The sequence below is a fragment of the Clostridium aquiflavi genome, from assembly GCF_031344075.1.
GTDB lineage: Bacteria > Bacillota > Clostridia > Clostridiales > Clostridiaceae > Clostridium > Clostridium aquiflavi.
Genome location: NZ_JAVJAN010000011.1, coordinates 1 through 57671, shown reverse-complemented (window position 1 = coordinate 57671; position 57671 = coordinate 1). Strand labels below are relative to the sequence as shown.

Here is a 57671-nt window from a genome sequence, read left to right as displayed (position 1 = left end):
AATGAAGAAGAAATTAAAGAATTAACTAAGAAATTAAAGATGCAAATAACAGCACTTGGGACAGTAAATTTAGCATCTATTCAAGAATATGAAGAAGTTAAAGAAAAATTTGATTTTATGTCTTCTCAAGAAAAAGATTTAGAATGTGCTAAAGAAGAATTAAATTCTGTAATTTACGAAATGACTATTAAAATAAAAGATCTATTTAAAGAAAATTTTAAAATGTTAAATGTAACTTTTAATGAAACTTTTAGAGAGTTATTTAAGGGTGGTAGTGCTGAATTGATTTTGTGTGATGGTGATGAGTTAACTGCTAATATTGATATAAATGTTGAACCACCAGGTAAAAAGCTTCAAAACATAAACTTGCTATCAGGAGGAGAAAAAGTTTTATCTGCTATAGCATTACTATTCTCAATACTAAAGATGAAGCCAACACCATTTTGTATATTAGATGAAATAGAAGCTGCATTAGATGATGCAAATGTATATAGATATGCAGAATTCTTAACTAAATTTTCTAAAAACACTCAATTCATAGTTATAACTCATAGAAAGGGTACCATGGAAGTAAGTGATGTAATTTATGGTGTTACTATGGAGGAAAAAGGTGTATCTAAAGTTGTATCAGTAGATTTAACTGCCAGCTAAGGTTGCTTAATAAAAGATAGTGTTTTTGCTTAAAAGAATGTTTTTATATAAAACTTTAAACTTATTATTTATAAATTTAAATCATTATTATATACTTAAGAAGTGATTAATTTATAATTATAAGGGTGGAAATATTACAGATGTTATTAGATAATAGAAATATATAAACTTAAAATTTTAGGAGGAATTAAATTTGTTTGGAAATTTATTTAATAAACTAAAAGATGGATTAACTAAGACAAGAGATGGACTAACTGATAAAATAAATGAAGCTTTAAAAATAGCTATAACAATAGATGAAGATTTATATGAGGAATTAGAAGAAATATTAATAACATCTGATATAGGTATGGACACTACAATGGATATTATTGAGAGATTAAGAAAAAAAATTCGTAAAGAAAAGATTAATGATCCTCAAGAAGTGAAACCTGCATTAAAAGAAGTCATAAAGGAAATATTATTAGAAGGCAATTATGAAGATAATGATGATGAAAAGAAAGTAATGCTTGTAATAGGAGTTAATGGAGTTGGAAAAACTACATCTATTGGTAAACTTGCAGCAAAAAATAAGAGAGATGGCAAAAAAGTATTACTTATTGCTGCAGATACATTTAGAGCAGCAGCAATAGATCAATTAGAAGTGTGGAGTAGAAGAGCAGAGGTTGATTTGATAAAACATCAAGAAGGATCAGATCCCGCAGCGGTTGTATTTGATGCTATAGAAGCATCGAAAGCAAGAAATACAGATTTATTGATATGCGACACAGCAGGAAGACTTCATAATAAGAAAAATTTAATGAATGAATTAGAAAAAATTAATAGAATTATTGACAGAGAGTTAGATGGAGTTAAAAAAGAAACTTTATTAGTATTAGATGCTACAACAGGTCAAAATGCAGTAATACAAGCAAAGCAATTTATGGAGGTATGTCCTATTGATGGAATAATCCTAACTAAATTAGATGGTACTGCAAAGGGGGGAGTTGTAATTTCAATAAAACAAAGTTTAAATATACCTGTTAGATATATAGGTGTTGGAGAAGGTATTGATGATCTTCAAAAATTTGATGCTGAAAGTTTTGCAGAGGCAATAATTTAATAATAAAATAAAAAAAATATGACTGTTAAGTAAAAATACTTGACAGCTATATAAAATCCTGTTAAAATCTCTTTTGTGGGTAAGGTGATCTTATGGAAGACCGAGTTGAAATTTCAATGTTAATGGATTTATACAGTTCATTATTAACAGAGAAACAACGTAGCGTTATGGCATTATATTATGATGATGATTTGTCATTAGCTGAAATAGCAGAATTAAACAAAACAAGTCGTCAAGCAATTCATGATTTAATAAAAAGATGCGATAAACAGCTTCTATCATATGAAAGTAAGCTTAACTTACTTCAAAAGAGTATGAGAAGAGAAAAATATATTATGAATTTTTTAGAAGAACTAAAAGAGAAGTATTCTGTTAGTGATAAAGATTACTTAATGTTTAAAGAAAAACTAGAAAATTTATAGGGAGGTAATTAAACATGGCTTTTGAAGGTTTAGGCGAAAAATTACAGGAGACTTTCAGAAAGTTAAAAGGTAAAGGAAAGTTAACTGAAAAAGATATAAAGGAAGCCATGAGAGAAGTAAAGCTTGCCTTATTAGAAGCAGATGTTAACTATAAAGTTGTTAAAGGATTTATCTCAACTGTTAGTTCAAAATGTGTTGGGAATGAAGTTCTTGAAAGCTTAACGCCAGGACAACAAGTTATAAAAATAGTTAACGAAGAACTTACTAATCTTATGGGTGGAAGTGAGAGTAAAATAAATTACTCTAGCTCAGGAACAACAGTAATTATGTTAGTAGGTCTGCAAGGAGCCGGTAAAACTACAATGTGTGGTAAACTTGCACTTGAACTTAGGAAAAACAATAAGAAACCATTATTAGTTGCATGTGATATTTACAGACCAGCAGCTATAAAACAATTAGAGATTGTTGGAAAGCAAATTGAAATTCCGGTATTTTCAATGGGAGATAAAGTTAATCCTGTTGATATTGCAAAGGCTGGAATAGCTCATGGAAAAGATAATGGGAATAATATTATAATAATAGATACAGCAGGAAGACTTCATATTGATGAAGCTTTAATGCAAGAACTTCAAGATATAAAAGAAAATGTTAATCCATCTGAAATACTTTTAGTTGTTGACTCAATGACAGGTCAAGATGCAGTAAATGTTGCAGAAAGTTTTAATAAGGACTTAGATGTAACAGGTGTAATACTTACCAAACTAGATGGTGATACAAGAGGTGGAGCAGCTCTTTCAATAAGAAGCATCACTGAAAAGCCAATAAAGTATATAGGTACTGGCGAAAAACTAAGTGATTTTGAAGTATTCCATCCTGATAGAATGTCATCAAGAATTCTTGGTATGGGAGATGTATTGTCTCTTATAGAAAAAGCTCAATCAGCTATTGATGAAAAAGAAGCAGCTGATTTAGGTAAAAGAATGTTAAATCAAGAATTTAATTTTAATGATTATTTAACAGCTATAGAGCAAATGAAAAAACTTGGACCTCTAAATAAAATTTTAGAAATGATTCCAGGAATGAATTCTAAAGAATTTCAAAATGTAGATTTATCTAAAGGTGAAGATGCAATTAACAAAACAAAATCTGTTATTCATTCTATGACAGAAAAAGAAAGAAATAATCCTCATTTACTTACATCAGGTAATACTGCAAGCTCAAGAAAAAAAAGAATTGCAAGAGGAGCAGGTACAACAATACAAGAAGTTAATAAACTTGTAAAAAGTTATGATATGATGAAGAAAAATATGAAGCAAATGAAGTCGCTTCAAAAGCAGTCTAAAAAAGGTTTGTTTGGAAAACTACCTTTTTAAATAAATAATATCTTTTGAAGGAGGTGAAATTAAAATGGCAGTTAAAATTAGATTAAGAAGAATGGGAGCTAAAAAAGCACCTTTCTATAGAATAGTTGTTGCTGATTCAAGAAGCCCAAGAGATGGTAGATTCATCGAAGAAATTGGTTACTACAATCCAATAACTGAACCAGCTGAAGTTAAAATCAATGAAGAAAAAGCTAATAAATGGTTACAAGATGGTGCACAACCAACAGATGTAGTTAAGAAGCTTTTCACTCAAGCAGGTCTTAGCAAGTAATTTTGTGGAGGTGAGTTCTATAATTAGTACATATTAATTATAGAGGTTTATGAAAGAATTAGTTGAGTTTATAGCTAAATCTCTAGTTGATAATCCAGAAGCCGTTAGTATCAATGAGATAATTGGGGAACAATCAATAATCTTAGAGCTAAAAGTAGCTCCTGAAGATATGGGTAGAGTTATCGGCAAACAAGGGAGAATAGCCAAAGCAATTAGAACTGTTGTAAAAGCCGTAGCCATTAAACAAAATAAACGAGTTATAGTAGAAATCATTTAAAAAAAAAGAGTTAGGGTTACACCTAACTCTTTTTAAATATTTAAAATAAAATATTATGTAAAGGATGTGAATTTTTTGGAAGAGATATTTAAAGTAGGGCAGATCATAAATACTCATGGAATTAAAGGTGAAGTAAAAGTATATCCATTAACTGAGGATGTTAATAAGTTTAAAAAATTAAAAAACGTTTTAATTGATGGAAAAGAAAGAAATATACAAAGTGTTAAATTCCAAAAAGATAGAGTTATTTTAAAAATAGAAGGAATAGACACTATGAATGATGCTGAAACTTATAAACAAAAATATATTGAGATATTTAGAAGCAGTGCTCCTGCATTAGAGGCAGACACTCATTATGTTGTTGATTTAGTAGGTTGTATGGTATATGACACTGATAATATGGAACTTGGAAAAATATTTGATGTTATTAGTACGCCAAGCAATGATGTATATTGGATAAAGGAACCTAAAGAATTATTAATTCCTGTTTTAAAAGATATTGTTTTAAATATTGATATAGATAATAAAAAAATAGTAATAAAACCAGTTAGGCAGTGGCAAGATGAAGATTAGTATACTTACTCTTTTTCCGGAAATGTTTTCAATTTTTAATCATAGTATAATTGGTAGAGCTCAGGAAAATAATATAGTAGAATTAGAATTATTTAATATACGTGATTATACGTTAGATAAACATAAAAAGGTAGATGATTATCCTTATGGTGGAGGCGCTGGAATGGTCATGGCACCTCAACCAATTATAGATACTATAAGAAAAGCTAAGGAAAGTAATAATGGTAAAGTAGTTTTCTTAGGACCTAGAGGGAAAACATTTAATCAAAAAATGGCAATGAATCTTTCAAAAGAAGAAAATTTGATATTTTTATGCGGGCATTATGAAGGAATAGATGAACGTGTATATAAGCATATTGATATGGAAGTATCATTAGGTGATTTTATTCTTACAGGAGGAGAAATGGCGGCAATTCCAGTGATAGATGCTATTTTACGATTGATACCAGGGGTACTGGGAAAAGAAGAAAGTTTTATGGATGAATCTTTTTCTGATGATTTATTAGAATATCCTCAATATACTAGGCCATATGAGTTTGAGGGGGAGCATGTTCCAGAAATACTTTTATCAGGCCATCATGAGAACATAAGAAAATGGAGAAGACTACAATCTTTGGACCTAACTAAAAAGAGAAGACCTGATTTATATAAAAATGTTATTTTAACAAAAGAAGATAAAAAACTTTTGGGAAGAAAAAACAAATAAAATTTATTGAAACAAATAAAAAAATATGTTATGATTAAAAACGTGCTAGTACGGGCGTTCCTCTGTCATGCATATATATTTTGTTAAGAACGTCAAATTATCTTTAAGGAGGGAATGCACAATGAACGAAATAATAAGAGCTATTGAAGCTGAACAATTAAGAACTGACCTACCAAACTTTAAAATTGGTGACAATGTAAAAGTTTATGTTAAGGTTACAGAAGGTACAAGAGAAAGAGTACAAATGTTTGAAGGTACTGTAATTAAGAAACAAAACGGTGGATTAAGAGAAACTTTCACTGTAAGAAGAGTTGCTTATGGATGCGGTGTTGAAAGAACATTCCCAATGCATGCACCAATAATCGAAAAGATTGAAATCTCAAGAAGAGGTAAAGTAAGAAGAGCTAAACTTTACTACTTAAGAGATAGAGTTGGTAAGGCTGCAAAGGTTAAAGAATTATTAACTAGATAATTAGATTAAAAGGTGGACTGATTCAGTCCTCTTTTTTTCTATAATAAATTAATTAGAAGCTTAAGCTTCTTTTCTTTTAATATAGAAAAAAATAAGCATAAGGAGGAAATGAAATGGCAATTAACTGGTTTCCAGGACATATGAAAAAAACTCAAAGAGAAATAAAAGAAAATTTAAAATTAGTAGATGCGGTTATTGAAATAAGAGATGCTAGAATACCAAGAAGTTCTGCTAATCCGGATATAGATAGTTTATTACAAGGTAAGCCAAGAATAATACTTTTAAATAAAAGTGATTTAACAGAAGGCAAAGTAACAAAAGAATGGATTAAACATTTAACTAAAGATGATGTTAAAGTATTAGAGGTGAATTGTTTAAAAGGAGACGGATTAAAAGCAATAAAACCAATGCTATTATCTTTACTTAAAGAAAAACATGATAGATTAAGAGCAAAGGGCATGGTAAATATAACAACTAGAGTTATGGTTGTTGGAATTCCTAATGTTGGTAAGTCTACATTTATAAATAAAATGGCTAGAAATAGTATTGCTAAAACAGGAGATAAACCAGGAGTTACTAAAAGCAAGCAATGGATAAAAACATCAATAGGCATAGAACTTTTAGATACACCAGGTGTATTATGGCCTAGATTTGAAGATGAAGAAACAGCATTAAATTTAGCTTTTACAGGTGCTATAAAAGATGAAATAATGGATATAGAAGAACTTTCATATAAGCTTGTTGAAAGATTACAAAGCTTTTATAAAGATAATTTAAAGGAAAGATATAAAATAGATGAAGTTTCTGAAGATCCATTAGAAACTTTAAATGCAATAGCTAAAAAAAGAGGTACATTAGTTTCAGGCGGAGAAATTAATTACAATAGAATAGCTGTTATACTATTAGATGAATTTAGAGCTGGAAGAATAGGAAAAATTTCATTAGAACGTCCAGGTAAAATAAATGAATAGTTTACTTGATTTAGATATAGATAAATTATCATATAAAATTATAAAAGAAAAAACTTCAGAAATATCAATTTCAGATAGCTATAAGTCTGAAGAATTAAAGATGATAATTAATAAATTATTAGATGATAAAAGAAAAAATGTATCATCTTTAGGAAAGAGCATGCAAAAACACTTGGATTCATATATAAAAGAAATGTATAGAGTAAAATCTATGTATGACTTTGATAAATCTTTTGGAAAGTTCAAATATATAGCAGGTGTTGATGAAGTTGGAAGAGGACCATTAGCAGGACCTATTGTAGCATGTGCAGTGATTTTAGATCTAAATGTTATTGATGAAGATTTAATATTATATTTAAATGATTCTAAAAAATTAAATTATACAAAAAGAGAAGAATTATCAGAGATAATTAAAGAAAAAGCATTGGCATATCAGATATCTCTTTCATCAAACAAAGAAATAGATGAAAGAGGAATAGCATTTGCTAATAATAATGTTTTTTTAGATTCGTGCAATAATTTAAGCGTAAGACCAGAATTAGTATTATCAGATGGATACTTAGTAAAGAATATAGATATAGATAATAAATTTGTAATAAAGGGCGATACTAAAAGTGCAAGTATTGCAGCTGCATCTATATTGGCAAAAGTATACAGAGATAATATGATGAAGGAATATTCAATTAAATACCCACATTATGATTTTGAAAATAATATGGGTTATGGAACTCAAAAACATATAAATGGATTAAAAAAATATGGAAAATGTGAAATACATAGAAATAGTTTTTTAAATAATATATTATGACAAATACCTTGTAAAATAATGGGGCAATTATTTTACAAGGTATTTTTAAGTTCTAAAAGCATCTTTTATATGATTAATCTTATAAGATGAATCAAGTTTATTAAGATATACTTCTATAACATCAAAACGTACATTAAAATTGTAAAGTTTTTTATAATTTATATAGGATTTTGTAACTTTTATAATGTTTTTTTGTTTGTTTATAGATACGGATTCTCTTGGAACTCCAAATTCATAATTATATCTACCTTTAACTTCTATTATTATTAATATAGAATTTTTTATACATATAATATCTATTTCTCCTAGAAAATTTTTAAAGTTACATTCAAGTATTTTAAAATTATTCTTTATTAGGTAGTTACATGATAATTTTTCGCAATAAGTTCCTATGTCTTTATTAAATTTTTTCATTAATATAAGCTCCTTAAATATATAAATTTTTATTAAATGTAATATAAAAATTATGTTAAGAATAATAATATACAAAATATAGTAAAGATTATTGACATGAATTAAAAAAATAAATCATTTTTATTAAAAGGATTAATAAAAGTTTATATGTCTATAATGTTAATGGGTGATTTAATATGTCTATAAAAATAATAAGTGCCACACAAAATGGCTTAGAAGGATTATTAATAGAAGTAGAAGTTGATATATCAAAAGGCTTACCATCATTTTCTATTGTTGGTCTTGCAGATACTTCTGTTAAAGAATCTAAAGAGCGTGTGAGATCAGCAATTTTAAATAGCGGATATGATTTTCCGCTAGGAAGAATAACTATTAATCTAGCACCAGCAGATACAAGAAAGATAGGATCTCTTTTAGATTTGCCTATAGCATTAGGAATACTTATGGCATCTAATCAAATAGAATGCAATAAAGTAAACGATTATATAATTTTTGGAGAATTATCGTTATCAGGAGAATTAAAAGCAGTAAAAGGAAGTATACCTATAATAATTGAAGGAATAAAAGAAAGAAAAAATAAGTTTATATTTCCTTATGAAAATTTAGAAGAGAGTTATTATTTCGATGAAGGCGAATATTATCCATTTAGAAGTTTGAAAGAAGTAATATCATATGTCACATACAAAGACTTATTACCGTGCAGAATTTCTAAAAGTGATATTGAAAGAAAAGATATTTTAGAGAGTTTGGATTTTGGTGAAATAATAGGACAATACTCATCAAAGAGAGCCCTGGAGATTTCAGCGGCAGGGAAACATAATATTTTATTATATGGAGAACCAGGATGTGGTAAAACAATGCTTGCTAAAGCTATAACATCAATATTACCACCACTATCTAAAAAAGAATTATTAGAAATAGCTAAAATATATAGTGCATCTGGTCTTATGGAAAAAAATACTTTAATAAATCGTCCTTTTAGATCTCCACATCATACTACAACTAAAAGTGCTTTGATTGGAGGAGGAAAAGAAGTAAAGGCTGGAGAAGTAACTTTAGCGCATAATGGAGTGCTTTTTCTTGATGAGGTATTAGAGTTCAAAAAGGATGCTTTAGAATCATTAAGAGAGCCATTAGAAGAAAAAGAAATAAATATAGACAGAATCAGTGGGAACTATACAATGCCAGCCAACTTTTTACTTATTGGAGCATTTAATCCTATTGAAGAAAAAGATGAAAGCATATTAGAAGGTGGTTTATATTCTAGGTATAATGCAAAAAAATATTTCAGAAAATTTTCTACTGCTTTATTAGATAGAATGGATATCTTAAATTTTGTTCCAAGACTTAAATATGATGATATTGAAAAGAGAAAGGATTCATACAATTCTAAAGTTATGAAAGAAAAAGTTCTTAAAGCTAGAGAGATTCAAGAAGAAAGATTTAAAAATACAAGATATAAATATAATTCAGATATAAAAGGAAAAGATATATTTGACATATGCAAGATGAGTAAAGGATGTAGTGATATTTTAAAGCATTATTATAATACATCTAGTGTATCAATGAGAGGATATAGTAAAGTTATTAAATTAGCACAAACAATAGCAGATATAGATTGCAGTAAGGAAATTTTAGAGCAACATATAATTGAAGCGTTTAATTATAGAAGAAATATAGATGGAGAGATTATATAGTAAATATAAGGAGAATCTAAATGTTAAACTATGAATTATGGTTTATATTATTAGATATAAGCAATAAGGAAAAAATGAATTTGATAGATGAGTATGAAACAGAAGAAAATATATATAACAATTTTGAAAATATATTAAAAAGAAATAAAAAATTACAAAAAAAACTTGGAAATTTTGAAAAGAATGATTTGGTTTATGAAATTATATCTGTAAACAATAAATTAAATAAAGAAGGTATAGGATATATAACATACTCTAATCCTTTATACAAAGAGAGATTGAAGCAACTTTCACCAGCACCATGTTATTTATTTTATAAAGGAAATATTGATTTGATAAATGGTAAATCTATAGCTATTGTAGGAGCAAGAAAATGTTCAAATTATGCATTAGCAGTAACAAAGCTCTTGACAAAGGAGATTATTACTAATAATATAACGCTTATAAGTGGTGGTGCAAGAGGTGTGGATTCCATAGCTCATAAATGTGCTTTAGAAAATGGAGGAAAAACTATTATAGTTTTAGGATGTGGTATAGATGTTGTATATCCATCAGAAAATAAAGGTCTATTTTCAAAAGCCATTGAAGATGGGTTGATTATTTCAGAATTTCCATTAGGAACTAAACCTCTAAAGCATAATTTTCCATTAAGAAATAGAATAATAAGTGGTTTAAGTGATGTTGTTATAGTTGCAGAAGCAAGTGAAAAAAGTGGATCATTAATAACTGCTAGAATAGCTCAAGAACAAAACAAAGATGTATTGGTTGTGCCTGGTTCTATTTTATATGAAGGAGCAAAAGGTTCTAATATGTTGATCAAAGATGGATGTGATGTTTTAAGTAGTAAAGAGGATTTAAACAAATTCTTTAATACAAATCACATAAATATTGAAACGATGAAAATTAGACCAGAAAAAAGAGAAATATTAGATATGATTACAGATGCACCAATTCATATAGATGACATATTTAAGAATAGTTGTGTTGACAGAGGGGCTTTATATGCGTTATTATTTGAAATGCAAATAAAGAATGAGATAATTTGCCTTCCTGGTAATTACTATATAAAAATAATTTAAAACAAATTTAGGGGGTGAGTACTTCATAAAATTTTTTATGAAGTTATAAATATGGGTCAAAAACTTGTAATCGTTGAGTCGCCAGCAAAAGCAAAAACAATTGGTAAATATTTAGGGAAAAATTACATTGTAGAAGCTTCTATGGGTCATGTAAGAGATTTACCTAAAAGCAAATTAGGTGTTGATATAGAGAATAATTATACACCCAAGTATATAACAATCAGAGGTAAGGGTGAATTATTAGATAAGTTAAAAAAAGCAGCTAAAAAATCTGATAAAATATATTTGGCAACTGACCCCGACCGTGAGGGAGAAGCTATATCATGGCATTTAGCTAATATTTTAAAGATACCTGAAAATGAAAAATGCAGAATAGTTTTTAATGAAATTACTAAAACTGCAGTAAAGGGTGCTATAAAACAAGCTAGAAGTATAGATTTAGATTTAGTTGATGCTCAGCAGGCTAGAAGAATATTAGATAGACTTGTTGGATATGAGATAAGCCCAATTTTATGGAAAAATGTAAAATGGGGTCTTAGTGCAGGTAGAGTTCAATCAGCAGCATTAAAATTAATTTGTGATAGAGAAGAAGAAATAAAAGCATTCATACCTAAAGAATATTGGTCTGTTGATTGTGTATTAAGAAAAGATAGAAAGAAATTCCCAATAAGACTTTCAACTTATAAGAGTAAAAAAATTGAAGTTAACACAGAAGAAGAAGCTAATAAAATAAAACAAGAACTTGAAAATGATAAGTTTATTATAAAGGCTATAAAAAAAGGTAATAAGGTTAAAAATCCATTACCACCATTTACAACAAGTACACTTCAACAAGATGCTAGCAAAAAGTTGAATTTTATGACTAAGAGAACTATGTCAATTGCACAGGCTCTTTATGAAGGTATAGAAATTAAGGGATATGGAACTGTTGGTTTAATTACTTATATGAGAACAGATTCTATGAGAATATCTCAAGAAGCTCAAGAAAATGCAAAAACATTTATTGAAAATACTTATGGTAAAGAGTATTTGCCAAGTGCTCCTAGAATATATAAAGGAAAGAAAAATATTCAAGATGCGCATGAAGCTATTAGACCTACATACGTAGAAATTACACCAGAAGTAGCAAAAGAAAATTTAACTTCAGAACAATATAAACTATATTCATTAATTTGGAATAGATTTGTAGCAAGTCAAATGTCATCATGTGTACTTAATACAAATTCTATAGATATACTAAATGGAGAATATAAATTTAAAGCATCAGGATCAACAATAAATTTTGATGGATTCATGAAAATATACGAGTATTTAAATGAAGATGATGAAAAGTCTGTTACATTACCTGTTTTAGAAGAAGGGGAAGAATTAAAAGTTGTATCTATAGATGAAAAACAACATTTTACACAGCCTCAACCAAGATATACAGAAGCATCTTTTGTTAAATTGCTAGAAGAAAAAGGAATAGGAAGACCTAGTACGTATGTACCAACAATATCTACATTAGTTGGCAGGTCATATGTTATTCGTGAAAAGAAAAACTTAATTCCAACAGAACTAGGATTTATAGTAAACAATATAGTTAGTGAATACTTTACTCAAATAGTGGATGCAGATTTTACAGCTGATATGGAGAAAAAGCTTGATAATGTTGAAGAAGGAAGTGAAAGTTGGACTAAAATAGTAGAAGAATTCTTCACACCTCTAAAGGTAGCAATAGAAAAAGCCGAAAAAGAAATATCAAAGGTTGTAATAGAAGATAAAGTTAGTGATGTTAAGTGTGATAAATGTGGTCGCATGATGGTAATAAAAAGAGGACGATATGGTGAGTTCTTAGCATGCCCTGGATACCCAGAATGTAAGAATGCTAAACCTATAGTAGAAGAATTAGATGTACCATGTCCTGAATGCGGAAAAACTATAGTTGTTAAGAAAAGCAAAAGAGGAAAGAAATTCTTTGGATGTTCAGGATATCCAGAATGTACTTTTGTTAGTTGGTATGAACCAGTAAAGGAAAAATGTCCCAAGTGTGATTCTTATATGGTACTTAAATATTCAAAAACTAAAGGAAAATATATCAAGTGTTCTAATGGAGAGTGTGATTATACTAAAGAACTTAAAGAAGATAAAAGCGAATAATTTTAATTATGAATTTTAACAGTTCTATTGTGTCGAAATAAAAAAAATACTGTTGTAAAGCACTAGTTTATATGTTAGACTAAAATCAACAAGACATGAGAGAAAATTCATTAAATTAAGAATTTTCTAAAAAAAGATTATATTCTGTTTGTATAATCAGAGATTATTGTGAGGTTAACAAGGAGGATAAGAAATGTCATCTCTATTAAATAAAACAAGAAGACTAAATAAAATCTTGCAAAAGACAGGGACTGAGCCAGTTGCTTTTCAAGATATATGTACACTTTTAAGCGAAGTTCTTGAATGTAATGCTTATATAGTAAGCAAAAGAGGTAAAGTTTTAGGATATACTTTTTCTCCAGGCTTTGAATGTGAAGCTATGAAAAAGAAAGTTATAGAAGATAAAAAATTTCCGGAAGATTATAATCTTACCCTTTTAGAAAGTAATGAAACATTAGCAAACTTATATAATCAAGGTAGATGTGTATTTGCAGAAATTGGTGATTGTAAGGCAAAAGATAAAATTTCAACTATAATTCCAATAATAGGTAGTAGAGAAAGATTAGGTACATTAATATTAGCTAGATTTGGAAAAGAATTTACTGATGATGATTTAGTTTTAGTTGAGTATAGTGCAACAATAGTTGGAATGGAAATGCTTAGAGCAATGCAAGAAGATTTAGCAGAGCAAACTAGGAAAAAAGCTGTTGTTCAATTAGCTATAGGAACTCTTTCTTATTCTGAATTAGAAGCAGTAGAACATATTTTTGAAGAATTAAATGGAAATGAAGGCTTATTAGTTGCTTCTAAAATTGCTGATAAAGTAGGAATAACCAGAAGTGTTATAGTAAATGCTTTAAGGAAATTTGAAAGTGCTGGTGTTATTGAATCTAGATCGTTAGGCATGAAAGGTACTTATATTAGAGTATTAAACGAAAAATTATTAGATGAATTAAAAAAAATAAAATAGTAGTTTTATTTCAAAATTAGACGAGCTATAAATAGAAGAAACCAAGAAATTTGGTTTCTTCTATTTATTTTTAGAGAAAAAGTAATTTTTTTGTTGATAGGTTAAATACCTTATGTTATACTGTTTAAGGTAACAAAATACACACATCATCCAATTTGTAAATTAGGTGCCCTATTAAGGGATTATTTGCAAGAAGAAGATGATGGAGGTAAAAACCAAGGAGGTAACAAAATGTCAGTAATATCAATGAAACAATTATTAGAAGCAGGTGTACACTTTGGACACCAAACAAGAAGATGGAACCCTAAGATGGCTCCTTACATTTTCACAGAAAGAAATGGTATATATATCATAGACCTTCAAAAAACAGTTAGAAAAGCTGAAGAAGCTTATAACTTCATTAAAGAAGTAGCTACAGAAGGAAAAGATATATTATTCGTTGGAACAAAGAAACAAGCTCAAGAAGCTATCAAAGATGAAGCAATAAGAAGCAGCATGCACTTTGTAAACAATAGATGGTTAGGTGGAATGTTAACAAACTTCTCTACTATCAAGAAAAGAATAAGAAGACTTTCTGAAATAGAAACAATGCAAGAAGATGGAACATTTGATGTTCTTCCAAAGAAGGAAGTTATCAAATTAAAGGGTGAATTAGAAAAATTAGAAAAAAATCTTGGTGGTATCAAAAACTTAGATTGTGACAACATAGGTGCTATGTTCGTAGTTGATCCAAGAAAAGAAAAGAATGCTATATCAGAAGCTAAGATTCTTGGAATCCCTGTAGTTGCTATAGTAGATACTAACTGTGATCCAGAAGAAGTTGATTACGTAATTCCTGGTAATGATGATGCTATAAGAGCTGTTAAATTAATAACTGCTAAAATGGCTGATGCTATCATGGAAGGAAGACAAGGCGAAGAATTAGCTGAATAGTTTATATATACTATTTTAATAGAAGACAAAACAATTTTGTTTTGTCTTCTAACTTAGAAGCCATAATTATTAAAAATTTAATACTTTATATTAAGTTTTTAATAATTCTTCTAAATAGTTAATTTATTATGAATATAATAGATTAATAAAATGCAATATATAATCGAGGAGGAATTTAATAATGATATCTGCAAAATCAGTTAAAGAATTAAGAGAAAGAACTGGCGCAGGAATGATGGACTGCAAAAAAGCATTAACAGAAACAGATGGTGACATCGAAAAAGCTGTTGAAGTATTAAGAGAAAAAGGACTTGCGGCTGCAGCTAAGAAATCAGGAAGAGTTGCTGCTGAAGGTTTAGTTAAAACATATATTTCAGAAGATAAAAAGAGCGGAGCTATCGTTGAACTTAACTGTGAAACAGATTTCGTTGCAGCAAATGAAGATTTCATTGCTTTTGCTGAAGCTTTAGCTAAAATAGCAACATCAACAAATGTTACAACAGTAGAAGAATTTGTTAATGAAAAATTTGACGGAGAAGCTACAATACAAGAAGCTTTAACAGGATTAATCGCTAGACTTGGTGAAAACATGACTGTTAGAAGATTTGTTAAATTTGCAGTAGATAATGGAGTAGTTAAAAGCTATATCCATGGTGGTGGAAGAATTGGTGTTTTAGTAGAAGTAGCTTGTGATGTAGAGTCACCAGCTGTTGAAGAAGTTGCAAAAGAACTTTGTATGCAAATAGCTGCTGCAAACCCATTATTCTTATCTAAAGAAGAAGTTGATCAAGATTCTATAGAAAAAGAAAAAGAAATCTATAGAGTTCAAGCTTTAAATGAAGGAAAGCCAGAAAAGATAGTTGAAAAGATGGTTATGGGAAGAATCCAAAAGTACTACAAAGAAGTTTGTCTTCTTGAACAACTTTGGGTTAAAGATGGCGATAAGACTATAACTAAGTTTATAGATGAAAAAGCTAAAGAAGCTGGTTCTGCAATCAAAGTAAATAGATTCGTAAGATTCGAAAGAGGCGAAGGAATCGAAAAAGTTGAAGAAAACTTTGCAGAAGAAGTTGCTAAACAATTAGGAAAATAGTAAAATATAAAAAACTAAAGAGGACACTCTGTGTTCTCTTTTTTTAAAGAAAATAATAGAATATAAGGCATTGTTTTCTTCTAATGCCACATTTAGGAGGTAGTTTTAAATGACAAATTGTAAATATAAAAGAGTAATTTTAAAACTTTCAGGTGAAGCTTTAGCTGGAGTAAGTGGTTTTGGACTTGACTTTAATGTAGCTAAAAGAATAGCTCTAGAAATTAAAGAACTAGTTGATATGGGAGTAGAAGTTGGAACAGTTGTAGGTGGAGGAAATATCTGGCGTGGAAGAAGCGGCGAAGGTATGGATAGAACAACAGCTGATTACATGGGAATGATGGCTACTTGTATAAATGCATTAGCACTACAAGATTCTTTAGAACAAGTAGGCGTAAAAACTAGAGTTCAAACTGCTATAGAAATGAAAGAAGTTGCAGAACCTTTTATTAGAAGAAGAGCAATGAGACACTTAGAAAAAGGTAGAGTTGTTATTTTTGCAGCAGGAACAGGAAATCCATATTTCTCAACTGATACTACTGCAGCTTTAAGAGCAGCAGAAATAGAAGCAGAAGTAATACTTCTAGCAAAAAAAGTTGATGGAGTTTATGATAAAGATCCTATGAAGTTTCCAGAAGCAAAAAAATATGATACACTATCATATATAGATGTTTTAGATCAAGGATTACAAGTTATGGATTCTACAGCAACTTCATTATGCATGGATAATAATATTCCAATACTTGTATTTGGTTTAGATGAGCCAGGTAATATTAAAAGAGCAATAACTGGCGAAAATATCGGAACATTAGTAACTAAAAAATAGGAGGATAATCATGATTAAGGACATCATTAAGAATGCAGAAGAAAAAATGCAAAAAACTGTAACTGTATTAAAATCAGAGTTAGGAACTATGAAAGCAGGAAGAGCTAATCCAAGTATGCTTGATAAAATTCAAATCGATTATTATGGAAGCATGTGCCCATTATCACAAGCAGCAAATATTTCTTCACCTGAACCAAGAGTATTAATGATAACACCTTGGGAAAAGCAATTATTAAAAGAAATTGAAAAAGCGATTTTAAAATCGGACTTAGGTTTAAATCCTTCAAATGATGGTTCAATAATAAGATTAGTTATTCCAGAATTAACAGAAGAAACAAGAAAAGATCTTGTTAAAAAAGTTAAAAAAACTGGAGAAGAATCTAAAGTAGCAATTAGATCAATTAGAAGAGATGCTAATGATAAAATTAAAGCATTAAAGAAAGATGGAGACGTATCTGAAGACCAAATTAAAAAAGGCGAAGATGATGTTCAAAAGAAGACAGATGCTATTATAAAAGATATAGACAAGATAATAGTTGATAAAGAAAAAGAGATTCTAGCTATTTAATCTCAAAACCTGCTATTTAGCAGGTTTTTTTCCTTAATTTGTTCATTTAATTGATATTTAAGCTGATTTATATTATAAACAGAGAGAGGGGATGGGAAATTTGTTAAGTATATTTAAGTCAAAAAAAGATTCGACAAATGAAGTTGTACTAGATATGAATAAAATACCGCAGCACATTGCAATAATAATGGATGGAAACGGTCGTTGGGCTAAAAAAAGAAAATTACCAAGAAGTATGGGACATAAAGCAGGCGTTGAAACAATAAGAAAAATTGTAAAAGAGTCTAAAAGATTAGGAATAAAATATTTAACTTTATATGCTTTCTCAACTGAAAATTGGAAAAGACCTAAAGAAGAAGTAGGTGCATTAATGCAGCTATTAGTAGTTTATCTTAAGCGAGAAGTTGCAGAACTTAACAAAAATGGTGTTAAAATCAATGTATTGGGTGATATGTTAAAATTCCCAGCAGAATGTAAGGAAGAATTAAATAAAGCTATAGAAATAACAAATAATAATACTGAAATAAATTTAAATCTGGCACTAAATTATGGTGGTAGAGATGAATTAGTTAGAGCTATGAAATTAATTATAGATGATTTAGAAGACGATAAAATAAAAAAAGAAGATATTAGTGAAGATTTGATATCAAATTACATATATACTAAAGGAATGCCTGACCCAGATTTGATTATTAGACCTTCTGGTGAACAAAGAATTAGTAACTTTTTATTATGGCAATGTGCTTATTCAGAATTTTGGTATTCAGATATAGCTTGGCCAGATTTTAAAGAAGAAGATTTACAAAAAGCCATATTGGACTATCAAAATAGAGATAGAAGATTTGGTGGAGTAAAGTAAAGGGGTGACTGTTTTTGAAATCTAATAATAGATACTTAGGTGCACTTATGATTGCTCCATTTATAATATTTATTTTTCTTGGAGGAATTTATCTTAAATCATTTGTTATTTTATTATCAGCAATGGGACTTTGGGAATTCTACAATGCTTTAAAAAAGAAGGACTTTAATCCAATATCAGTTTTTGGATATGCATTATTAATTATGTATTATTTTTTAAATAATGATTTTAATATAATGATGTATGTAGTAGTTCTTGCCATGTTTATATTGTTGATTATTCCAGTAATAAATTTAGATTATACATTTATAGATGTTTCTTTAACATTTTTAGGTTTTATATATGCTGGTATTTTATTTAGCTTTGTATATTTAGTTAATGCAAAACATCATGGAGAATTTTTAGTTTGGCTTATATTTATAGGATCATGGATGACAGATACAAGTGCATATTACTCAGGAAAATTTTTAGGTAAACATAAACTTTGTCCAAAGGTTTCTCCAAAGAAAACAATTGAAGGATCTATCGGAGGTCTTTTAGGCGCAATTTTATGTTGTGGTATATTTGGAATTATAGTTAATAAATATGTATATGTCATGCCTTTATATCATTATTTTATTATAGGAGCTTTGTGTGGTGTGTTTAGCCAGTTTGGAGACTTAGTAGCCTCTTCAATAAAAAGATATGTAGGAATAAAAGATTACAGCAATTTAATACCTGGTCATGGTGGAATATTAGACAGATTTGATAGTATAATTTTTTCATCAACAGTTGTATTTTATTACTTAAATTTTATAGTTGGAATTTAATATTTATTAAAAAATCTGTAGATTTAAATTTAAGTCTGCAGATTTTTTTTGTTGTAAAATTTAAAAATATAGATTTTGTTAAAGATAAATAATAATTAAATTGTTACTTAGGGCATATATTATAAAAAGTGATTTTAGGGTGGTGTATAGTATTTTTGAGAAATATAAAAAAATAATATCTTTAACAGTATTACTTTTTATAATAGTTATAATTACATATATTATAAAATATTATTTTAAACCTTTTTTAGCAATGATATTTATATCCATAATAGCTGCTCCACTATATAAGCTTATGATAAAATTAAATATTCCATATAAGATTTCAGGAGCTCTAAGTATTGTTTTAGTTAATATACTTTTAATATTGATTATATTATATTTAGGAAATGAAATATTCAATGTATTTCAAAAGATATATTTGAGTAATGTAAACACAATAAATAGAATTATACAAGATATTTCATTAGAACTTGATTTGCAATTAAAAAAGCTTGATTTGGGTAAGAGTGTAATATCCATAATAAATCAAGAAAGTATAAGAAGAGGGGCACTAACTACAGGTGAAGGAATAATAGCTTATTTTATAGGAAATATATGTGCTTTCTTTATATTAGTAGATGGGGAAAAAATAAAAAGTTTAGTTTTAATGTTATTTCCAAGTGAAATGATTAAAAAAATAAAAAAACAAAAAGAAAATTTTAGTCAAATGTGTTTGATAGAAATAAGTTTAGTTTTGATATCAACACTTGAGATTATAGGAGGATTCTTTATATTAAATGTATCTAATTATTTTATATTAGGAATACTTTGTGGTATTTTAGATGTGTTACCTTATGTAGGAACTATAATTGTATTTATTCCAATTATAATATACAATATTGTAATGAAAGATTATCTTACTGCATTTGGACTTATGTGTTTATATATATTAGTTCAAGTCATAAGAGAAATTTTAGAAGCAAAATTTTTAAGTGATAAACTAGATATACATCCTTTAATTGTATTAATTTCTATATATATTGGGGTAGAAGTATTTGGGATTTTAGGAATACTAGTTGGACCTATGTACAGTATTTTGGCAAAAGAAATAGTATATAGTTCTAGTTAAACAATTTATAAAAATTAGTAGCATTTTATAATGTACTTTAGGAGGAAAGAAATGAAAAAGCTATCTATATTAGGGGTTACAGGTTCAATAGGAACTCAAGCCTTAGATGTAATAAAAAAATCAAATGGAGAATTAAAATTAATTGGAGCAACCGCTAATTCTTCAGTAAATAAAATGATTGAAATTATTGAAGAATTTAATCCTAAATATGTAGGTATGATGGATAAGACTTCTGCAGAGAAATTAGAAAAATACTGCAAAGAAAGAAATAAGCCAACAATAGTTTTATCTCAAATGAAGGGTCTTAATAAAATAGCATCTCTAGAAGAAATTGACATAGTTTTGACATCTTTAGTTGGTATGATAGGCTTAGAGCCAACATTAGAAGCGATAAAGGCAAAAAAAGATATAGCACTTGCAAATAAAGAGACATTAGTTGTTGCAGGTGAACTTGTTATGAGTGAAGCTAAAAAAAATAATGTTAAAATACTTCCTGTTGATTCAGAGCACAGTGCTATTTATCAATCTTTAAGAGGAAATGATTTAAATACTTTAAATAAAATAATACTTACAGCATCAGGTGGACCTTTCAGAGGTAAGAAATTATGTGATTTAAATGATATAAGTGTCGATGATGCTTTAAATCATCCTAAGTGGAATATGGGAAGAAAGATTTCTATTGACTCAGCTACTTTAATGAACAAAGGTCTTGAAGTAATAGAGGCACATTGGCTTTTTGAGTGTGATTATGATAATATACAAGTTGTTATTCATCCTCAAAGCATAGTACATTCTATGGTTGAATATTGTGATGGAAGTATAATAGCACAACTTGGAGCAGCAGATATGAGACTGCCAATACAATATGCTCTTAATTATACAGAAAGAAAAAATTTAATAGCAAAAACATTAGATTTTTATGAAGTATCACAGTTAACTTTTGAAAAACCGGATTTAGAAACTTTTAAGCCATTAAAATTAGCGTTTAAAGCAGGTAAACAAGGTGGACTTATGCCAACTATATTAAATGGTGCTAATGAAGCGGCAGTAGCATTATTTTTAGACGAAAAAATTGAGTTTTTAGATATTTTTAATATTATAGAAAATTGTATGAATGCATTTGAAGAAGAAAGTAAAAAGCCTTTAACTTTAGAGAATATAATTAAAATAGATAGAAAAGTTAAAAAATATGTAGTAGATATGAAATAGGAAAGGATGAAAAAATATGAATCTAGTAGCTATATTAGGGGCTATTTTAGCGTTTAGTGTTTTAATAATTGTACATGAACTTGGCCATTTTACATTAGCAAAATTAAATGGAGTAAGAGTAGAGGAATTTGCTATAGGAATGGGCCCTAAGGTGATTTCTAAAAAAGGAAAAGAAACAACATATTCATTACGTCTATTTCCTATTGGTGGTTTTGTAAATATGATGGGTGAAGAAGAGGCAGTTCAAGATGAGAGGAGTTTTTCAGAAAAATCGCCTCTTAGAAGGATAAGTATTATAATAGCTGGAGCTGCAATGAATTATATATTGGCAATAGTAATATTTGCGTGTATTGCAGGAAAATTTGGATACAAAGTGCCAGAGATAGCAACTGTTCTTCCGGATCATCCAGCAATAGAAGCAGGCTTACAAGAAGGCGATAAATTTTTAAAAATAGATGGTTCACGAGTTTTTACAGCGGATGATATTAGAGTTGGAATAATTATGGCAAAAGGTGAGCCTGTTGATCTTACAGTAAAAAGAGGAGAAGAAATTAAAAATTTAACTATAACGCCAAAATTAAATAAAGAAAATGAATATATCGTAGGTATAGGTTTTGGAGTAGAAACTAATCCAAGTATAGGTGCTAGCTTGAAACATAGTGTTAATCAAACAGCTTCTTTAGTGTCTCAAACATTTAAAGGTCTTAAAATGATATTTACAGGAAAATCAAATTTAAAGACAGATGTGGGAGGTCCACTTACAATAATTAAAATGTCAGCTAAAACTGCTGAAAGTGGTATTTGGGATCTAATGTATTTTGTTGGTTTTATAAGTGTTAGTTTAGCTGTGTTTAATATGTTACCATTCCCAGCTTTAGATGGAGGTTGGACAGTAATACTATTAATTGAATTAATAACAAGAAGAAAAGTTCCAAATAAGATAGTTGAAAATTTAAATTATGTAGGATTTATGTTACTTATAGGTCTTATGATTTTAGTAACTATTAAAGATATCATATTCCCTGTTAAGTTTTAGGAGATGAAAATATGGAAAGAAGAATTTCAAAGAAAGTTAAAGTCGGAAATACTTATGTTGGTGGAGATGCACCAATAACTATTCAATCAATGACTACTACTGATACAAGAAATGTGGAAGATACATTAAATCAAATAAATGAACTGTACAGAGTTGGCTGTGATATAGTGAGATGTGCAGTATTAGATATGGATGCAGCAAAAGCACTAAAGGAAATAACAACTAAATCACCGATACCAGTAGTTGCAGATATACATTTTGATTATAGATTAGCAGTTGAATCAATAGAAAGTGGTGTATCTGCTTTAAGAATTAATCCAGGCAATATTGGAAGTGAAGAAAAAGTAAAGATAGTTGCAGAAAAATGTAAAGAAAAAAACATACCTATAAGAATAGGTGTTAACTCTGGATCTTTAGAAAAAGATATATTAGAAAGAGATGGAAAACCTACAGCACAAGGTTTAGTTGAAAGTGCTCTAAGACATGTTAAGATTTTAGAAAAATTAGATTTTAACGATATAGTTATTTCAATAAAATCATCAGATGTAAGGATGATGATAGATTGTTATAGATTAATAGGAGATAAATGTGATTATCCTCTTCATTTAGGGGTTACAGAATCAGGAACTGTAACTAAAGGTACAATTAAATCAAGCATAGGTATAGGAACTCTTTTAGCTGAGGGAATAGGTGATACTATAAGAGTGTCTTTAACTAGTGATCCTGTTGATGAAATTAAAGTTGCAATAGAAATACTTAAGTCATTAGGATTAAAAAAAGGTGGAGTAAACTTTGTATCTTGTCCTACATGTGGAAGAACTCAAATTAATCTTATTAAGATAGCAAATGAAGTTGAAAAAAGATTAGAAAATTGCAATAAAGATATTAAAGTTGCTGTTATGGGATGCGTTGTAAATGGTCCTGGAGAAGCAAGAGAAGCAGATATTGGAATTGCTGGAGGTAAAGGTGAAGGAATCATCTTTAAAAAAGGCGAAATAATTAAAAAAGTTAAAGAAGAAGAGTTAATAAATGCTTTGATGGAAGAAATAAATAATATTTAGTTTAGAAGATAAAAAGGATATTTTGTGATTTATAAATTAAGCATTATAATATAAGAATAAGTATAGGGGGATGAAAATCCCTCTATTTATTCTTTAGAGAGGAGAGTGGTTCTTATTAGTCAAGACTTTATAAAACAATTAACAAAAGAAATTAATAAGAATGAAATTTTAGAAAATAAAGAAATAAGACTATTAAGATTTCAGTTTTATAAAAAAAGTCAAATATTAAAAATAGTGCTGAAATCATTAGAATCACTTACAAGTCAAGAAGAAGAATATTTGAAAAAGTTAATTATAGATAATTTAGGATTTAATATAGATATAGAATTTTTGTGTTATCTAGATGTTAGTAATACATCATTAGAAGAAATTAATTCAAAATATTGGATTAATATTGCAGAAGAAATAGCAAAAAAATACCCTCTGTGTCGTTCTATATTATATTCCAAGAACAGAAAAGTTGATGAAAAAGTTATAAATATATATTCAGGAAATGAAACTTTAATAAATCATGCTTTAAATAAGAAAATAGATAAATTGCTTCAGAATAATATAAAAGATATTTTTAGTATTTCAACAAAAGTTAATTTTAGTTTTGATTCAAATTTAATGATTGGTGAAGAATATGAAGCAAGTAAAAAAGAAGAAAATATTAAAATAATAAAAGAAGTTATGAATAATAGAACTATAAGTTCAGATGGTTCTAGTTCAAAAGTATCTAAATCACAAAAATCCGGTGAAAATAATTATAGAAAAAATGATAATAAGCCAAATTATGCTTCTTACAAGAAAGAACCAAAGGATGAAAATACTATTCTTGGAAGAGGTATAAGGATGGAATCTACACCTATAAAAGATATAGATGAAACAACTGGATATGTAGCTATTATAGGTGAAATTTTCAAAACAGATATTATAGAAACTAAAACAGGAAAAACAATATTAACTTTTTATATTACAGACTATACAAGTTCTATCACTGTAAAGTGTTTCTTAAAACCTCAAGAAAAAGAAGCGGTATTGGATGAAGTCAAAAAAGGACTTTATTGTAAAGTTAGAGGTGAAGCTGTATTTGATACTTATGCAAGAGAAGTAGTAATAATGGGTAGAGATATAGCTAGAATGAAAAAAATTGATAGAATGGATGGAGCTCAGGAAAAGAGAATAGAACTTCATCTTCATACTAATATGAGCAGTATGGACGGTATTACATCTGCATCTAAAATAATAGAGACTGCTGCAAAATGGGGGCATGAAGCAATTGCAATAACGGATCATGGTGTAGTTCAGGCATATCCAGAAGCACAACTTGCTTCTAAAAAAAATAAAATAAAGATATTGTATGGAGTTGAAGGTTATTTAGTTAATAATGGGGTTCCTCTTGTAATAAATGAAAAAGGTTATACATTGGATGATACATTTGTTGTTTTTGATTTAGAAACAACCGGATTTTCTCCTGTTAATGATAAAATAATAGAAATTGGAGCAGTTAAGATTAAAAATGGTGAAATTATAGATAAATTTAGCTGTTTTGTTAATCCAAAAAGAGATATTCCATATAAAATCACACAACTTACAAGCATTGATAATAATATGGTTAAAGATGCAGACATAATAGAAAATATACTTCCGAAATTTATGGAGTTTTGTGAAGATACTGTAGTAGTTGCACATAATGCAGCATTTGATACGGGTTTTATAAAAAAGAATTGCAGAGATTTAAATATAAGGTTTGATCTTCCAATATTGGATACAGTTACATTATGTAGATTTTTATATCCTGAATTAAAAAAGGTTAAACTAAATATAGTTGCTAAATTCTTGGGAATTTCTCTTGAAAATCATCATAGAGCAGTAGATGATGCAAAAGCAACAGCAGATATACTTTTAAAATCTTTTGAGAAAATAGAAGAGGATTTTGAAATAAATGATTTGAAATCTTTAAATGATTTGTTTTTATCAAAAGTGGATATAAGAAAACAACCAACTTATCATATTATTATTTTAGCTAAGACGCAAGCAGGATTAAAAAATTTATATAAATTAGTATCTAAATCTCATATAGATAATTTCTTTAGAAGGCCAAGAACACCAAAGACTCTACTTTCTGAATTTAGAGAAGGCTTAATTATAGGGTCTGCATGTGAAGCAGGAGAAGTATATAAAGCTGTATTAGAAGGACGAAGTGATGATGAAATAAAAGAAATTATAGAATTTTATGATTACGTTGAAATTCAACCTATAGCTAATAATAATTTCCTTATTGCAAAAGGGTCAGTTAAAGATGAAGAAGAATTAAGAGAGATTAATAGAAAAATATATAGATTGGGTAAGGAATGCAATAAACCTACTGTTGCTACGGGAGATGTACATTTCTTAAATCCTAATGATGAAGCTTTTAGAAGAATAATTATGGCAGGGCAAGGCTTTTCTGACGCAGATAATCAGCCACCACTTTATTTAAAAACAACAGAAGAAATGTTAAAAGAATTTTCTTATTTAGGAAAAGATATCGCAAAAGAAGTTGTTATTGATAATCCTAAAAAAATATCTGATAGTATAGATGTGTTAAAGCCAATACCAGATGAAACATATCCACCTAAAATTGAAGGTGCAGAAGAAGATATAAAGAATATGACATTGAATAAAGCTCATGCTATTTATGGAGAAGTTCTTCCAGAGGTAGTTCAAAAAAGACTAGATAAAGAACTTAACTCTATAATAAACAATGGATATGCCGTATTATATCTAATAGCTCAAAAACTAGTTGCTAAATCTACGGAAGATGGTTATTTGGTTGGTTCAAGAGGATCCGTTGGGTCTTCATTTGTAGCAACTATGTCTGATATCACTGAAGTTAATGGATTGCCACCGCATTATGTATGTCCTAAGTGTAAGAAATCAGAATTCTTTTTAGATGGTTCAATAAGTTCAGGGGCAGATTTACCAGATAAAAATTGTCCTGATTGTGATGTACCATATATAAAAGATGGTCATGATATACCGTTTGAAACCTTCTTAGGGTTTGAAGGAGATAAAGAACCTGATATTGACCTTAACTTTTCAGGAGAGTATCAAGGGGTAGTACATAGGTATACAGAAGTACTATTTGGTAAGGGTCATACATTTAAAGCAGGAACAATTGGAACAATAGCAGAAAAAACAGCTTATGGATATGTAAAAAAATATTTAGATGAAAGAGAAATTATAACCTCTTCAGCTGAAATAGAAAGACTTACACTTGGTTGTACAGGAATAAAAAGAACTACAGGACAACATCCAGGTGGAATAATGGTTGTACCAGCTGATAATGAAATTTATAATTTTTGTCCTATACAACATCCAGCTGATGATAATGATACAGATGTTGTAACAACACATTTTGATTATCATTCAATAAGTGGTAGATTATTAAAATTAGATATACTTGGACATGATGATCCTACTGTTCTTAGAATGTTACAAGATTTAACAGGACTTGATCCGAAAACAATACCTTTAAATGATGAAAAAGTTCTTAGTCTTTTTACATCACCAGAAGCATTAGGCGTTACAAAAGAGGAACTAGAATGTGAAGTTGGAAGTTATGGACTACCTGAATTTGGTACCAAATTTGTAAGAGGGATGCTTGTTGATACACAGCCTAAGACTTTTGCAGATTTAGTAAGAATATCAGGACTTTCCCATGGTACAGATGTTTGGCTTAATAATGCTCAATATTATATAAAAGAAGGCTTTACTACATTAAGAGATTGTATAGCAACAAGAGATGATATTATGGTTTACTTAATGTATAAAGGACTACCACCAAAAAATGCATTTACAATAATGGAAAAAGTAAGAAAAGGAAAAGGTCTTTCAGAAGATGATGAAAAACTTATGAAAGAACATGAAGTACCAGAATGGTATATTGGATCATGTAAAAAGATAAAATATATGTTCCCTAAAGGTCATGCTGTTGCATATGTAATGATGGCTGTTAGAATAGCATATTACAAGGTATATTATCCAGAAGCATATTATGCAACGTATTTTACAGTTAGAGCTGATGATTTTGATGCGAACTTAGTGTGTCTTGGAGACGGTGCTGTGCATACAAAACTTCAAGAATTATATGAGCTTGGAAATAATGCAAGTGTAAAAGACAAAGGATTAATAACTGTATTAGAATTATGTTTTGAGGCTTATAAAAGAGGCGTGAAATTCTTACGAGTAGATTTATATAAATCAGAAGGAATAAAATTTAAAATTGAAGATGGAGCACTTCGTTTACCATTGAATTCTTTGCCTGGAGTTGCGGATAATGCAGCCAAAAATATAGTTGAAGCAAGAGTAAAAGGTGAATTTATATCTAAAGAAGATTTAAGAATAAGAGCAGGGGTTTCAAAAACTGTTATAGAAAGTTTAAGCAGTCATGGATGCTTAGATGGTTTATCAGAAACGAATCAATTATCTTTATTCTAGAAATACTAAGACTTAAAAATATACCTTTAGCGTAAAACAAAAGAATGAATTAATATCTAAATTCAAGCTTTTATTTATAACTCTTGTATTTATCTATTATTTATGATATTATGTACTTAGTTTTTAATGTCAATAGGCTATAAAAGTGGAGTGGGAAATTACCCGCTCTTTCTATTTGTAACGCAACTACTTTAATATAGTTGCGTTTTTGATTATGATTTTATAATTAAAAACGAATGCATTAATTTTAAAACTGAATATAGCAGAGGAGGTTTCATAAATTTGAGAAAAGATATGTTACTTGAAAAAGTAGAAGAATTAGTTAAACCAATAGTAGAAGAATTATCATATGAGTTATACTATTTGGAATATGTAAAAGAAAATGGCGAATATTATTTAAGAATTTATATTGATAAAGAAGAAGATAGTATATCACTAAACGATTGCGAAAAAGTTTCAAGAAGAGTTAGTGAAATACTAGACGTTGAAGATCCAATTGAAGATTCATACTATTTAGAAGTTTCTTCACCAGGATTAAATAGAGGACTTTATAAAGAAGAACATTTTAAAAAGTTTATTGGAAGAGAAGTTTTAGTAAGATTTAATGGATCTTTAGAAGGTATGAAGAAAATACAAGGTATATTAAAAGAAGCTGACAATGAGTTTATAACAGTTCAGGGAGAAAAAGAATTAAAAATTCCAACTGAAAAAATAAAAGGTGCAAACTTAGAGGGAGAAATATAAATAAGGAGGAGATTAAAATGAATGAAGAGTTTGTAGGGGCTCTTAAAGAGATAGTAAAGGAAAAAGGAATATCAGAAGATTTACTTTTTACTACTATTGAAGATGCAATGGTTGCTGCGTATAAAAAGAATTATGCAAATTTAAATACATCAGCACAAAATGTTAAGATAAGTATAAATAGAGAAAATGGGGAAATTCACGTATATGCTCAAAAAATGGTTGTTGATGAGGTTTATGATGAAGTAACAGAAATTTCATTAGAAGAAGCCAAAGCAATTAACCCTAAGTATGAAGTTGATGATATTGTGGATTTAGAAGTAACTCCTAAAAACTTTGGAAGAGTAGCAGCTCAACTTGCTAAACAAGTAGTTACACAAAGAATTAAAGAAGCTGAAAGAAATATAATTTATAGTGAATATAAAGAAAAAGAATTTGATATAATAACAGGTACTATATTAAGAAAAGATAAAGGTATGGTTTTTGTTAGTTTGGGCAAGATTGAAGGTATAATAGGTCCTAATGAACAAATGTCAAATGAAGACTATAGATTTAATGAAAAATTAAAACTATATATAGTTGAAGTTAAAAATACTTCAAAAGGAGCTCAAGTTCATGTCTCAAGAACACATCCAGGTTTAGTTAAGAGATTATTTGAATTAGAAGTTCCAGAAATATTTAATGGTGTAGTTGAAATTAAGAGTATTTCAAGAGAAGCAGGATCAAGAAGTAAGATAGCAGTGTATTCTAACGATGAAGAAGTAGATGCAATGGGAGCTTGTGTAGGTCCTAAAGGTGTTAGAGTTCAAAATATAGTAAATGAACTTAAAAATGAAAAAATAGATATAATAAAATGGAGTAAAGATCCAGCAGAATTTATTTCTAATGCATTAAGTCCAGCAAAAGTAATAAGTTCAGAAATAAATGAAGATAGCAAATCAGCTAAAATAGTAGTTGCTGATGATCAACTTTCATTGGCTATTGGTAAAGAAGGCCAAAATGTAAGACTTGCAGCAAAACTTACTAATTGGAAAATAGATATAAAAAGCAAGTCACAACAAGAAGCTTTAGAAGCAGAAGAAGAAAAGGCTATAGATCAAGATGTAGATATGTCAGAAGAAACTATAGAAAATGTGGCTGGATTAGATCTTAAATGTGAAGATATAGAAGAATAGGAGAGGTGTTTTTAATGAAAGTTAAGAAAATTCCTCTAAGAATGTGCACTGGTTGCATGGAAATGAAACCTAAGAAAGAACTAATAAGAATAGTTAAAAGCCCAGAAGGTGATATATCAGTTGATCTAACTGGTAAAAAATCAGGAAGAGGTGCTTACATTTGTAGAGATATAGAATGTTTTGAAAAAGCATTTAAAGCTAAAAGATTAAGTAGAAACTTAGATAGCTCTATAAGTGAACAAATATATGAAAGACTAAAGGATGAAATAGAAAATGAATAAGTTCTATAATTTTTTAGGTATTGCCAAAAAATCAGGAAATTTGTTAGAGGGTTATAGTAAATGTGACGATTTAAGAAATAAACTTGATATTTATTTGTTTATAATATCTAATGATTTATCACAGTCTTCAAAAGAAAAATTTATAAAACATTGTGTTCAAAGAAATATACCATATATTAATAGTTTCTCCAAAGAAGAATTAGGAAGTCCTATTGGTCGTGATCAAATTATGATACTAGGAATCCTAGATAAAAATATGGCAAAAAAATTGCTTGAAATATATGAGGAGGAGAAACAATATATGAGTAGATAATAATAACGGGGGTGACTTTATGTCAAAAATAAGAGTATACGAATTAGCAAAAGAACTTAATGTAAGTTCAAAAGATTTAATAACATTATTAATGGATGAGTTTGGTGTGGAAGTTAAAAATCATATGAGTGCTATTGAGGATGAAGAAGCTCAATTAATAAAAGAATTATTAGCAACTAAACCAGAATATGCTGAAGGAAGTTCAGAAGAAGCAAAAAGTTTAGTTGATGAATATGAAGAAATTCTACAAAACGAGCTTAACAAAGCTAAAAAGAAAAAGAAAAAGAATAAAAGAGAAGATAAAGACGATGAAAATGAAGAACTTGAGACTGAAGTAATTGAAATTGGAGAAACTATTACAGTTAAGGAATTAGCTGAAAAATTAAATAAACCTTCAAATGATGTTATCAGAACATTAATTTTCTCAGGAGTTATGGCAGCAATAAATCAAGAAATAGATTTCGCAACAGCTGAAAAAGTATGTGAAAGCTATGGTGTAATACTAGAAAAGTTAGAAGTTACAGAAGAACTTGAAGCAGTAGAAGTTGAAGAAGATGATGAAGAAAATCTTGCAAAAAGACCACCAATAGTAACTGTTATGGGTCATGTTGACCACGGTAAAACATCGTTACTTGATGCTATAAGAAAAGCAAAAGTTACTGATACAGAAGCAGGTGGTATAACTCAACATATAGGAGCTTATACTATAAATATAAATGGTGAAGAAATTACATTCTTAGATACTCCAGGCCATGAAGCTTTTACAGCAATGAGAGCACGTGGAGCACAAGTAACAGATGTAGTTATATTAGTTGTTGCAGCTGATGATGGAATTATGCCTCAAACTAAAGAAGCAATTAATCACTGTAAAGCTGCTGGCGTACCTATGGTTGTTGCTATAAATAAAATTGATAAACCAGGTGCAAATCCAGATAGAGTTAAACAAGAATTAACAGAACATGGATTAGTAGTAGAAGAGTGGGGCGGAGACGTTATATGTGAAGAAGTATCTGCAAAGAGTAATTTAAATATTGATAAACTACTTGAAATGGTATTACTTACAGCTGAAATGCTTGAACTTAAAGCTAACAAAGAAAGAAAAGCAAAAGGAACAGTAATCGAAGCTAAGCTTGATAAAGGTAGAGGTCCAGTTGCTACATTATTAGTTCAAAATGGTACTTTACATGTTGGTGACGCAATTATTGTAGGATCTACATATGGTAGAATAAGAGCAATGTTTGATGATACAGGTAAAAAAATCAAATCTGCTGGTCCATCAATTCCAGTTGAAGTTTTAGGCCTTTCAGAAGTTCCAGAAGCTGGAGATAGATTTAATCAAGTAAAAGATGAAAAAACAGCTAGAATAATGGCAGATAAGAGAAAAGATAAAGAAAAATCTGACTCATTAATGAGTGGTAATAGAGTTTCTTTAGAAGATTTATATAGTCAAATTAAAGAAGGAAAAGTTAAAGAACTTGGTATAATAGTAAAAGCCGATGTTCAAGGATCAGTTCAAGCTATTAATCAATCACTAGAAAAACTTTCAACAGATGATGTTAAAGTAAGAGTAATTCATGGTGGTGTTGGTGCAATAACAGAAACTGACATAACTTTAGCAACTGCTTCAAATGCAATAGTTATTGGATTTAATGTAAGACCTGATAATAATGCAGTAGCACAAGCTGATAAAGAAAATGTAGAGATAAAAACTTATAGAATAATTTATGATGCTATAGAAGATGTTAAATCAGCTATGATAGGAATGCTTGAACCAGAATATAAAGAAGTTATTTTAGGATCAGCAGAAGTAAGAGAAACTTATAAGATTTCAAATGTTGGAACAATTGCTGGTTGTTATGTACTAAATGGTAAGCTTCAAAGAAATGCTGAAACAAGAGTTATAAGAGATGGTATAGTTATTTTTGAATCAAGCTTATCATCATTAAAGAGATTTAAAGATGACGTTAAAGAAGTTAATACTGGATATGAATGTGGATTGACAGTAGAAAAATTCAATGACGTTAAAGAAGGCGATATCCTTGAATGCTTTATGATGGAGGCAATCAAGAGAAAAGAGCTATAAAGAGGTGATGTAAATGCCAAACTATAGAGGCGGCAGAATTAACGAAGAATTTAAAAGAGAAATAAGTAACATTATTCAAAATGAAATTAAAGACCCTAGACTTACTGCTATGATTTCTGTTACAGACGTTAAGGTTACTAAAGACTTAAGATATGCTAAGGTATATGTAAGTATATTCTCAACAAAAGAGGAAGAAAAAAAGGATAACTTTACGGCTTTAAAGAGTGCTAGTGGATTTATAAGAAAAATCCTAGGTCAAAGAATAAATGTAAGACACAACCCAGAAATATTATTTGAATTAGATGACTCAATAAATTATGCAATGCATATTGATGAGTTAATTCAAAAGGTAAAAGATAAATAATGTCTTTACAAAGTATAAAGGAAGAGATATTAAAAGCTAAAAAGATTGGATTATCTTTTCATACATCTCCGGATGGAGATGCTATAGGAAGTACTTTATCACTTCTTAAAGCACTTAGAACTATAGGAAAAGATGCTTATATTATTTCAAGAGATGTTATCCAAGATAACCTCTCTTTCCTTTCTTTATCTGAAGAAGTTGATGGAAATACACTAGAACCAGACCAATACACTGATTTAGTTATAGTAATGGATTGTGGTAATGTAGAGAGAATTTCTGCAAATTTAGATAATTATAATGGAAAAATTATAAATATTGATCATCATTTATCAAATGAACAATATGGATATATAAATTATGTAGATCCTAAAGCAGCAGCCACAGCAGAAATATCATATTTACTTATAAAAGAATTAGGTATTGATCTTAGTAAAAAAGACGAGAATAATTTAGAGATGGCAAAAGCAATTTATACATCTTTAGTTACAGATACGGGGTCTTTTAGGCATTCTAATGTTACAAAGAGAACACACGCAATAGCTTCAGAACTTATAGGGTTAGGATTAGACAATAGTAAAGTACACAGCAGTCTTTTTGATAATAGGGAATTTAATAAAATAAAATTAATGGGTTATGTGTTATCAAATTTAGAATTAGCATTAAATAATAAAGTAGCAGTAATGGAAATACCATATCATATACTAGAAAAATTTAATTTATTAACAACAGATACTTCAGATATAATTTCTTTTGGTCTTGGAATAAAGGGCATAGAAGTTGCTATATTATTAAAAGAATCAGAAAAAGGAATTAAAACTAGTTTAAGATCAAAAAACAATGTTGATGTAAGAAAAGTAGCAGAAATATACGGTGGTGGTGGACACATTAAAGCAGCAGGTGCCCTTCAAAAAGGTGTAAATTTAGAAGAAGCTAAAAATAATTTACTAAAAACAATAAAAGAAGAGATGAAGTTATGAATGGTGTACTAAACGTATTTAAAAATAAAGGAATGTCTTCTTTTGATGTAGTTAGAAAAATAAAATTTACAGCAAAAGAAAAAAAAGTTGGACATACAGGAACTCTTGATCCAGAAGCTGAAGGTGTTTTACCAGTTTGTCTAGGAAAAGCAACTAAGATTATAGATTATATAATGAATTCTAGAAAAGTATATAAGGTAAAATTGTTGCTAGGTAAAAATACAACTACCTATGATTTAGAAGGTGAAGTTGTAAAAGAAAGAGACACTTCTCATATAAAAGAAAATGATGTAAAAGAAAGTATACTTTCTTTTATGGGGGAATATGATCAAGTCCCACCAATGTATTGTGCATTGAAACAAAATGGAGTAAGACTTTATCAACTTGCAAGACAAGGAATTGAAGTTGAAAGAGAAGCAAGACGTATTACTATTTATGATATTTGTGAGATTGATTATGATTTACCGTATGTGTCTTTTAAAGTTACATGTTCAAAAGGTACATATATAAGAAGCTTATGTTATGACATTGGTGAAAAACTAAATGTAGGAGCAACCATGGTTAATTTAATAAGAACTGAAACTTCTGTATTTAAAGAAGAAGATAGTATTAATATTGAAGATTTAACACCAGAAAATATTGAAAGCTATATAATAAGTATAGAAGAGGCACTTTCATCTTATCCTAAATTGACAGTGAATACTTCATTTACAAAATTATTAGTCAATGGAGTAAAGGTATATGATAAAAGATTAAGCGATGAAGTTATAGAAAATAATATTTTGTATAGAGTATATGATAAAGAAAATACTTTTATAGGACTTGGCATGAAAGATAGCAAAGGATTTAAGATACAAAAGTTATTATTTTAAAGTGGGAGTAATAAAGATGATTATTATAGAAAACAACTTTGAAGATGTACAAACTTATGATAATTATGTTGCTCTTGGAAGTTTTGATGGATTACATATAGGACATTTATCATTAATAGATGAAGTTACCAGGATAGCAAAAAAAAATAATGGTAAAAGTATGGTCTTTACATTCAAAAATCATCCAAGAAAATTTATAAATCCAAGTAATACTCTTAAACTTTTGATGGAAAATGATGACAAGATAAAGATGTTAGAAGATAAGGGTATTGATATAGCATATTTTGCAAATTTTAATGAAGAATTTATGAAAATAACACCAGAAGAATTTATAAAATTTCTATGTATTAATTTAAATATAAAAGGAATAATAGTAGGTTTTAATTATAAATTTGGATATAAAAATTCAGGTGATACTAAACTTTTAAAAGAACTTGAAAAAAAATATGAATACGAATTACATGTTATGGATTCATGTACATATAAAGATGAAGTTATAAGTAGTACTCGAATTAGAAAAGAATTAGAAGCTGGTAATGTTTCAGAAGCTAGTATCATGTTAAATAGACCATATATTATAAAAGGCGAAATTGTACATGGTCGAGAAATTGGAAGAATGATGGGATTTCCGACGGCTAATTTAAAGTATAATAAAGACATTATTTTACCTAAAATAGGTGTATATTATACTAATGTTAGAGTCAATAATAAAATATATAGAGGAATCACTAACATAGGAAATAATCCAACAGTTAATGGCAAAGAGATTACTTTAGAAACTAATATTTTAAATTTTGATGATGACATTTATGGAAAGATTATGGAAGTTAATTTTATAAAAAAAATAAGAGATCAAAAGAAATTTGATTCTGTAGATGATTTAGTAAATGAACTTAAAAACAATAAATTATTTGCAGAGAAAGAAGAAATAGTTGTTAAATAATATTTATTTACAATAATCATTAGTTTTGATATAATACACATTGAACCTACTTCTAAGTTTGAAGGTGCCATCTTTTTACTTGGAAATAAGGGGATAAAATACACGGAGGTGCACTTATGGATAAGGCAAGAAAATTAGAAATTATTAAACAATACGGAAGAAGTGAAGGAGACACTGGTTCACCAGAAGTTCAAATCGCTTTATTAACAGAAAGAATTAACTCATTAACAGGACATTTAAAAGTTCACAAAAAAGATCATCATTCAAGAAGAGGTCTTTTAATGATGGTTGGACATAGAAGAGGTCTTCTAAACTATTTAGCTGATCAAGATATCGAAAGATACAGAACAATAGTAAAACAATTAGGTTTAAGAAGATAATTTTTAGAGCGGATCTTCCGCTCTATTATTTTAAAAAAATTATAAAAAATATAAAGAGAGTTTGAAAGGAGGGTTTCAAAGATGAATAACGTTTTATCAACTAACATTGCTGGAAAAGAAATGAAAGTTGAATTCGGGAAAATAGGTATGCTATCAAATGCAGCTACATTCATGAGCTACGGAGATACTGTTATTTTAACTAATGTTAATGCATCAAGTGAGCCAAGAGTAGGAATTGATTTTTTCCCTCTAAGTGTTGAATATGAAGAAAGATTATATGCGGTAGGTAAAATACCAGGTGGTTTTATAAAGAGAGAAGGAAGACCATCAGAAAAAGCTATATTAAATGGTAGAGCTGTAGATAGAACTCTAAGACCTTTATTCCCAAAAGGATATAGAAATGATGTTCAAGTAGTTTGTACTGTTGTTTCTGTAGAAAAGGATAATTTACCAGAAATATTAGCTATTAATGCAGCATCAATGGCATTATGCTTATCAAGCATACCTTTTACAATCCCAGTTGCAGCTGTTCAAGTCGGACTTATAGATGATAATTTTATTGTTAATCCAAATGCAACTGAACGTGAAGAAAGTACTCTTCATTTAACAGTTTGTGCAACTAAAGAAAGAGTAATGATGATAGAAGCAGGTGGAAATGAAATTCCTGAAGATACTATGATTGCTGCTATTAAATTTGGATTTGATGAATGTCAAAAAATAATTAACTTCCAAGAAGAAGCAGTTAGTAAATTTGGTAAGGAAAAAGATGTTCCAACATTATTTACTGTTGATGAAGAAGTAGAAAAAGATATAAAAGAATTTGCTTCAGATATGATAAAAGAAGCCATGTATATAACTGATAAAGATGAAAGAAATGCAGCTATAGATGCTGTTAATCAAAAAGTTAAAGAAGAATTTGGCGAAAAATATGAAGATAAATTTGGAGATATAAAAGAAGTACTTTATAACATGCAAAAGAAAGTCGTAAGACATATGTTATTAAAAGACAAGAGAAGACCTGATGGAAGAGCTTTTGATGAGGTGAGACCTTTAGGCTGTGAAGTTGGATTACTTCCAAGAACTCATGGAACAGGATTATTTACAAGAGGATTAACTCAAGTAATGACAGTAGCAACATTAGGTGCTGTAGGAGATATACAAATCTTAGATGGAATAGATGAGGCTCAATCAAAGAGATATATGCATCACTATAACTTCCCAGGATATAGTGTAGGAGAAGTAAAACCTTTAAGAGGACCAGGTAGAAGAGAAATAGGTCATGGAGCTTTAGCAGAAAGAGCACTTGAACCATTAATCCCATCTGAAGAAGAATTCCCATATACAATTAGATTAGTATCAGAAGTATTAAGTTCAAATGGATCTACTTCACAAGCATCAGTTTGTGGTTCAACATTAGCATTATTAGATGCAGGTGTTCCAATAAAAAGACCAGCAGCAGGTATTGCTATGGGATTAATTACTTCAGAAGACTTATCAGAAGAACAAGTATTAACTGATATTCAAGGAATAGAAGATTTCTTCGGAGATATGGACTTTAAGGTAGCAGGTACTACTGAAGGAATTACATCAATCCAAGTTGATACTAAGCTTAAAGGATTTAGTTTTAATGTAGTAGAAAATGCAATTCGCGATGCTAGAAAAGCTAGATTAACTATAATAGATAAAATTAATGAATGTATATCAGAACATAGAGAAGATGTTTCTTTATATGCTCCAAAGACAGAAACAATTCAAATAGATCCAGACAAGATAAGATCTGTAATAGGCGCAGGTGGTAAAGTTATCAATAAGATAATTCAAGATACAGGCGTTAAAATTGATATAAAAGAAGATGGATCTGTATTTGTAAGTTCAAGTGATCACGAAGGTGTTAAAGAAGCAATAAAGATAATCGAAGGATTAACTAAAGATGTTAAGGCTGGAGAAATTTATTTAGGTAAAGTAACTAAAATAACTACATTTGGAGCTTTTGTTGAAATTCTTCCAAATAAAGAAGGCTTAGTTCATATATCTAAATTAGATAAAGAAAGAGTTAATAAAGTAGAAGATGTTGTTTCTGTAGGAGATGAAATCTTAGTAAAAGTTACTGAAATTGATTCACAAGGTAGAATAAATCTTTCAAGAAAAGATGTTCTTTTAGATCAAGAAAACAAAGAAGAAAAATAAAGGGCAATTAAATTGCCTTTTTATTCTTTTTTCATATGTTTTTTATATAAATATATATAAATTAATGACTTTAAAATCGCTTTGGCGATTTTTTTATTATAATCATTTAAAATTTCCCCTTAACATATAGCATGGATTGTAATTGTTAGTATATAAATATAATAATAAAAAAATTTCATATTAAAATTTATTATGGGAAAAATATTTTTATACCTGCATGATTTTAAGTAATTCATAGATGGAAGGAGAGCAATAATTATGTATAATACGTATACTTTAGATAATGGACTTAGAGTTATAACAGAAAAGATAGATCACTTAAATTCAGTAAGTGTTGGAATAATGATACAAAATGGTTCTAGAAATGAGGTTGAGGAAGTAAATGGAATATCTCATTTTATTGAACACATGTTTTTTAAAGGAACTAAAAAAAGAAGTGCAAAACAAATAGTAGAAGAAATAGAAAATGTAGGTGGACAAATAAATGCATTTACTAGTAAAGAAGCAACTTGCTATTATATAAAAGCGTTAAATACTCATTTAGATTTAAGTTTAGATGTGCTTTCAGATATGATATTAAATTCAAATTTTGATGAAGAAGAAATAGAAAAGGAAAAAGGTGTAGTAATAGAAGAAATTAATATGAGTCAGGATTCGCCAGAAGATGTATTAGATGATGAACATTCAAGGGCTGTTTTTAGAGAGAATCCATTATCATATCCTATACTTGGAACTATACCTAAAATAAAATCTTTTACTAGAGAAAAAATTTTAAATTTCATATCAGAAAAATATACTCCTTACAATTCAGTAATATCAGTTTGTGGAAAATTTGATGAGAATGAATTGAAAAAATTAATAGAAGATTGTTTTGGTAGTTGGAAAAGTAAAGAAAAATACATACCTGAGTATAATACACCAATAATACATTGTAAATCAGGATATGTGAATAAAGAAATAGAGCAATTACATATTTCTTTAGGGTTAAAGGGGTTACCATATAGAGATAAAAATAGTTATCCATTAGTACTTTTAAACAATGTTTTGGGGGGAGGAGCTTCTTCTATACTTTTTCAAAAAGTAAGAGAGGAATTAGGACTATGTTACACAATTTGTTCTTATTTGCAACCGTTTCAAGGTATAGGAACTATAAATATATATACAGGTCTGAGCAAAAATTATGCACATAAAGCACTTGAAGTTATAAATAAAGAAGTAATAGAATTCTCAAATAATGGAATAACAAAGAATCAATTAGAAATTAGTAAAGAGAAAATAAAAGCTACGTATATTTTAGGACTAGAAAGTACGAGTTCAAGAATGTTTGCAAATGCTAAAAGTTATCTTTTTACTAATGAGGTATTTACAGAAGAGGAAGTTATAAGAAGAATAGATGCTATAAACCAAAATGACATACAAAACGTTTTAGATGAATGTTTTAAACCAGGAATATTAAATGCTGGCTATGTAGGTCAAGAGGTAAATTACAATGAGTTAAGTAGAATAATATTGGCAGATACAAAAGCATATAATAATTCTTCAAATAGAGATAAAGTTAACATATAAATTTATTTTGTAATAAATATACTTCTTTAATCATATTATGTTATGAGCAAATAAGGAGGATATATATTATGGGAGAATTAAATAATATAAAATATTTAAGTGATATAGAGAAATATGAGTTGATAAATATAAATGATGGTGAAAAATACGATTATTTGGCAAATAATGATTTAATAATAGATGATGATGGAAACTTTAAATTTTTAATTATTAATACAAGTACTAGCAAATTTAGCATGTTTGGTAGCAAAGAGTTTTTAGAAATTCCTTGGGAATGTGTAAAAAAAATAGGGTCTAAAACAATAATACTTGATGCAGATGATGAAATAGTAAAAAAAATTAAACTTTAAAAAAAGTTAAACTTTAAAATGGTATGCAAATATTATATTATTAAGGATGTAATATTTGTAATCATGAAGGGAGGATATTTATTAAAATAAATTAAGTATAAAGACTTATATTTAACTATTTTGATAAATAATTAAACACATGAAGATAGTTGTTCAAAAATTTGGAGGAACTTCGGTTTCAACACCAGAAAAAAGACAAAGAGTAATTGAAAAAGTAAAACAAGCAAAAAAAGAAGGATATAATCCAGTTGTAGTTGTTTCTGCAATGGGAAGAAAAGGTGAGCCTTATGCAACTGATACATTATTATCTTTAGTAAATGAAGATTTTAAAATATCAAATAAACTAGCTCAAGATTTACTTATGTGTTGTGGTGAGTTTATTAGTTCTGTTGTGATGAGTAATGATTTATATGCTGCAGGAATAGATGCAGTTCCATTAACAGGTGGGCAAGCTGGAATTATAACTAATAACAATTTTACTGATGCAAAATGTATAGATACTAATCCAAAGAAAATATTAGACTTAATATCTCAAGGTAGAGTTCCTGTAGTTACAGGTTTCCAAGGAATGTGTGAAGATGGATATTTTACAACACTAGGAAGAGGTGGAAGTGATACAACAGCATCAATACTTGGAGTAGCACTTCAAGCAGAAAGTATAGAGATTTACACTGATGTAGATGGTATTATGACAGCTGATCCAAGACTTGTAGAAGACGCTAGTTTAATAGATGTAATAAGCTATAATGAAGTTTTTCAATTAGCTGATCAAGGTGCTAGTGTTATTCATCCAAGGGCAATAGAACTAGCAATGAAAGCTAATATTCCTTTAGTTATTAAGAATACAATGAGTAATTGCAAAGGAACATTAATAAATAACTTTGGTGATAAAGAAAATGAAAGAATTATAACAGGAATAACACATCAAAAAGATAGAATTCAAGTTTTAATTAAGCTTGTTGAAAATGAAGGAAACATGAAATATCAAGATGTATTAGACTTATTAGCTGCAAATAAAATAAGTCTGGATCTAATAAATATATTTCCTGATAGACAAGTATTTACAATAAATTCTAAAGTTAAAGAAACTGTAGAAAATATATTGACTAATTTTAATTTAAAATATCATTTAATAGAAGAGTGCAGCACTATAGCAGTTATAGGCTCTAGAATGAATGGAAGACCAGGTGTTATGGCTAAAATAATTAAATCTTTAGTTACAGCCAATATAGAAGTATTACAGACAGCTGACTCTAATATGACAATTTGGTGTTTAATCCATTCAAAAAATACTAAAAAAGCTATAAATGTACTTCATAAAACTTTTAATTTATCTTAGATGAAATAAGTAGGTATATAATAATTCCTTCCGTACAAAATAATTGTATGGGAGGAATGTTTTTATGAACAATATATTCAATGGTGAAAATAATAATGAAAAAAATTACAACAGTGAAGCCGAAAACAAAATGCAATCTATAAGGGAATTTGGAAATACAGCCCCTGTAACGCCAAATAAAAGTATACAAGTTTTGTCTATAATAGGTCAAATAGAGGGTCATATGGTATTACCACCTCAGACTAAAGCAACAAGATATGAGCATATTATACCTCAATTGATAGATCTAGAACAAAACGATAATGTTAAAGGTATTCTAATTGTATTAAATACTGTTGGTGGAGATGTAGAGGCAGGTCTTGCTATTGCAGAAATGATAAGAAGTATATCTAAGCCAACTGTATCAATAGTAACAGGCGGAGGTCATTCAATAGGAGTACCTCTTGCAACAGCTTCAGATTATTCTTTTATCACTCCATCTGCAACAATGATAGTTCATCCAGTTAGAATGAATGGATTTATAATAGGAGTAGCACAAACTTTTGAATACTTTAAAAAGATGCAAGAAAGAATAAATGAATTTATTACAAGGACATCACATATTAAAGAAGAAGAATTGGAAAAATTCATGCTACAAACAAATGAATTATTAAATGATGTGGGAACAATACTTATTGGTAAGCAAGCAGTTGATTGTGGACTTATAGATGAAGTTGGAGGAATAAAAGAAGCCTTAGCAAAATTAAAAGAATTAACTGAATAATAATTAAGTATTTAAACAGCTATAGAAAAAAATTATAGCTGTTTTTTATTTTTAGTGGTATCTTATTAAAGGAGAAGTTTTATCTATGTAGAAATAATTAACAATGAGGTGATTAAATGTGAGCAGAAGTGGAACTAAAAGAAGTAATAAAAAAACTAAAAAAGAAAGCAATATAAATAATGATATATTAGGAATAATATATATGGCAATAGGCGTAATACTTGCCATAGCTATATACACTTCTTTAGCAGGATTACTATCTTCTTTAGCACAAAATTTTTCTTATTTATTAATAGGTGTAGGCTCTTATGCAATACCTATATATCTAATATATTTTGGTTTTCAATATATCAAAACTAGAGGCAATGTAAAGTTCGGGAAAAGATTTTTAGGGATATTAATGTTAATATTAATATTAATATTAACTTGTTCAGTTATAAATATTCAAATGATGAATGATACAGATAGTTTTGGAGATAACATTAGATTTATTATTGATAATAAGGGAAGTTTACATGGTGGATTAATAGCTTATTTTATATGTTACCCTTTATATAGGTTTATGGGGGCAATAGGGACTTATATATTATTTTTTACTTTATCTGTTATTTCACTTATATTAATATTTGATATCAATTTATATGATTTAGTGATTGTAGCCAAAGACAAAGGAAAAAAAATAAAAAGCGAGAGAAATGTAAAATCTAAATCTAAAAAAGATGTTAAAGTTTTAGATAATACATTTGTAAACGTGGTTGAAAAAGATGAAGACGTTCCAATAATTAGTAAAGAAAAAGATGCATTTTTATCAACTGTAGATAAAAAAATAAAGATTTTAGATTTTATGAAAAATGATAATATTAAAGATGATGTAGAAGGTGAATTCTCGTCTGATATAGAAAATCAAATTACTGAAAATATTGTAGAAGAGAAGAAAGCCACTCATAAAAAAATAAAATTAAATAGTGAAGAAAAACAAAATATGAGCAGTGAAATAGAAGAAAACCTTTATCACGAACAAAATAAAGAGGATATGCCGTATTTTTATCCAGGTTTAGAACTTTTAAAGATTAACAAAAAACTTAAGGGTTCTGATAAAAAAGAATTGATAGAAAATGCTAGTAAGCTTGAAGAAATATTATCAAATTTTGGGGTGGATGCAAAAGTGACTCAAGTAACAAAAGGTCCATCAGTTACAAGATTTGAATTACAACCAAGCCCTGGGGTTAAAGTTAGTAAAATAGTTAATTTATCAGATGATATAGCTCTTGGATTAGCAGCGTCAGGAATTAGAATAGAAGCACCTATTCCAGGAAAGGCAGCTATAGGAATAGAAGTTCCTAATTCACATCAAGTAGCAGTATTTTTAAGAGAAGTTTTAGAATCAAAAGAATTTATTAATTCAAGTAAAAAATTAGCTTTTGCTCTTGGAAAAGATATTTCAGGGAAATGTGTTGTAGGAGACTTAAGTAAGATGCCACATACATTAATTGCAGGGGCAACGGGCTCAGGAAAAAGTGTATGTATAAATTCTTTAATAATAAGTCTATTATATAAATATAGTCCAAATGAAGTTAAATTGCTTATGGTAGATCCTAAGGTTGTTGAACTCAATGTTTATAATGGAATACCACATCTTTTAATTCCAGTAGTTACTGATCCTAAAAAGGCAGCAGCAGCACTTAATTGGGCAGTAAATGAAATGACAAAAAGATATAAGCTTTTTGCTGAAATGGGTGTTAGAAATATGGAATCATACAATGAATTATTTAATAAAGGAGTAATAGAAGAAAAACTTCCTTATATAGTAATCATAGTAGATGAATTGGCAGATTTAATGATGGTTTGCCCTAATGATGTAGAAGATTATATAGGTAGATTAGCACAAATGGCTAGAGCAGCAGGTATGCATTTAGTCATAGCAACTCAAAGACCATCAGTAGATGTAATAACAGGTGTAATTAAAGCTAATATACCATCTAGAATATCATTTGCAGTTTCGTCTCAAATAGATTCTAGAACAATACTTGATAGTTCTGGTGCAGAAAAACTTCTTGGTAAAGGAGATATGTTATATTATCCAGTTGGTGAAAGTAAACCACTTAGAGTACAAGGTTGCTTTATATCAGAAGAAGAGGTAGAACAAGTTATATCCTTTGTAAAATCAAGTCAAGGTACTAGTAATTATGAAGAAGAAATAATAGAGCATATAAATAATGAAGCTCAATCATCAATATCAGAAAATGGTGATGATGTTGATGAACTACTTAATGATGCCATAAATGCGGTAATTGAATACGAGCAAGCATCAACTTCTTTTCTTCAAAGGAAACTTAGGATAGGATTTAATAGGGCTTCTAGAATAATGGATCAGTTAGAAGAAAGAGGTATAATATCTGAAAAAGATGGAAGTAGACCAAGAAAGATATTGATTACCAAAGAAGAATTATATGATGATAAAGATGAGAATTAAAAAAGAAAACTTAAATAATTAATTATAGTTGATAATATAGCTATAAATATTATAATTAATTTGGTATAATTAAAAACATTAAAATACAGGAGGACAAAAACTTGACTAAGTACAAAGTTGGAATGGTGAGTTTAGGATGCGATAAAAATAGAGTGGATTCTGAAATCATCCTTGGAAAAATGAGTAATGAATATGAAATAACTAATAATGCAAAAGAAGCAGATGTTATAATTGTAAATACATGTGGGTTTATAGAGTCGGCTAAACAAGAATCAATAGATACTATTTTAGAAATGGCTGAATATAAAAATAATTACAAGTGTAAGCTTCTTATAGCAACAGGATGTTTAATACAAAGATATGGTGATGAATTAAAAAATCTTATACCTGAAATAGACATAATGTTAGGAGTTAATGATTATAATAAAATAGATAAAGTTATTACAGAACTTATTGAAGGAGATAAAGAAGCTTCTCAATTATTAAATTATTCTGATGAAAACATAAATGAAGGAGACAGAATTCTTACAACACAAAAGGAAAGTGCATATATAAGAATTGCAGAAGGTTGTAATAATTTTTGCACATATTGTATAATTCCTAAAATAAGGGGAAAATTTAGAAGTAGAAGGATGGAAAATATAATTAGTGAAGCTACAGACTTAGCAAGTAAAGGTGTTAAAGAGTTAATATTAATAGCTCAAGATACAACACAATATGGTAGTGATATTTATGGTAAGAAAAATCTTCATGTATTATTAAAAGAGTTATCTAAAATAGAAGGAATAAAGTGGATTAGAGTATTATATTGCTATCCCGAAGCCATATATGATGAATTAATAGAAGAAATCGCATCTAATGATAAAGTAGTAAAATATTTAGATATACCTATACAGCACATAAGTGATCATGTATTAAAGCTTATGGGAAGAAAAACAAGCAAGAAAGACATAACTGATAAAATAGAAAAACTTAGAAAGAATATACCAAATATTACAATTAGAACAACATTCATAGTAGGATTTCCACAAGAAACACAAGAAGACTTTCAAGAAATTTTAGAATTCTTACAAGAATATAAATTAGATAAAGTAGGAGTTTTTAAATATTCAAGAGAAGAAGATACACCGGCTTCAAGAATGGATGGACAAATAGATGAAGAGATAAAGAGCGAAAGAGAAGAAAAGTTAATGTTATCTCAAGAAAAGATTTCTAATAATATAAATAAATTGAAAGTTGGCAAAAAATATGATATTCTAATTGAAGAATATGATGGTGAATGCTATAAAGGTAGAAATTTTGAGATGGCACCTGATATAGATGGAAATGTATTTTTTGAATCTCCTAAGCCATTGGAGATAGGTGAATTCGTTAAAGTAAAAATAATCAAAAATATGGATTACGATTTAATAGGAGTTGTTGAAGATGAATCTTGCAAATAAGTTGACTTTAATTAGAATATTTTTGGTACCTATTTTTCTGATATTTATAGTTGTTAAAGGAATACCATATGGTAGTTTTATAGCTACTATAATATTTGTTTTAGCTGCTTTAACAGATAAGCTTGATGGATATATTGCAAGAAGTAGAAACCAAGTTACTAACTTTGGAAAATTTATGGATCCTTTAGCTGATAAACTATTAGTGACAACTGCACTAATTACATTAGTTGAAATGCATATAGTTCCAAGTTGGGCTGCTGTTATAATAATAGCACGTGAATTTGCAGTATCAGGCTTAAGAACATTGGCTGCTTCTGAGGGAAGAGTTATAGCAGCAAGTTGGTGGGGAAAGATAAAAACAGTAATACAAATAATAGCTATAGTATTATTGCTATTACAAGTTAGTATAGGTGACTCAAAGTATTTAACTAATTTAGTTATTAATAGTGAATTTTGGAAAGGATTCTTTAGTACAGTTCCAAATATAATGCTAATAGCAGCTGTTATAATAACTATAATTTCAGGATATGAATATTTTAAGAAAAACAAAGATTCAATATCTACTAATAAATAGATAAGTTTAAAATAATATAACATGGATATAATTATAATAAATTCCTTCTTTAAGATGTATTTTAAAGGGGGAATTTTTATCAATACTGTTGACTAATAATAATAGTTAAATTATAATTATATACAGAACATAAGTTCGATGAGAGGAAGGTAACATTATGGCTAATATAGATGTAAATAAATTAAAAGCAATTGAAAATGCAATGGGACAAATAGAAAAGCAATTTGGTAAAGGTTCAGTTATGAAATTAGGTGAAGACAGTGTTTTAAATATTGATTCAATTTCTACTGGATGTTTAGATTTAGATATAGCACTTGGAATTGGTGGAGTTCCAAAGGGAAGAATTATTGAAATTTATGGTCCTGAAAGTTCAGGTAAAACAACAATAGCTCTTCATATAGCTGCAGAAGCACAGAAAAAAGGTGGAGCAGTAGGATTTATAGATGCAGAACATGCATTAGATCCATCTTATGCAAGAAACTTAGGGGTAGATACAGAAAATCTTATAGTTTCTCAGCCAGATACAGGAGAACAAGGTCTTGAAATAGCAGAAGCATTAGTTCGTTCAGGTGCAATTGATGTAATTATAGTTGACTCTGTTGCAGCATTGGTTCCTAAAGCTGAAATTGAAGGAGAAATGGGAGATTCTCATATTGGACTTCAAGCAAGACTAATGTCACAAGCATTAAGAAAACTAGCAGGTACAATTAGTAAAACAAATTGCATAGCAATTTTCATTAACCAATTGAGAGAAAAAGTTGGAGTAATGTTTGGTTCACCTGAAACAACAACAGGAGGAAGAGCATTAAAGTTCTATGCATCAGTAAGACTTGATGTAAGGAGAATAGACTCTATAAAACAAGGTGATGGTATTGTTGGTAATAGAACAAGAATAAAAGTAACAAAGAATAAAGTAGCACCACCTTTTAAACAAGCAGAATTTGACATAATGTATAACGAAGGTATTTCAAGAGAAGGAAACATATTAGATGTTGGAGTTAAGGAAGAAATAGTACAAAAGAGTGGGGCATGGTTCTCATATGGAGACATAAGGTTGGGTCAAGGTAGAGAAAATGCTAAACAATACTTAAAAGAAAATCCAGAAGTTGCATTAGATGTAGAAAATCAAATAAGAGAAAAACATAATCTTCCATTGATGGATGCTGTTATAAATGAAACATCATCTGAAGTTAAAAATAAAGAAAATAAGGAACAATCAGATAAATAAATAGATAATTATAAAAAGCAAAAGGATTATTTCTTTTGCTTTTTTTACAATAAAAAGGATGATATATATAAATATTGTTATATGAAAATATTTTTATGATTATATATGTTGTTATTACTAAAATTTTATAGCAAATACAAATAAAAAAAACTCTTGTAACTCAGTAAATATGAGCATGATAACAATATCATAGCAAGCTTGACATAATTTTATTTTTAATATAGAATAAAAAGGAATACTGGTTTATCATATTCCCAATACAGTGAGAATAATATGACACCTACTATGATTTCTTGTTTACAAAAATAGATAGCTTAACAAGCTAGGAGGTGTTTATATGAAATTTTGGATTTTAATAATAATAGTAAATTTAATTATATTATTAGTATTAGGAATACTACTTTATAAAATGATACAAAAAGTATCGAAGGATAAAATTGAATCTCTTGAAAATGAGGCACAAGATGTTTTAGAAAGAGCTAAAAGAGAAGCAGAAGCTCTTCAAAAAGAAACAATACTTGAAGCTAAGGAAGAGGTTCATAAGTTAAGAAATGATTTTGAAAAAGAATCTCGTGAAAGAAGAAATGAGATTCAAAGACTTGAAAGAAGAGTTATTCAAAAAGAAGAATCACTTGATAAAAAGAGTGATACGCTAGAAAAAAGAGAAGAAAAAATTAATCAAAGAATGCTTGATATAGATCAAGTAGAAGCCAATGTAAAAGAAATATATACTCAAAGAAGAGAAGAATTGGAAAGAATTTCATCTCTTTCTAGTGAAGAAGCTCGTAAAATTCTTTTAGACGAAATTAAAAGAGAAATTTCACATGATGCTGCATTGATGATAAAAGAAATCGAAAGCAAAGCAAAAGAAGAAGCAGACAAAAGATCAAGAGAAATAATCACGACTGCTATTCAAAGATGTGCTGCGGATCATGTGTCTGAAACTACTGTGCATGTTGTTGCGCTACCAAATGATGAAATGAAGGGTAGAATAATAGGTAGAGAAGGAAGAAACATTAGAACTCTAGAAACATTAACCGGAGTAGATTTAATAATAGATGATACTCCAGAAGCAGTTATTCTTTCAAGCTTTGATCCAATAAGGAGAGAAGTTGCAAGAATAGCACTTGAAAAGTTGATAGTGGATGGTAGAATACATCCAGCAAGAATCGAAGAGATGGTCGAAAGAGCAGTTAAAGATGTAGAAAATGATATAAAAGAAGAAGGGGAACAAGCGACCCTAGAAACTGGAATAAATGGATTACATCCAGAACTTATAAGACTACTTGGCAGATTAAAGTATAGAACTAGTTATGGTCAAAATGTATTAAAACATTCCATAGAAGTTTCATATTTAGCTGGTTTAATGGCTTCAGAATTAGGTTTAGATGTTACTCTAGCTAAAAGAGCAGGATTACTACATGATATCGGTAAAGCTGTAGATCAGGAGCAAGAAGGTCCTCATGCACTAATTGGAGGAGACCTTGCTAAGAAATATCATGAGCAACCATTGGTGATAAATGCTGTAGCAGCCCATCATGGAGATGTGGAAATGCAATCTTTAGAAGCAGTATTGGTTCAAGCGGCAGATGCTATATCAGCAGCTAGACCGGGGGCAAGAAGAGAAACATTAGAAGCATATATTAAGAGATTGGAAAAATTAGAAGAAATCGCAAATTCTTATGAGGGTGTAGAAAAGTCATATGCCATTCAAGCTGGAAGAGAAATAAGAATTATTGTTAAACCAGATAAAGTTGACGATGCTGGTACTGCTGAATTAGCTAGAAATTTAGTGAAGAGCGTAGAAGAACAACTTGAATATCCAGGACAAATTAAGATTAATGTAATAAGAGAAACTAGAACAGTAGACTTTGCTAAATAAAATTAAAAGATAAAATGTATAATTATTATACATTTTATCTTTTTTCTTTATAAAATATTATACTAAATAAAAGGAATTTAATAGATTGTATAGAATATATATTAATGTAAACGATTTTGTATAATGATTCTAGGAGGAATAATAAAAATGGAAGTATTAAAGGTATCAAGTAAATCAAATCCTAATTCGGTAGCAGGCGCATTAGCGGCAATAATAAAAGAAAAGAACATAGCGGAAATACAAGCAGTGGGAGCTGGAGCAATAAATCAAGCAGTTAAAGCTATAGCAATAGCTAGAGGATTTGTGGCACCAAGTGGAAAGGATATTATTTGTGTACCAGCTTTTACGGATATACAAATAGATGGAGAAGAGAGAACAGCAATAAAACTTATAGTACAACCTAGATAAGATAAAGAAGAGCTTGGTAATGGGCATCTTAATTATTTTTAAGTTGAAATTAATTACAAAACAGTATATACTAAAATGGTTGGATGCTATATTTATTAATTAATTTTTTGTAAAGAGGTGGATATAATGGTATCAAAAGAAGTTATAGTAAAAAGTTCATCAGGTCTTCATGCTAGACCAGCAACATTATTAGTTAAGAAAGCTTCAGGATTTAAGTCAGACGTTAGCATAGAATACAATGGTAAGAAAGCAAACGTTAAGAGCTTAATAGGAGTTTTATCTTTAGCTGTAACTAAAGATGCTGCAATAAAAATTTCAGCATCTGGAGATGATGAAGCTCTAGCAGTTGAAGAATTAGTAAGTTTAGTTCAATCTTTAGACGATTAATATTTATTAAAAAGAGATGTCCCTAAAAAGTATATAAATTTAGGAGACATCTCTTTTGTTATGTATAATATTCTAATTAAAATATAATTTTCCCCATAAGCAAATAGAAGAATAATATTATTTACTTATTGGGAAAATATTATAATAGGTATTTTAATTAATTTTTTTATTTAAATTATTATTGCATTTAAATAGCAATGACAGTAAATTTAATGATGATAAAAAAATTATTATATATATTATTCTTTGAATTATAGGTATTCCAAAAGAAAATATAGTTACTAAATTAATATTTAGTAAACCTATTAATCCCCAATTAAAGGCACCTAGAATAACTAAAATAAAAGAAATTTTATCGAATATATTTAATTTATACATTTTATTCACTCCTAACTTTAGAATACATTATGTTTATATATATGATTTAAAATAAAAAATAATAACATTAAGTAAATTTTTCAATAAAATACTATGAAAATATAAAAAATATGTTATAATACGAATGTTGAAATAAAAAAAATAAAATATATTCGTGTGGAGGTTTTTGTATGAGAAATTTATATAGCACACCATTAAATTCAAGATATGCATCTAAAGAAATGAGTTTTATTTTTTCAGATGATATGAAATTTACAACTTGGAGAAAGCTATGGGTAGCTCTTGCTGAAGGTGAAAGAGAACTAGGCTTAAATATAACAGAGGAACAAGTAAATGAATTAAAATCAAATATTAATAATATAAATTATGAAGAAGCTATAAAAAAAGAAAAAGAAGTAAGACACGATGTAATGAGTCATGTGTACGCATATGGGTTACAATGTCCAGCTGCTAAGGGTATAATTCATCTTGGAGCTACTTCTTGTTACGTAGGCGATAACACAGATGTAATAATAATGAGAGATGCACTTTTATTAATAAAAGATAAGATAGTAACAGTATTAAATCACTTAAAGAATTTTGCCATTGAATATAAAGATTTACCTACATTAGGATTTACACATTATCAACCAGCTCAATTAACTACAGTAGGAAAAAGAGCGACTTTATGGATGCAAGATTTAGTTATGGACATTGAAAATATAGATTTTGTAATACATAGTTTAAAACTAAGAGGAGTAAAAGGAACAACTGGAACTCAAGCTAGTTTTATGGAATTATTTGATGGTGATGAAGAAAAAGTTAAAAAATTAGATAAAATGATAGCAGAAAAAATGGGATTTGATAAGAGTTTTGGCGTTACAGGTCAAACTTATCCAAGAAAACTTGATTCAATAGTTTTAAATACATTATCAGAAATTGCACAAAGTGCTTATAAATTTAGTAATGACTTAAGATTACTTCAAAGTATGAAAGAGATGGAAGAACCTTTTGAAAAAAATCAAATAGGATCATCAGCAATGGCTTATAAGAGAAATCCTATGAGAAGTGAAAGAATTAGTGCACTAGCTAGATACGTAATAGTAGATGCTTTAAATCCAGCAATAACAGCAGGAACTCAATGGTTTGAAAGAACGTTAGATGATTCAGCTAATAAGAGATTATCAGTTGCAGAAGGATTCTTGGCTTTAGATGGAGTATTAAATCTTTATATGAACATAGCTGAAAACATGGTAGTATATGATAAAGTCATAGCATCACATGTAGCTAGTGAACTGCCATTTATGGCTACTGAAAATATAATGATGGAAGCAGTAAAAAGAGGAAAAGATAGACAAGAATTACATGAAAAAATACGAGTTCATTCTATGGCAGCAGCTCAAAGAGTTAAAGGTGAAGGATTAGATAATGATTTAATAGAAAGAATAATAAATGATAATTCTTTTGGACTTACTAAGGATGAAATATTATCAATAATAGATGCTAAAAAATTTGTTGGTAGAGCACCAAGTCAAGTAGTAGAATTTATTGATGAATATGTAAATCCTATTATAGAAAGTAATGAAAAAGCTTTAAAAATTAAGAGTGAAATAACAGTTTAAATAATTTAAATATATAGGATATCTTAGTTTGAATCATTCTAAGGTATCCTATATTATTGAGAAGTCTATTTAACCTAGTACATACATAAAGTTATACTTAAAACAAAGTGCAAAATTAAGAACAAATTTTAATATATTTCTAAGTTTCTTATTCTAGGATATAATATAGGGTAGGTTAAACTTAAAGGATAGTTTAATTTGTTATAGCTATGACAGCAGTATAAGTAATCTCCATCTGGAAGAATATGAGTTATTAAACCTGAGTGGAAGAATCGACCTATTTTAGGTGTATAAAATTGTATTATAGTACCCTTCTTTAAAGGAGAATTTTTATTAATTTCAAATCCAAGTTTATTTTTTATAATATATGAATGTAGCTCTTCAACTCTAACCCAAGCATTACTATAGGGTTTCCATGAATTTGAAGTCTTTAACCCACCAAAATGAATTGATTGAGAAATAAAATTTGTACAATCTCCACCTATACCATCAAAGGATGTATAATCTTTATTAGGAGTCAAAGCAAATTTTTCGGCGTATTCACAAGCTTTTAATGGATCATAAGAAAAACTTCTATCAGAAGTATAAGGTGTTCTGTAACAATTATTACTTTCAAGATATTTTTTATATAGACGATCTAAAACCTTTATTTTAGAACTCCAAATACCTATTTTATTAGATGAAATAATATTCATTATTTGTAGTAAATCTTTTTTTAGTATATCTTCATATAAATTAGGATCTTCCTCTTTATTAACTAAAAACATTATTTTTAATTTGTGATTACTTTTATTTGATATAAGTATATATTCATCTAATGAATATGATATTATACCTTTGGGTGAATTATTTAAAGTGAAGGATTGTAGGTAGTTAAATTTTATTTTGAGTAAATTGTGATTTTTTTCAAGTATGTTAAATTTATATTTAGTTTTTATATTGTTTATTTGTAAGTTCAATTTTTTTAGCCATAAAGAATTAAAGCATTTTTTTAAATATAAATCTTCAAAAATATTGTCGTTTACATTACATTTTTCTTTTTGAATTAAATTGAATTTATCATATGTAGTAGATAAAATTTTATGAAAATAATATAAATCTATTGATAACAATATATCACCGCCTAAAGAAAGTAGTTTTTTATAAATTATAATTAATTTATAAAAATACGTTTACAGATATATATGAACAAAGTTTATATATATTGCTAAAAAGTATTAAAATATATATTCTCATATAATGTGATATAATTAAGTGGTTCTATTACGTATAACACTTGCTGATAATATAATTAAAATATATAATATAAAGGTATTAAAAAATAAAGAATAATATTTTAATTATAAGATATTTTAATTATATTAGTGAATAATGAAACCTTATGAGAGATTTAAAAAAAGGAGTTATAGAAATAATGCAAAATTTACCTAACTCAATAGTTGAAAAATATGAAGAAATTCTTGGAAAGATAAAAGTCTTTTCAAATCAATATCTTAATGAACAATATGAAAAAGTTTGTATAAAAGCGTTACATGACTTAGGAATGAGCCATGAAGATTCATTGAAAAAAGGGAAAAGCTCTTCATGGGCAGCAGGAGTTGTTCATGCAATTGGAACAGTAAATAATTTATTTGATGTTAAAGAGGAGCCATATATTAAAGCTCTTGATTTATATAAAGAATTTGGAGTAAGTAATAGTACGGGCTCTATGAAATCAAAAGAAATAAGAAACTTATTAAATATATCAAAAGATGATGAAATATGGATAGTAAATTCTAATGATAAGAGCGATTCTTTAAATGATAAAAAAGAAGTAGAAGCTGAGAAAGAAGAAAATATTAGAATTACTGAAGAATTTATAAAAGCTCAAAAAATAATGAGAAAAGCATGGTCTGAAAAGAATTTTAATAAGAAGGTAAAACTTGCAAAAGAGGCTTTAAGTGTTTGTGAGTATTGCTCAGATGCATATATAATTTTATCTAAAGATGTAAGTTTAACTGATAATGATAAGAAAGAGTTATTAGAAAAATCAGTTGATTCAGGTAAATACATATTGGGCATTGACAGTTTAAAAACTGCATCTAAAGAATGTTTTAATAAAAAAGAAGCTCAACCATTTTTTGGAGCTAAATATACTTTGGCTATTCAATTATGGAAAATGGGTAAAAAAAATGATGCTATAGATAATGCATTTGAAATATTAGAATTTAATGAAAAAGACAACTTAATGGTAAGAGGAATATTGTCTAGTTGGTTATTAATTGAAAAAAGATATGATGATGCAGAAAAGTTATTTAAAAAATATGATAATGATTATTTAGCAGCAGTATCATATAATAAGGCTTTATTACGTTATAAAACAGGAAAAATAAAAGAAGCAGAAGATGCTATAAGAAAAGCATACAAGAAAAATTCATTTGTAATACCATATATATTGAAACAAAAGAAAATTCCTAAAGTATTACCTAGAATATCTAGATTCGGAAGTGATGCAGAAGCTATGCATTATATAAAATATAGTTTAGAAGCATGGAATGAATCTAAAGAAACTATTAACTGGATAAAGGAAATGAATGTAAATTTTAAAATTCAAAAATCAAATTAATAGATTATTGTAAAATATGAAAAAAGATTACGTGTTGACCTTTACATAATTAGAAGAATATGATAATATAAAAATATAAATTAAATATTAATCTTCAGGGCAGGGTGAAATTCCCTACCGGCGGTAAAGCCCGCGAGCTAGAAATAGCAGATTCGGTTAAATTCCGAAGCCGACAGTAAAGTCTGGATGGAAGAAGAAATTACTTATTTGATCTAATGATTATTAGGTTTTAATTCGTATTATTTAAATTGATTTTTACCCTGAACTTATATTTTAGTTCAGGGTTTTTTAATTTATAAGATAAAATATGATTTTTAATTATATCTAAATAATATTAAAATCATATATCTTTATTTTGATACGTTAAAATCATAATTCATTATAAATAAGATTATTATTAATCCCTGAAGTATTACACTTCAGGGATTTTTTTCTTTAGAACATTGTAAAAAAGGAAAATTTCATAAAAATTCAAATCATAATTAATTTAGGCAAATGAAAATAAATAACTCATGCCTATAAGTGGTTGCTATGATTTTTATATTAAGAAGAAGGTGAATTTAGTGAATGAGAAGTATATGGGGTTAGCATTAGAATTGGCTAAAAAAGGAATAGGAAAGGTTAATCCAAACCCTTTAGTGGGTGCAGTAATTGTAAAGGACGATGAGATAATTGGAATAGGATATCATGAGCAGTATGGAGGACCACATGCAGAAGTAAATGCCATTAACAACGCTACTAAGTTATTAGAAGGAAGTACGATATACATAACATTAGAGCCATGTGCACATTATGGAAAAACTCCTCCATGTGTAAATTTAATAATAGAGAAAAAAATAAAAAAAGTAGTAATAGGAATGTTGGATCCAAATCCAATGGTATCAGGAAAAAGTGTAAAAAAACTAAAAGAGAATGATATAGAAGTTATAGTTGGTATAGAAGAAGAGAAATGTAAAAAATTAAATGAATCATTTATTAAATATATAACATCAAATTTACCATTTGTTATTTTAAAAAGTGCAATATCATTAGATGGGAAAATAGCTACAGCTATAGGAGAGTCAAAGTGGATTACATCAAAAGAAGCAAGGAGAGATGGGCATTTATTAAGAAATAAATTGTCAGCTATTATGGTAGGGGTAAATACTGTTATTAAGGATAATCCAGAACTTACATGCAGAATAGAAAATGGGAGAAATCCAATAAGAATTATTGTTGATAGCACCTTAAGAATTCCATTAGATTCAAAGATAGTAAATAACTCTGATAGATTAACCATAGTAGCAACAACTAAATATGCTGACAAATTAAAAAAACAAAAATTAGTTAATAAAGGTGCAAGAGTAATAGAAATAATTGATAAAAATAAAAAAGTTGATTTAAAAGAATTGATGATATATTTAGGTAATTTAAAAATAGATTCTATATTAATTGAAGGTGGAGGAACATTAAACTTTTCTGCATTAGAAGAAAATATAGTTGATAAGGTAAGATTTTATATAGCACCTAAAATATTAGGTGGTGAAACAAGTAAAAGTAGTATAGGTGGACAGGGATTTTCTAAATTAAGTGATGCTGTAAAACTTAGAGATTTAACTTATGAAAAATTATCAGAGGAGATAGTTATAGAAGGATATATAAATAAATTGAAGTAAAAGGATGTGATTAATTGTTTACTGGAATTGTTGAAGAAGTAGGTAGTTTAGAGAAACTTACATTAGGGGGAGGCTTTGGAGTAATAGAAATAAGAGCCAATAAGGTACTGGAAAATACTAAAATAGGAGATAGTATTGCATCAAATGGTGTATGTTTAACAGTTTTGGAAATGACTAAATCTTCATTTAAAGCTAATGTAATGGGAGAAACCTTAGAAAAAAGTTCACTGGGAAGTTTGAAATCAGGAAATAAAATTAATCTTGAAAGAGCAATGAAATTAGAAGATAGATTTGGTGGACATATAGTAAGTGGTCATATAGATGGAGTAGGTAAAATAACCGATATAGAAAAAAAGGTCGATGGTACATGGGTTACTATATCTGCATCAAAAGAGATTTTGAAATATATTATATACAAAGGTTCAATAGCCATTGATGGCATAAGTCTAACAGTTGCATATGTTGATGATGAAAAGTTTAAAGTATCTGTTATACCGCATACTTTAGAAAATACAATTTTATATGAGAAAAAAGTTCAGTCAGTTGTAAATTTAGAATGTGATGTGGTTGGAAAATATATTGAAAAATTAGTAAATAACAAGGATGAAGAAATAAAAAATGAAAGCAATGTAACCATGGAGTTTTTAAGAGAAAATGGTTTTTAATAATAAAATGCGTTTTAAGGGGGTATTGATATATGCATAAGCAAACTGGACAGAGCAATTGAACTTAGGAATACTAAAATGACTATAGTCCCATTTTAGCTTGCTCCCAATATAAAATTGAGACAAGCAGTAAATGTGA

55 protein-coding genes and 1 riboswitch (1 of these 56 running past the window's edge) are annotated in these 57671 nt (G+C 28.4%); of the genes, 52 read left to right on the top strand and 3 right to left on the bottom strand.

The features are described 5' to 3' along the window. From smc to rnhB, 11 genes are all read left to right on the top strand, one after another. On the top strand, window positions 1–651 hold the final stretch of the coding sequence (gene smc / locus RGC78_RS05470; RefSeq protein WP_309556193.1) for a chromosome segregation protein SMC. The gene continues 2907 nt to the left of window position 1, outside the view; 651 of the gene's 3558 nt are visible here — the last part of the coding sequence; its start codon lies beyond the left edge, outside the window; the stop codon is at window positions 649–651. 193 nt (window positions 652–844) lie between these two features. Then, window positions 845–1753 carry a signal recognition particle-docking protein FtsY gene (ftsY, locus tag RGC78_RS05465; protein ID WP_252226265.1) on the top strand — a complete coding sequence of 303 codons (909 nt, stop codon included), beginning with the start codon at window positions 845–847 and terminating at the stop codon, window positions 1751–1753. Between the two features lie 92 nt (window positions 1754–1845). Beyond that, on the top strand, window positions 1846–2175 hold the full coding sequence (locus RGC78_RS05460; protein WP_252226267.1) for a putative DNA-binding protein: 330 nt from the start codon (window positions 1846–1848) through the stop codon (window positions 2173–2175). A 14-nt stretch (window positions 2176–2189) separates the two neighbouring features. Beyond that, window positions 2190–3548, top strand: coding sequence for a signal recognition particle protein (gene ffh / locus RGC78_RS05455; protein WP_252226269.1), 1359 nt, complete (start codon window positions 2190–2192; stop codon window positions 3546–3548). 34 nt (window positions 3549–3582) lie between these two features. Then, on the top strand, window positions 3583–3828 hold the full coding sequence (rpsP, locus tag RGC78_RS05450; protein ID WP_252212874.1) for a 30S ribosomal protein S16: 246 nt from the start codon (window positions 3583–3585) through the stop codon (window positions 3826–3828). A gap of 49 nt (window positions 3829–3877) precedes the next feature. Then, complete coding sequence (locus tag RGC78_RS05445) at window positions 3878–4105, top strand: KH domain-containing protein (RefSeq protein ID WP_003371032.1); 228 nt, start codon at window positions 3878–3880, stop codon at window positions 4103–4105. Between the two features lie 75 nt (window positions 4106–4180). Next, window positions 4181–4678, top strand: coding sequence for a ribosome maturation factor RimM (gene rimM / locus RGC78_RS05440; protein ID WP_252212873.1), 498 nt, complete (start codon window positions 4181–4183; stop codon window positions 4676–4678). Continuing rightward, entirely contained in the window at window positions 4668–5384 is a 717-nt protein-coding gene (gene trmD, locus RGC78_RS05435) for a tRNA (guanosine(37)-N1)-methyltransferase TrmD (protein WP_252212872.1), read from the top strand. The genes rimM and trmD overlap by 11 nt, the downstream gene beginning before the upstream one ends. Before the next feature lie 121 nt (window positions 5385–5505). Beyond that, window positions 5506–5856 (top strand): 50S ribosomal protein L19, encoded by a 351-nt coding sequence (gene rplS / locus RGC78_RS05430; protein WP_003371296.1) that lies wholly within the window; start codon window positions 5506–5508, stop codon window positions 5854–5856. Window positions 5857–5969: 113 nt separating this feature from the next. Then, window positions 5970–6827 (top strand): ribosome biogenesis GTPase YlqF, encoded by an 858-nt coding sequence (gene ylqF, locus RGC78_RS05425; protein WP_012424674.1) that lies wholly within the window; start codon window positions 5970–5972, stop codon window positions 6825–6827. After that, window positions 6820–7635 carry a ribonuclease HII gene (rnhB, locus tag RGC78_RS05420; protein ID WP_252226273.1) on the top strand — a complete coding sequence of 272 codons (816 nt, stop codon included), beginning with the start codon at window positions 6820–6822 and terminating at the stop codon, window positions 7633–7635. The genes ylqF and rnhB overlap by 8 nt, the downstream gene beginning before the upstream one ends. A 45-nt stretch (window positions 7636–7680) precedes the next feature. Here the strand turns inward: rnhB and RGC78_RS05415 are convergent, their stop codons facing one another. Further along, window positions 7681–8049, bottom strand: a complete 369-nt coding sequence (locus RGC78_RS05415) for a YraN family protein (protein WP_252212870.1) — start codon at window positions 8047–8049, stop codon at window positions 7681–7683. A 176-nt stretch (window positions 8050–8225) separates the two neighbouring features. Here RGC78_RS05415 and RGC78_RS05410 point away from each other — a divergent pair, with 176 nt between their 5' ends. From RGC78_RS05410 to RGC78_RS05230, 37 genes are all read left to right on the top strand, one after another. Then, entirely contained in the window at window positions 8226–9746 is a 1521-nt protein-coding gene (locus tag RGC78_RS05410) for a YifB family Mg chelatase-like AAA ATPase (RefSeq protein WP_252226275.1), read from the top strand. Window positions 9747–9766: 20 nt separating this feature from the next. Continuing rightward, window positions 9767–10825 (top strand): DNA-processing protein DprA, encoded by a 1059-nt coding sequence (dprA, locus tag RGC78_RS05405; protein WP_252212868.1) that lies wholly within the window; start codon window positions 9767–9769, stop codon window positions 10823–10825. Between the two features lie 51 nt (window positions 10826–10876). Continuing rightward, window positions 10877–12964, top strand: a complete 2088-nt coding sequence (gene topA / locus RGC78_RS05400; protein WP_252212867.1) for a type I DNA topoisomerase — start codon at window positions 10877–10879, stop codon at window positions 12962–12964. Between the two features lie 193 nt (window positions 12965–13157). Then, window positions 13158–13934: a GTP-sensing pleiotropic transcriptional regulator CodY gene (gene codY / locus RGC78_RS05395; protein ID WP_252212866.1), complete on the top strand. Its 777-nt coding sequence runs from the start codon at window positions 13158–13160 to the stop codon at window positions 13932–13934. 231 nt (window positions 13935–14165) lie between these two features. Continuing rightward, complete coding sequence (gene rpsB, locus RGC78_RS05390) at window positions 14166–14867, top strand: 30S ribosomal protein S2 (RefSeq protein ID WP_252212865.1); 702 nt, start codon at window positions 14166–14168, stop codon at window positions 14865–14867. Window positions 14868–15048: 181 nt separating this feature from the next. Beyond that, a complete protein-coding gene (tsf, locus tag RGC78_RS05385; RefSeq protein ID WP_252212864.1) occupies window positions 15049–15960 on the top strand; it encodes a translation elongation factor Ts in 912 nt (303 codons plus the stop codon). A gap of 109 nt (window positions 15961–16069) precedes the next feature. Continuing rightward, window positions 16070–16783 (top strand): UMP kinase, encoded by a 714-nt coding sequence (pyrH, locus tag RGC78_RS05380; protein WP_012425060.1) that lies wholly within the window; start codon window positions 16070–16072, stop codon window positions 16781–16783. Window positions 16784–16793: 10 nt separating this feature from the next. After that, window positions 16794–17351 (top strand): ribosome recycling factor, encoded by a 558-nt coding sequence (gene frr, locus RGC78_RS05375; protein ID WP_252212863.1) that lies wholly within the window; start codon window positions 16794–16796, stop codon window positions 17349–17351. A 100-nt stretch (window positions 17352–17451) separates the two neighbouring features. Next, window positions 17452–18210, top strand: coding sequence for an undecaprenyl pyrophosphate synthase (gene uppS, locus RGC78_RS05370; RefSeq protein WP_286673995.1), 759 nt, complete (start codon window positions 17452–17454; stop codon window positions 18208–18210). Between the two features lie 14 nt (window positions 18211–18224). Then, on the top strand, window positions 18225–19019 hold the full coding sequence (locus RGC78_RS05365) for a phosphatidate cytidylyltransferase (RefSeq protein ID WP_252212861.1): 795 nt from the start codon (window positions 18225–18227) through the stop codon (window positions 19017–19019). A gap of 142 nt (window positions 19020–19161) precedes the next feature. Beyond that, on the top strand, window positions 19162–20130 hold the full coding sequence (locus RGC78_RS05360; RefSeq protein ID WP_252212860.1) for an AI-2E family transporter: 969 nt from the start codon (window positions 19162–19164) through the stop codon (window positions 20128–20130). Between the two features lie 51 nt (window positions 20131–20181). Beyond that, entirely contained in the window at window positions 20182–21339 is a 1158-nt protein-coding gene (gene dxr / locus RGC78_RS05355) for a 1-deoxy-D-xylulose-5-phosphate reductoisomerase (protein WP_252212859.1), read from the top strand. A gap of 16 nt (window positions 21340–21355) precedes the next feature. Beyond that, window positions 21356–22375, top strand: coding sequence for a M50 family metallopeptidase (locus RGC78_RS05350; RefSeq protein ID WP_252212858.1), 1020 nt, complete (start codon window positions 21356–21358; stop codon window positions 22373–22375). A gap of 11 nt (window positions 22376–22386) precedes the next feature. Then, window positions 22387–23436, top strand: a complete 1050-nt coding sequence (ispG, locus tag RGC78_RS05345) for a flavodoxin-dependent (E)-4-hydroxy-3-methylbut-2-enyl-diphosphate synthase (RefSeq protein WP_309556186.1) — start codon at window positions 22387–22389, stop codon at window positions 23434–23436. Between the two features lie 105 nt (window positions 23437–23541). Continuing rightward, window positions 23542–27900, top strand: coding sequence for a PolC-type DNA polymerase III (locus RGC78_RS05340; protein WP_434062229.1), 4359 nt, complete (start codon window positions 23542–23544; stop codon window positions 27898–27900). 282 nt (window positions 27901–28182) lie between these two features. Further along, complete coding sequence (gene rimP / locus RGC78_RS05335; RefSeq protein WP_252212856.1) at window positions 28183–28644, top strand: ribosome maturation factor RimP; 462 nt, start codon at window positions 28183–28185, stop codon at window positions 28642–28644. 17 nt (window positions 28645–28661) lie between these two features. Then, window positions 28662–29816, top strand: a complete 1155-nt coding sequence (gene nusA, locus RGC78_RS05330; RefSeq protein WP_252212855.1) for a transcription termination factor NusA — start codon at window positions 28662–28664, stop codon at window positions 29814–29816. 14 nt (window positions 29817–29830) lie between these two features. Beyond that, the gene (gene rnpM / locus RGC78_RS05325; protein ID WP_252212854.1) at window positions 29831–30097 is read left to right on the top strand and encodes an RNase P modulator RnpM; all 267 of its coding nucleotides are present in this window, start codon (window positions 29831–29833) and stop codon (window positions 30095–30097) included. Continuing rightward, entirely contained in the window at window positions 30090–30410 is a 321-nt protein-coding gene (locus RGC78_RS05320; protein WP_252212853.1) for a ribosomal L7Ae/L30e/S12e/Gadd45 family protein, read from the top strand. Before rnpM ends, RGC78_RS05320 begins: the two co-directional genes overlap by 8 nt. Window positions 30411–30429: 19 nt before the next feature. Continuing rightward, the gene (gene infB / locus RGC78_RS05315; RefSeq protein ID WP_252212852.1) at window positions 30430–32493 is read left to right on the top strand and encodes a translation initiation factor IF-2; all 2064 of its coding nucleotides are present in this window, start codon (window positions 30430–30432) and stop codon (window positions 32491–32493) included. A gap of 13 nt (window positions 32494–32506) precedes the next feature. Then, a complete protein-coding gene (gene rbfA / locus RGC78_RS05310; RefSeq protein ID WP_003374634.1) occupies window positions 32507–32857 on the top strand; it encodes a 30S ribosome-binding factor RbfA in 351 nt (116 codons plus the stop codon). Then, the gene (locus RGC78_RS05305) at window positions 32857–33834 is read left to right on the top strand and encodes a DHH family phosphoesterase (protein WP_252226289.1); all 978 of its coding nucleotides are present in this window, start codon (window positions 32857–32859) and stop codon (window positions 33832–33834) included. The genes rbfA and RGC78_RS05305 overlap by 1 nt, the downstream gene beginning before the upstream one ends. Beyond that, window positions 33831–34706 (top strand): tRNA pseudouridine(55) synthase TruB, encoded by an 876-nt coding sequence (gene truB / locus RGC78_RS05300; protein WP_252226291.1) that lies wholly within the window; start codon window positions 33831–33833, stop codon window positions 34704–34706. The genes RGC78_RS05305 and truB overlap by 4 nt, the downstream gene beginning before the upstream one ends. Before the next feature lie 16 nt (window positions 34707–34722). Beyond that, a complete protein-coding gene (locus RGC78_RS05295) occupies window positions 34723–35649 on the top strand; it encodes a bifunctional riboflavin kinase/FAD synthetase (RefSeq protein WP_252226293.1) in 927 nt (308 codons plus the stop codon). Window positions 35650–35765: 116 nt separating this feature from the next. Continuing rightward, window positions 35766–36029 carry a 30S ribosomal protein S15 gene (gene rpsO / locus RGC78_RS05290; protein ID WP_003373351.1) on the top strand — a complete coding sequence of 88 codons (264 nt, stop codon included), beginning with the start codon at window positions 35766–35768 and terminating at the stop codon, window positions 36027–36029. An 81-nt stretch (window positions 36030–36110) separates the two neighbouring features. Beyond that, window positions 36111–38216 (top strand): polyribonucleotide nucleotidyltransferase, encoded by a 2106-nt coding sequence (locus RGC78_RS05285; RefSeq protein WP_252212848.1) that lies wholly within the window; start codon window positions 36111–36113, stop codon window positions 38214–38216. A 258-nt stretch (window positions 38217–38474) separates the two neighbouring features. Beyond that, window positions 38475–39782 carry a M16 family metallopeptidase gene (locus RGC78_RS05280; RefSeq protein ID WP_252212847.1) on the top strand — a complete coding sequence of 436 codons (1308 nt, stop codon included), beginning with the start codon at window positions 38475–38477 and terminating at the stop codon, window positions 39780–39782. A gap of 68 nt (window positions 39783–39850) precedes the next feature. Then, window positions 39851–40132, top strand: coding sequence for a YlmC/YmxH family sporulation protein (locus RGC78_RS05275; RefSeq protein ID WP_252212846.1), 282 nt, complete (start codon window positions 39851–39853; stop codon window positions 40130–40132). Between the two features lie 139 nt (window positions 40133–40271). Continuing rightward, window positions 40272–41471, top strand: coding sequence for an aspartate kinase (gene dapG, locus RGC78_RS05270; protein ID WP_309556184.1), 1200 nt, complete (start codon window positions 40272–40274; stop codon window positions 41469–41471). Window positions 41472–41535: 64 nt separating this feature from the next. Continuing rightward, the gene (locus tag RGC78_RS05265) at window positions 41536–42234 is read left to right on the top strand and encodes a ClpP family protease (protein ID WP_252212844.1); all 699 of its coding nucleotides are present in this window, start codon (window positions 41536–41538) and stop codon (window positions 42232–42234) included. Between the two features lie 118 nt (window positions 42235–42352). Continuing rightward, window positions 42353–44707 carry an FtsK/SpoIIIE family DNA translocase gene (locus RGC78_RS05260; protein WP_252212843.1) on the top strand — a complete coding sequence of 785 codons (2355 nt, stop codon included), beginning with the start codon at window positions 42353–42355 and terminating at the stop codon, window positions 44705–44707. Between the two features lie 101 nt (window positions 44708–44808). Then, window positions 44809–46149, top strand: coding sequence for a 30S ribosomal protein S12 methylthiotransferase RimO (gene rimO, locus RGC78_RS05255; protein WP_252226299.1), 1341 nt, complete (start codon window positions 44809–44811; stop codon window positions 46147–46149). Then, complete coding sequence (pgsA, locus tag RGC78_RS05250; RefSeq protein ID WP_252212841.1) at window positions 46133–46723, top strand: CDP-diacylglycerol--glycerol-3-phosphate 3-phosphatidyltransferase; 591 nt, start codon at window positions 46133–46135, stop codon at window positions 46721–46723. The genes rimO and pgsA overlap by 17 nt, the downstream gene beginning before the upstream one ends. 157 nt (window positions 46724–46880) lie before the next feature. After that, on the top strand, window positions 46881–47951 hold the full coding sequence (gene recA / locus RGC78_RS05245; protein WP_252212840.1) for a recombinase RecA: 1071 nt from the start codon (window positions 46881–46883) through the stop codon (window positions 47949–47951). Window positions 47952–48288: 337 nt separating this feature from the next. After that, window positions 48289–49833: a ribonuclease Y gene (rny, locus tag RGC78_RS05240; RefSeq protein WP_252212839.1), complete on the top strand. Its 1545-nt coding sequence runs from the start codon at window positions 48289–48291 to the stop codon at window positions 49831–49833. Between the two features lie 147 nt (window positions 49834–49980). Further along, the gene (locus RGC78_RS05235) at window positions 49981–50241 is read left to right on the top strand and encodes a stage V sporulation protein S (protein WP_252212838.1); all 261 of its coding nucleotides are present in this window, start codon (window positions 49981–49983) and stop codon (window positions 50239–50241) included. A 126-nt stretch (window positions 50242–50367) separates the two neighbouring features. Next, window positions 50368–50628 carry an HPr family phosphocarrier protein gene (locus RGC78_RS05230; protein ID WP_003373177.1) on the top strand — a complete coding sequence of 87 codons (261 nt, stop codon included), beginning with the start codon at window positions 50368–50370 and terminating at the stop codon, window positions 50626–50628. Between the two features lie 153 nt (window positions 50629–50781). On the opposite strand, the gene RGC78_RS05225 is transcribed toward RGC78_RS05230, so the two are convergent. Continuing rightward, on the bottom strand, window positions 50782–51006 hold the full coding sequence (locus RGC78_RS05225) for a DUF378 domain-containing protein (protein ID WP_252212837.1): 225 nt from the start codon (window positions 51004–51006) through the stop codon (window positions 50782–50784). Between the two features lie 170 nt (window positions 51007–51176). On the opposite strand from RGC78_RS05225, the gene purB reads away from it, so the two are divergent. Continuing rightward, a complete protein-coding gene (gene purB, locus RGC78_RS05220) occupies window positions 51177–52607 on the top strand; it encodes an adenylosuccinate lyase (protein WP_252212836.1) in 1431 nt (476 codons plus the stop codon). Window positions 52608–52735: 128 nt separating this feature from the next. Here purB and RGC78_RS05215 read toward each other — a convergent pair whose 3' ends face one another. Then, a complete protein-coding gene (locus RGC78_RS05215) occupies window positions 52736–53719 on the bottom strand; it encodes an amidase domain-containing protein (RefSeq protein WP_252212835.1) in 984 nt (327 codons plus the stop codon). Between the two features lie 302 nt (window positions 53720–54021). Here RGC78_RS05215 and RGC78_RS05210 point away from each other — a divergent pair, with 302 nt between their 5' ends. The 3 genes from RGC78_RS05210 to RGC78_RS05200 all read left to right on the top strand — a co-directional run bounded on the left by RGC78_RS05210 (window position 54022) and on the right by RGC78_RS05200 (window position 57532). After that, entirely contained in the window at window positions 54022–55212 is a 1191-nt protein-coding gene (locus RGC78_RS05210; protein WP_309556181.1) for a DUF6398 domain-containing protein, read from the top strand. Between the two features lie 86 nt (window positions 55213–55298). Further along, window positions 55299–55414, top strand: a riboswitch (FMN riboswitch). A gap of 361 nt (window positions 55415–55775) precedes the next feature. Next, a complete protein-coding gene (gene ribD, locus RGC78_RS05205) occupies window positions 55776–56867 on the top strand; it encodes a bifunctional diaminohydroxyphosphoribosylaminopyrimidine deaminase/5-amino-6-(5-phosphoribosylamino)uracil reductase RibD (protein ID WP_252212834.1) in 1092 nt (363 codons plus the stop codon). A gap of 14 nt (window positions 56868–56881) precedes the next feature. Beyond that, window positions 56882–57532 carry a riboflavin synthase gene (locus RGC78_RS05200; protein WP_252212833.1) on the top strand — a complete coding sequence of 217 codons (651 nt, stop codon included), beginning with the start codon at window positions 56882–56884 and terminating at the stop codon, window positions 57530–57532. Window positions 57533–57671: the final 139 nt, after the last annotated feature.

Excerpts from the sequence above, each read along its gene's own strand:
- RGC78_RS05280 (WP_252212847.1), top strand. The coding sequence starts at position 38,475 with ATGTATAATACGTATACTTTAGATAATGGACTTAGAGTTATAACAGAA.
- trmD (WP_252212872.1), top strand. The coding sequence starts at position 4,668 with ATGAAGATTAGTATACTTACTCTTTTTCCGGAAATGTTTTCAATTTTT.
- ispG (WP_309556186.1), top strand. The coding sequence starts at position 22,387 with ATGGAAAGAAGAATTTCAAAGAAAGTTAAAGTCGGAAATACTTATGTT.
- infB (WP_252212852.1), top strand. The coding sequence starts at position 30,430 with ATGTCAAAAATAAGAGTATACGAATTAGCAAAAGAACTTAATGTAAGT.
- codY (WP_252212866.1), top strand. The coding sequence starts at position 13,158 with ATGTCATCTCTATTAAATAAAACAAGAAGACTAAATAAAATCTTGCAA.
- RGC78_RS05460 (WP_252226267.1), top strand. The coding sequence starts at position 1,846 with ATGGAAGACCGAGTTGAAATTTCAATGTTAATGGATTTATACAGTTCA.
- RGC78_RS05410 (WP_252226275.1), top strand. The coding sequence starts at position 8,226 with ATGTCTATAAAAATAATAAGTGCCACACAAAATGGCTTAGAAGGATTA.
- tsf (WP_252212864.1), top strand. The coding sequence starts at position 15,049 with ATGATATCTGCAAAATCAGTTAAAGAATTAAGAGAAAGAACTGGCGCA.
- rnhB (WP_252226273.1), top strand. The coding sequence starts at position 6,820 with ATGAATAGTTTACTTGATTTAGATATAGATAAATTATCATATAAAATT.
- dxr (WP_252212859.1), top strand. The coding sequence starts at position 20,182 with ATGAAAAAGCTATCTATATTAGGGGTTACAGGTTCAATAGGAACTCAA.
- RGC78_RS05320 (WP_252212853.1), top strand. The coding sequence starts at position 30,090 with ATGAATAAGTTCTATAATTTTTTAGGTATTGCCAAAAAATCAGGAAAT.
- RGC78_RS05265 (WP_252212844.1), top strand. The coding sequence starts at position 41,536 with ATGAACAATATATTCAATGGTGAAAATAATAATGAAAAAAATTACAAC.
- RGC78_RS05305 (WP_252226289.1), top strand. The coding sequence starts at position 32,857 with ATGTCTTTACAAAGTATAAAGGAAGAGATATTAAAAGCTAAAAAGATT.
- rbfA (WP_003374634.1), top strand. The coding sequence starts at position 32,507 with ATGCCAAACTATAGAGGCGGCAGAATTAACGAAGAATTTAAAAGAGAA.
- RGC78_RS05445 (WP_003371032.1), top strand. The coding sequence starts at position 3,878 with ATGAAAGAATTAGTTGAGTTTATAGCTAAATCTCTAGTTGATAATCCA.
- RGC78_RS05415 (WP_252212870.1), bottom strand. The coding sequence starts at position 8,049 with ATGAAAAAATTTAATAAAGACATAGGAACTTATTGCGAAAAATTATCA.
- rnpM (WP_252212854.1), top strand. The coding sequence starts at position 29,831 with ATGAAAGTTAAGAAAATTCCTCTAAGAATGTGCACTGGTTGCATGGAA.
- dapG (WP_309556184.1), top strand. The coding sequence starts at position 40,272 with ATGAAGATAGTTGTTCAAAAATTTGGAGGAACTTCGGTTTCAACACCA.
- purB (WP_252212836.1), top strand. The coding sequence starts at position 51,177 with ATGAGAAATTTATATAGCACACCATTAAATTCAAGATATGCATCTAAA.
- ylqF (WP_012424674.1), top strand. The coding sequence starts at position 5,970 with ATGGCAATTAACTGGTTTCCAGGACATATGAAAAAAACTCAAAGAGAA.
- ffh (WP_252226269.1), top strand. The coding sequence starts at position 2,190 with ATGGCTTTTGAAGGTTTAGGCGAAAAATTACAGGAGACTTTCAGAAAG.
- RGC78_RS05295 (WP_252226293.1), top strand. The coding sequence starts at position 34,723 with ATGATTATTATAGAAAACAACTTTGAAGATGTACAAACTTATGATAAT.
- frr (WP_252212863.1), top strand. The coding sequence starts at position 16,794 with ATGATTAAGGACATCATTAAGAATGCAGAAGAAAAAATGCAAAAAACT.
- rplS (WP_003371296.1), top strand. The coding sequence starts at position 5,506 with ATGAACGAAATAATAAGAGCTATTGAAGCTGAACAATTAAGAACTGAC.
- topA (WP_252212867.1), top strand. The coding sequence starts at position 10,877 with ATGGGTCAAAAACTTGTAATCGTTGAGTCGCCAGCAAAAGCAAAAACA.
- RGC78_RS05350 (WP_252212858.1), top strand. The coding sequence starts at position 21,356 with ATGAATCTAGTAGCTATATTAGGGGCTATTTTAGCGTTTAGTGTTTTA.
- RGC78_RS05225 (WP_252212837.1), bottom strand. The coding sequence starts at position 51,006 with ATGTATAAATTAAATATATTCGATAAAATTTCTTTTATTTTAGTTATT.
- rpsB (WP_252212865.1), top strand. The coding sequence starts at position 14,166 with ATGTCAGTAATATCAATGAAACAATTATTAGAAGCAGGTGTACACTTT.
- RGC78_RS05210 (WP_309556181.1), top strand. The coding sequence starts at position 54,022 with ATGCAAAATTTACCTAACTCAATAGTTGAAAAATATGAAGAAATTCTT.
- dprA (WP_252212868.1), top strand. The coding sequence starts at position 9,767 with ATGTTAAACTATGAATTATGGTTTATATTATTAGATATAAGCAATAAG.
- RGC78_RS05275 (WP_252212846.1), top strand. The coding sequence starts at position 39,851 with ATGGGAGAATTAAATAATATAAAATATTTAAGTGATATAGAGAAATAT.
- nusA (WP_252212855.1), top strand. The coding sequence starts at position 28,662 with ATGAATGAAGAGTTTGTAGGGGCTCTTAAAGAGATAGTAAAGGAAAAA.
- RGC78_RS05235 (WP_252212838.1), top strand. The coding sequence starts at position 49,981 with ATGGAAGTATTAAAGGTATCAAGTAAATCAAATCCTAATTCGGTAGCA.
- rpsP (WP_252212874.1), top strand. The coding sequence starts at position 3,583 with ATGGCAGTTAAAATTAGATTAAGAAGAATGGGAGCTAAAAAAGCACCT.
- RGC78_RS05285 (WP_252212848.1), top strand. The coding sequence starts at position 36,111 with ATGAATAACGTTTTATCAACTAACATTGCTGGAAAAGAAATGAAAGTT.
- RGC78_RS05230 (WP_003373177.1), top strand. The coding sequence starts at position 50,368 with ATGGTATCAAAAGAAGTTATAGTAAAAAGTTCATCAGGTCTTCATGCT.
- rpsO (WP_003373351.1), top strand. The coding sequence starts at position 35,766 with ATGGATAAGGCAAGAAAATTAGAAATTATTAAACAATACGGAAGAAGT.
- recA (WP_252212840.1), top strand. The coding sequence starts at position 46,881 with ATGGCTAATATAGATGTAAATAAATTAAAAGCAATTGAAAATGCAATG.
- pgsA (WP_252212841.1), top strand. The coding sequence starts at position 46,133 with ATGAATCTTGCAAATAAGTTGACTTTAATTAGAATATTTTTGGTACCT.
- rny (WP_252212839.1), top strand. The coding sequence starts at position 48,289 with ATGAAATTTTGGATTTTAATAATAATAGTAAATTTAATTATATTATTA.
- pyrH (WP_012425060.1), top strand. The coding sequence starts at position 16,070 with ATGACAAATTGTAAATATAAAAGAGTAATTTTAAAACTTTCAGGTGAA.
- truB (WP_252226291.1), top strand. The coding sequence starts at position 33,831 with ATGAATGGTGTACTAAACGTATTTAAAAATAAAGGAATGTCTTCTTTT.